Below are 55,923 nucleotides of genomic sequence, written 5' to 3'. Positions count from 1 at the left end.
TTGCAGCCCGGGTAGCCCGGCTGGACCGCGACGTGCTCTACGTCACCGGCGAAGAGTCGGCGGCCCAGGTGAAGCTGCGGGCCGAACGGATTTCGGCGGTGGCGGACAACCTGTACCTGACCGCCGAGACAGACCTCGGGATAGCGCTGGGGCACGTGGAGCAACTGGAGCCGGCGCTGCTGATCGTGGACTCGGTCCAGACGCTCAGCAGCAGTGCGGTGGAGGGAGCCGCCGGCGGCGTGACGCAGGTGCGCGAGGTCGCCGCCTCGCTGATCAACGCCGCCAAGCGCAAGGGCATGACCACCATCCTGGTGGGGCACGTAACCAAGGACGGCTCGATCGCCGGGCCCCGGCTGCTGGAGCATCTCGTGGACGTGGTCTGCCAGTTCGACGGCGACCGGCACTCGCGCCTGCGGCTGGTGCGTGCGGTCAAGAACCGCTACGGCCCGACCGACGAGGTGGGTTGCTTCGACCTGACCGAGGCCGGCATCGAAGGCCTGACGGACCCGAGCGGCCTGTTCGTGTCCCGGACCAAGGATCCGGTCTCCGGCACCTGCATCACCGTGACGCTGGAGGGTCGGCGGCCGCTGGTGGCCGAGGTGCAAGCGTTGCTGGCCGAGACCTCCAATGCGCAGCCGCGGCGCGCCACCAGCGGGCTGGATTCTTCCCGTGTGGCCATGATGATGGCCGTGCTGCAGCGCCGCGCCTCCATGTCGCTGCACAAGGACGACAGCTATGTGGCGACGGTGGGCGGGGTCCGGCTCAGCGAACCCGCGACGGACCTGGCCACCGTGCTGGCCATCGCCTCGGCCAAGACCAACCAGCCGCTCCCGGCCCAGCTGATCGCCTTCGGCGAGGTCGGCCTGGCCGGCGAAGTGCGGCCGGTACCGGGAATCTTGCGGCGGATCCAGGAGGCCGAACGGCTCGGGTTCACGCACGCGATCGTGCCGGCGTCCCCCGACGGGGCAGGCCAGGTGCCGGCCGGCTTCACGGTCAAGGAAGTGCACACAGTCTCCGAAGCGCTGTCCACGCTGTTCCGCTGAGCGCCGGGAGCGGATTAGCCGAGGTCCGGCCTTATCATGGACCCTGGGGCTGTCAGGACGGCGGCCTCGTCCCCATGCCCGCCGGCCCTAAGGAAACTCCCCCATGGTCAAGAGCCCCGAGGACGCCCTTAAGGCGACCCTGGCCCGTGTAGCTCCGGGAACCCAGCTGCGCGACGGGTTGGAACGGATTCTCCGCGGGCGCACCGGCGCGCTCATCGTGCTCGGCTACGACCAGCAGGTGGAAAAGATCAGCAGCGGCGGCTTCGACATCGGGATCGACTTCTCCCCCACCCGGCTGCGCGAACTGGCCAAGATGGACGGGGCGATCGTCTGCGACAAGGACGCGGCGAACATCCTCAAGGCCGCCGTGCAGCTGGTCCCCGACCCGTCGATTCCCACGCAGGAGTCGGGCACGCGCCACCGCACCGCCGAACGGGTCGCCATCCAGACCGGGCTGCCGGTCATCTCGGTCAGCCAGTCCATGCAGATCATCGCGTTGTATGTGGAAGGCATCCGGCACGTGCTGGAGGGCTCGGAGCCGGTGCTCGCCCGCGCCAACCAGGCGCTGGCCACGTTGGAGCGGTACCGCGCCCGGTTGGACCAGGTCACGAGCTCCTTGTCCGCGCTGGAGATCGAGGCCATGGTCACCGTGCGGGACGTGGCGGTCACCCTGCAGCGGCAGGAAATGGTCCGCCGCATCTCGGACGAGATCTCCCAGTACGTGCTGGAGCTCGGCGTGGACGGGCGCCTGCTTTCCCTGCAGCTGGATGAACTGACCTCGGGGCTGGGCCCGGACAGCGAGATGATCCTGCGCGACTACGCGGACATCAAGGGCGGCATCGACGTCGACGCCGCCCTGCACACGCTGCGCGGTTTCACCTCGAACGACCTGATCGACCTGGGCCGCGTCGCCAGCGTGATCGGCATCCAGGTAGGGCAGGACTCCCTCGACGCCGTGGTCCAGCCGCGCGGCTACCGGCTGCTGGCCGCAGTCAAGTCGGTGCCGCGGGCGGTGGCGGACCGGCTGGTCGACCACTTCGGCGGACTGCAGTCGCTGATGGCGGCCAATATCGACGACCTGATGGCGGTGGACGGCATCGGCGAACAGCGGGCCCGCGTGATCCGCGAGGGCCTGTCCCGCATCGCCGAAACCAGCCTGCTGGACCGGTTCCTCTGATCCCTTGGGGCGTGCGCTAGCGCAGTTCGAACACGGTCTTGTCGCTGGTCTTCTTGTCCAGCTTGGTGACCAGGACGTAGGTGCCCGGCTGCGGGTTGGCTTCCACCGGGGTGCAGCCCGGTGCCGTGCGGTTCCGTTCCCAGACGAAACGGGCCTGCTCTGCCTTGCCCGGCTCAAGGGTCATCATCAACGGCTCAGGCTCCACCTGGCAGTCCTTGGAGGAAAAGATCCGGTCTTCTCCGCTGGTGACCAGGAATTCCATGGCGTCGGTGCCGACGTTGACTTCGCACGGCCCCTTGCCCTCGTTGGCCACCTTCAGGATGAGGGTGGGGTTCTCCCCGCTGCCGTACGCCGGGGCGTCCGTTTCCGCCCGGACGACGACGTCCTGGTCCTCGCAGCCTGCAGGGCCCGGCGATGCCGGGCTGGCGGACGCGGGGCTGGAGGCCGCCGGTTCCGGCGCCTCCGCCGCTGCTTCGGGATCTCCCCGGCCCAGCAGGCCGGCGACCCACCATCCGGCGGCCACCAGGGCGGCCAGCAGCAGCACGGCCAGGGCCAGCACCACTAGACGACGGCGGCGGTAAACGGCAGGGCTGGGCCGCCGGACGGGAGCCTGCCCGCGGGTGCCGGATGTGCCGTTGCCTGCCATGCCTTAAGGCTAAGGACAGCGGCGGCCCGCGCCGTCACCACCACGCCGGGAAGTACAGTATTGGTTGATCACACCGTAGGAGTTCCATGCCCCGCCCCGCCGCCGCACCGGCACAGTGCACAGAACCGGCCGAAGCCGAACTGCTGCATTCGCGTATCCGGACCTGGTTCGCGGCCAGCGCGCGGGACCTGCCCTGGCGCCGCGCGGACTGCAGCCCCTGGGGCATCCTCGTCAGCGAATTCATGCTGCAGCAGACCCCCGTGGTCCGGGTGCTGCCTGTCTGGGAGCAGTGGATGCGGCGCTGGCCGCGCCCGGCCGATCTCGCCGCCGATCCGGCCGGGGAAGCGGTCCGGGCCTGGGGCAGGCTGGGGTATCCGCGCCGTGCGCTGCGCCTGCATGCCGCAGCTGCCGCCATCGTGGACCGGCACGGCGGCCGCGTGCCGGATGACCACGCCAGCCTGCTGCAGCTGCCCGGCGTCGGAACCTACACCGCGGCCGCCGTCGCTTCCTTCGCCTTCGGGCTGCCGGAAACCGTGGTGGACACGAACATCCGTCGCGTGCACGCCCGGCTGGTCAGCGGAGCCGCGCTGCCCGCGCCATCGCTGACTGCCGCCGAAATGCGCACGGCGCACCAGCTGATGCCGGCCCACGGCACCAAGGAGTGGAATGCCGGCGTCATGGAACTCGGCGCGCTGATCTGCACGGCGAGGTCGCCGCAATGCGATGCCTGCCCCGTGCTGGACCGCTGTGCCTGGGTCAGGGCCGGCCGGCCCGAGGCCCATTACGTGCCCAAAGGCCAGGCCTGGGCGGGCACCGACCGGCAGGTGCGAGGGGCCATGATGGCCGTGTTGCGCGAGGCCGAGTCCTCGGTTCCACGCGAGGTCCTGCTCGGCAGCGTTGACCTGGCCGATCTGCCCGCGGCTTACCGGACGCCGCTCGCGGCACTGCGCGCACTGCCTGCCGGGGACGAACAACTCGGCCGCGCCCTGGACGGGCTCATCGCGGACGGTTTGGCCGTCGCGTCGGGCGGGGGCGTCGGCCTGCCCGGGTAGGAAACCGGTTCCTGCAGCCGACGGGTGAGAGCGCAGCCTGCGCTGCGGCCCGGCGGGGCCGCTAGTTGTCGCCGCCGCCGGAAGGATTTTGCCGGCCCCCGACACTTCAGTCGGCCTGGCCGCCCGGTCCGCCTGGGCCGCCGCTCTGCTCCTGCTGGTCGTCGTCGGCGTCACCGGCCTTGTCCTTGAGGCCGTCCAGCTTGTCTCCCTGCAGTTTGGCCGAGCCGTCCTGCTGCTCTGCCTTGCCGCCGCCGGGGTTACTCTCCACACCCATGGTCATCCTCACCGTCGCGCCGGCACGAGGGGCCGGCTGTTCCCTCCCCAACGCCTCCACCCTAGGGGCCCGGGCGGAACGTGTCGACGGACGGGCGATCAAAGCCTGCGGATCATCCGCGTGTTGCCCAAGGTATTGGGTTTGACCCGGGCCAGGTCGAGGAACTCCGCCACGCCTTCGTCCGTGGAACGCAGCAGCTCGGAATACACCTCGGGGTCCACCACCGACTGGTCGGCCATCACCTCGAAACCGTGCCGAGTGAAAAAGTCCACCTCGAAGGTCAGGCAGAACACGCGGCTGACGCCCAGGTCCTTGGCGGCGGCGATCAGCTCGTCGAGCAGGGCCCGGCCCACTCCCCTGCCCCGCCAGTGCGCCGCGGTGGCCAGCGTGCGGACCTCGGCGATGTCCTCCCACATGACGTGCACGGCCCCGCAGCCCACGATCTCGCCCGCCGGGGTCTCCGCGACCCGGAACTCCTGGATGCCTTCGAAGTACGCCACGGCCTCCTTCTCCAGCAGCACCCGCTTGTCGGCCAGCGGCTTGACCAGCCGGCGGATCTGGACGACGTCGGAGGTGCGGGCGGGGCGGATACTGAAGGCGTCGGTCACCCAGCCAGTCTAAAGCCCCAGTTCGGCCGGCAACTCCGTCTCCTGCTCCAGCACGTGGCGGGCGAGGAAGTTGCACACCACCGAATACCAGATCCGGGCATGTTGCGGTGAGAGCACCCAGTGGTTCTCGTCCGGGAAGTACAGGAACCGGTGCGGGGTCTTCCCGTCCGCTCCGGCGGCCAGCTGCGAGCGTGACAACAGTTCGTACCAGAGCCGCAGCCCTTCCCCGATCGGCACCCGGTAGTCCTTGTCCCCGTGCACCACCAGCATGGGGGTGTTGATGTTCTGCACGTGCAGGTGCGGGGAGTTCTCCAGGGCCATCTCCGGCGTCATCTCCCGCTCCCAGTACGGGGAGACGTCCGTCGTCGGCCCGAACTGGTCCAGCGCCCAGAGGCTGGCGTGGGTGACGATGGCCCGGAACCTGTCGGTATGCCCGGCGATCCAGTTGGCCATGTAACCGCCGAAGGAACCGCCCATCGCGGCCGTCCGCGTCCCGTCGATGTCATCACGCTGCACGGCGGCGTCGGTGATGGCCATCAGGTCCTCATAGGGCGCCTGCCCCCACTGCCCCCAGCCCCGCCGGATGAAGTCGTCGCCGTAGCCGGTGGACAGGGCCGGGTCCGGCAGCAGGACCGCGTACCCCTGCGCCACCTGCAGCCAGGGGCACCAGCGCCAGCTCCATGCGTTCCAGGAGCCGAGCGGGCCGCCGTGCACCCACAGCACCAGCGGCGCCGGCTTTTGCGCTGACGCTTCAGCGGGCAGGGCCAGCCAGGCGCGCACCGGAATGTTCGCGCCCCGGGCGGCCACCGTCGTCGTGATCTCTTCCAGCCTCCCGCCCACCTCCGGGCGGGGTGCGGGCGAGGGCAGGACCGTGGCCTCGCCGGAGGACAGGTCGATGCGCACCGGCTCGGGCGGAAACAGGTAGGAGCTGCGCAGCGCGTAGGCGAACTGCCCGTCCGGGCTGACCACGACGTCGGTGTAGGCCGCATCGTCGTGCGTCACCTGGCGCACGGCACCGGTGAGGGCGTCGATGCAGAACACCGGGGTGCGGCCGCCGTCGTCTGCGGTGACCAGCAGGCCCGAACCGTCGGGCAGCCAGGCTGCGAGGCTGGGCCAGCGGTCCCAGTCGGCTGCCAGCGGCCGCAACTCGCCGCCGGCCAGCGGGAGCAGGCCCAGGGTCACGGAAGGAATGGTCTGCGGCCCGGAGACGGTCTCGCAGACCACCACAACGGTGCGGTTGTCGGGGCTGACCGGGCCCGGCGCATAGTCGGTGTCCGGGCTCTCGAGCAGGATCCGCTGCACGCCGGTGGCCGTGTCCACGGCGGCCAGCACGCTGCGGGCGTCGCCCCGCGCCAGCGGCCGGCGGACGTTGACTGCCAGGGTGGCGCCGTCCGGGCTCAGCTCGGCGGCGGTTTCCAGCAAGGCGTTTCCCGCCCAGCCGGTGATGTTGCGCAGCCGGCCTTGCGGCTCGTCGTCCACGGTTATGGTTCGGGCAGCCTCCTCCGCATTGTCCTCCAGTACGAAGTGCCGCTTCTGTCCCGGCCCCAGATCGTGGTCCCAGAAGCGCACCGGGTACCCGGAATGCAGGACCGCCGAGACCTTTTTGTCCTTCCGCGCGGCACGGCGGTCGGCGTCGTCCTCTTCATCGACGGCCCCGCCCAACACCTGGGCGTCGACCACCACGGTGTCGGCCGCCTGCGCGCAGCGCACCGCCGCGATTCCGCCCGGGCGGGAGAGCACCACCCGGCTTTCGCCCCCGGCAGCCGGCAAGCGCCACAGGGCCGGGATCGGTTCCTTCTCCGGGTCCTCGGGATCCGGGCGGGCGGACGTGAAGTACAGGTCGCCGTTGCGGGCAAAAGCCGCGCCGGACTCGCCCTTCGAGCTGCGCGTGATCCGGCGTGCCGGGCGATGACCGGCCGGGTCGACCTCCCAGAGGGACGAGACGTAGTCGGTGGAGGCGGGGTTCAGCACGCTGACGCAGGTTACCAGGCGGCTGCCGTCCGGGCTGAGGGCCAGGGAGCCGAGCCGCGGCAACGCGATGAAGCGGTCCAGGTCGTGGAACGGGGTGGCGGCACCCTGCTGGAGGGGCAGCTCGGGCCGCATTTCGGAAGTGATTGCTTCAGAACGCATGGGGTAAGTAAACACTACTTGTGTGCCGGATCACAGGAGATGGCGGCAACTCGCGGCTTTGCTACGCCCCCTCCGGCCCCCGGGGTCAAGGAGCCCTCCGGTTAAACAGGAGAACCCCGGCCGAAGCCGGGGCTCTCCTGCGCAGTACAGTGCAGGCTACTGGGACAGTGCCGGGGTGTCCGGGACTCCCTCGATTGCCTTGGGCGCTCCGGTGCTGCTGAAGACGAACGTCGCGGCGTCGTCTTCACCCTCGACGTCCACGTGGATGGTCTCGCCCGGGTGGAACTCGCCGAAGAGGATCTTCTCGGAGAGCTGGTCCTCAATCTCCCGCTGGATGGTCCGGCGCAGCGGCCGGGCACCCATGGTGGGATCGTACCCGCGGGTGGCCAGCAGCACCTTGGCCGCGTCGGTCAGGTCGATCTTGAGGTTCTTCTCGGCGAGCCGCTTCCGCAGGCGCTCGACGAACAGATCCACGATCTGGACGATTTCTTCCTCGCTCAGCTGCGGGAAGACCACGGTGTCGTCGACGCGGTTCAGGAACTCGGGCCGGAAGTGCTGCTTGAGCTCATCCTGGACCCGGGCGCGCATCCGCTCGTACCCGGTCTTGGTGTCCGTGCCGGACTGGAAACCGGTCATGACGCCCTTCGAGATGTCGCGGGTGCCAAGGTTGGTGGTCATGATGATCACCGTGTTCTTGAAGTCAACCACGCGACCCTGGCTGTCCGTCAGGCGTCCGTCCTCGAGGATCTGCAGCAGCGAGTTGAACAGGTCGGCGTGCGCCTTCTCCACCTCGTCGAAGAGCACCACGGAGAACGGGCGGCGGCGGACCTTTTCGGTCAGCTGACCGCCTTCCTCGTAGCCCACGTAGCCCGGAGGGGCACCGAACAGCCGCGAGACAGTGTGCTTCTCCGAGTACTCGGACATGTCCAGGGTGATCAGCGCGTCTTCCTCGCCGAAGAGGAATTCCGCCAGGGCCTTGGCGAGCTCGGTCTTGCCGACGCCGGTGGGGCCGGCGAAGATGAACGAGCCGGAGGGACGGTTGGGGTCCTTCAGGCCGGCACGGGTACGGCGGATCGCCTGCGAGATGGCCTTGATCGCCTCGTCCTGGCCGATCACGCGCTTGTGCAGCTCGGCCTCCATGTGCATCAGGCGGCTGGACTCTTCCTCGGTCAGCTTGAACACGGGGATGCCGGTGGAGTTGGCCAGCACTTCTGCCACCAGGTCCTCGTCCACCTCGGCGATCTCATCCAGGTCCCCGGACTTCCAGGCGCGTTCCTTTTCGGCCCGCTCGTCCTGCAGCCTGCCTTCCTGATCCCGCAGCGTCGCGGCGCCCTCGAAGTCCTGGGCGTCAATGGCCGATTCCTTCTGCTTCTTCAGCTCGGCGATGCGCTCGTCGATGTCCTTGAGCTCCGGCGGTGCGGTCATCCGGCGGATGCGCAGCCGCGCCCCGGCCTCGTCGATCAGGTCGATTGCCTTGTCCGGCAGGAAGCGGTCGGAGATGTACCGGTGGGCCAGGTGCGCGGCGGCATCCAGGGCGCCGTCGGTGATGGACACGCGGTGGTGCGCCTCGTAGCGGTCCCGCAGTCCCTTGAGGATCAGCACGGCGTGCTCCACGGACGGCTCTTCCACCTGGATCGGCTGGAACCGGCGCTCCAGCGCGGCGTCCTTCTCGATGTGCTTGCGGTACTCGTCCAGGGTGGTGGCACCGATGGTCTGCAGTTCGCCACGCGCCAGCATCGGCTTCAGGATGGAGGCCGCGTCGATCGCGCCCTCGGCGGCACCCGCACCCACCAGGGTGTGGATCTCGTCGATGAACAGGATGATGTCGCCACGGGTCCGGATTTCCTTCAGGACCTTCTTCAGCCGCTCCTCGAAGTCACCGCGGTAGCGTGACCCGGCCACCAGGGACCCCAGGTCCAGCGTGTAGAGCTGCTTGTCCTTGATGGTCTCCGGCACGTCGCCGCGGACGATCGCCTGGGCCAGGCCCTCGACCACGGCGGTCTTGCCGACGCCGGGCTCACCGATCAGCACCGGGTTGTTCTTGGTGCGGCGGGAGAGCACCTGCATGACGCGTTCCATCTCGTGCTCGCGCCCGATGACCGGGTCGAGCTTGGATTCACGCGCAGCCTGTGTGAGGTTCCGGCCGAACTGGTCCAGCACCACCGATCCTGCAGGAGTGCCTTCCTGCTGCTGGCCGGCGGTGACCGGCTCCTTGCCCTGGTAGCCGGAGAGCAGCTGGATGACCTGCTGGCGCACGCGGTTGAGGTCGGCGCCCAGCTTGACCAGCACCTGCGTGGCCACGCCTTCGCCTTCGCGGATCAGGCCCAGCAGGATGTGCTCGGTGCCGATGTAGTTGTGGCCAAGCTGGAGGGCCTCGCGCAGCGACAGCTCCAAAACCTTCTTGGCACGCGGCGTGAACGGAATGTGGCCGCTCGGAGCCTGCTGGCCCTGGCCGATGATCTCCTGGACCTGCTCACGAACGCCGTTCAGGGAGACGCCGAGGAACTCCAGTGCTTTGGCGGCAACGCCCTCACCCTCGTGGATCAATCCGAGGAGGATGTGTTCGGTGCCGATGTAGTTGTGGTTGAGCATGCGGGCTTCTTCTTGAGCCAGCACGACAACGCGACGGGCACGGTCGGTAAATCTCTCAAACATCTCGCACACTCCTAGCTACTGCGTACTTTGATGCTACGTGTCCGGATGGCTGTTGTGCGTTCTGTTCGCCCTAGGGGTAATGCCCCCTGCAGGACGGCAAACGGGGCGGACAGTTGCCTATCCGCCCCGCCGATCGATCTGCCCGTGGTTGAACGGGCCGCCCGTTATCCCCCGTGGGCGGCCTTGTAGGCCTCGATGATTTCGGATTGCACACGTCCGCGGTCGCTAACGTTGTAACCGTTCTCCCGTGCCCACGCGCGGATCGCCGAGGCGTCCTGGTTGCGTGTGCCGCCGGCCGGCTTGGCGGCCTTGGAGCCCCGGGCAGGAATCTTCCGGCCGGAAGAGATGTACGGCTTGAGCGCGTCGCGAAGCGCCTCGGCATGCGATGAAGAAAGATCAATTTCGTAGCTGCTGGAATCCAAGCTGAACCGGACCGTTTCATCGGCCGAGCCACCATCCAGATCATCAACCAGAATGATTTTTACTTCTTGCGCCACAGAAGGCTCCTTTTGGGTGGGTGGATCTATATGTCCGGTATAATCCGAACCATACTTATTATGTCCTACACTCCATTTCAAGGCAATACAGCCGGATTCGATCGTCCTGCAATCCCGCCATGGATCAGATCGGATTTGACCAGGTGGGAAATACCGGTATAGCGCGGGCGAATGTGATTAAAGGAAAAACCCCGGACAATTGATGCTTGTCCGGGGCCTTCCCCTATTCCTCGCGGCCTTCGGCCGCGCGCCTTTCGGCCTCGCGCTCGGCCTCGGCCAGCGCTTCGCGTTCTTTCCGGTCGGCGTTGAATATGGCTTTCATCACGAAATAGAACAAAAGCCCGACACCCAACGACGGCGCAAGTACCCACAGATATTCCATGCTCAGCCCAGCTCCGGCTTCAGCAGCGGGAACAGAATCGTTTCGCGGATTCCGGCCTGGGTGAAAAGCATCACCAATCGGTCGATGCCCAGTCCGATTCCACCCATCGGCGGCGCGCCGTATTCGAGGGCACGCAGGAAGTCTTCGTCCAGTTGCATCGCTTCCTCGTCTCCTGCCGCCGCCATTCGCGACTGCTCGGTCAGGCGTTCGCGCTGAATCACCGGATCAATCAGCTCGGAGAAAGCGGTGCCGCGTTCCATGCCCCCGATAATCAAGTCCCAGGCCTCAATCAACTCCGGATTGTCGCGGTGGTTGCGCGCGAGCGGCTGCGCTGCCGGCGGGTAATCGTAAACGAAGGTCGGCTGCAGCAGCGTCGGTTCGACGATTTCACCGAACAGCTCGACGACCACCTTCTGGGTATCCCACTTCGGGTCGATCTTCACGCCGTGCTGTTCGGCAATGTCGCGCAACTCTTCACCGCCCGTCTGCGGGGTGATTTCCCGACCCACCGCTTCGGACAAACCGGGATAGACGCCCAGCCAGCGCCATTCCCCATTCAGGTCAATGGTTCCCTGCGGGGTTTCAATGACGCGCGTGCCGATGGTGTCGGCCACATTCAGGATCATTTCCTTCATGCGCTCCCCCATGACGAACTGGTCGGCATACGCCTCGTAGCTTTCCAGCGTGGTGAATTCGGGGCTGTGGGTGGAGTCAACGCCTTCATTGCGGAAGATCCGGCCGATCTCAAAGACCCGGTCTATGCCGCCGACCACCGCGCGCTTGAGATACAGCTCCGTGGCAATGCGCAGGGTCATGTCCTGGTCAAAGGCGTTCAGGTGTGTCTCGAAGGGACGGGCCGTCGCGCCTCCGTGCACCAGTTGCAGCATGGGGGTTTCCACTTCCACGTAGCCGTGGGAGTGCAGGGTTTCCCGGATGGAGCGGATGACGGCGGCGCGAGTGTAAACCATCTGGCGTGCTTCGTCGCGCACCATGAGGTCCACGTACCGCTGCCGCACGCGGGTCTCTTCACTCAGGCCGGCGTGCAGCACGGGCAGCGGACGCAACGCCTTGGAGGCCATCTGCCAGCTGTCGGCCATCACGGACAGCTCGCCGCGCTTGGAGCTGATGACTTCGCCGCGGATGAACACATGGTCGCCCAGGTCCACGAGGGCCTTCCAGTCCGCGAGCGCTTCCTCGCCGATGTTCGCCAGGCTCAACATTGCCTGCAGGCGGACGCCGCTGCCTTCCTGCAGGGTCGCGAAGCAGAGTTTGCCGGTGTTGCGGATGAAGACCACGCGCCCGGACACTCCCACGACGTCGCCGGTGGTCTCGTCTGCCTCGAGGTGGCCGTACTTTTCGCGCACCTCGGCCAGCGTATGGGTCCGGTCCACGCCCACCGGGTACGCCTCGACGCCGCGCTCCAAGAGTTTGGCGCGCTTGGCCATGCGCACGTGCATCTGCTCGGAGGCGTCGGCAGCCTCGGCTGCGGGATGTGGGGTGGGAGAATTATCGCGGGTCACGGTAGTTAAGGGTACCGGTACCGGGGCCGGGCCAGCCAAACGTCCCGGAGCTTCCATCCGCGGACGTCAGTAGCCGAGCTGCGCGTTGTCGATCAGCCGAACCGGGCCGACCTGCGCGGCGACCAGCACCAAAGCCTCGCCGGTGAACGGGGTCTCCCTGCAGTTGAAGGCCAGCGGCTCGAGCGTGCGGGGATCCACCACTTCCAGGTAGTCCAGCCGGACGGGCGGCACCGACTCGATCATGGCCAGCGCGCCGTCCACGTCCAGGGGTTCGTGCCGGTCGGCCTGTCCGCGGAGATACGCCAGGCTGCGGGAAAGCACCAGCGCCGCTTCCCGCTCGGCGTCGTTGAGGAAACGGTTGCGGCTGGAGAGTGCCAGCCCGTCGTCGTCGCGCACTGTGGGCACACCCACAATGTCCACCGGGAAGTTCAGGTCGGCCACCATCCGCTTGACCAGCACGAGCTGCTGCGCGTCCTTCTGGCCGAAGTAGGCGCGGTAGCCGGCCGCGACGGCCGCCGCGGGCAGCCCGTAATGGAGCAGCTTGGCCACCACGGTGAGGGCGCCGTCGAAGTGGCCCGGCCGGGAGGCGCCCTCGAACTTCGCGCCCAGCGCGCCGGCGTCGATCCTGACCAGCGGCTCGCCGTCCGGGTAGACCTCTTCGACTGCGGGGGCAAACACCACGTCCGCCCCGCACGCCGCCAGCAGGTTTAGGTCGGCTTCCAGCGTGCGGGGGTAGCGGTCCAGGTCCTGCTGCTCGCCGAATTGGAGCGGATTCACGAACACGGAAACCACGACGACGTCGCACGCCTGCCGCGCGGCCCGCACTAGCGCAGCGTGGCCTGCGTGCAGCGCTCCCATGGTCGGGACCAGCCCCAGCGAAGGCCGCCCGGCGGCGCCGGCTGCCGCCAGCAGGCCGGCCGTGGCGTCCTTCAATTCGGCATGGGTTTTCACCAGGCGGGGGCGGGTCGTCACGCGTTCTCCTCCGGAAGGGACTGGGCAAGGATGTCCAGGATTTCGGTTGCGCGGGCCTCTTTGAGCAGGCCGCGTTGCAGGGCACGCTGGGCCGTGGCCCGGGCCAGCTCCTCGTAGGCCAGCCGGATGTCGGTGCCGCCCGAATCCACCTCGCGGCGCAGCAGCGCCTCGTGGTGGCTGCGGACGGTGCCCGCGTCGCCGCGGGCAACCGGCCCGGTCAGGGCCGCTTCCCCGGAGGCCAGCGCGTTCTCCAGGGAGGCCCGCATCAGCCCGCTGAGCACCCGGTCCGGCTGCTCCACGCCGGCCTCGGCCAGCAGTTGCGCCGACTGGGCCGCGATGGTCACCAGATGGTTCGACGCGTGCGCCAGGGCGGCGTGATAGAGCGTGCGGTCCTTCTCGGCGATGACCACCGGTTCGCCGCCCATCTCCACGACCAGCGCCTGGGCGATCGGCAGCACCGTGGCCTCGGCCGTCACCCCGAAGCTGCAGTCATTGAGCCGGGCCAGGTCCAAGCTCATGCCCGTGAACGTCATGGCCGGGTGGATGGCCAGCGGGATGGCACCCTTGGCCCGGGCCGGCCCCAGCACGGCGGTGCCGTAGCGTCCGGAGGTATGCACCACGAGCTGGCCCGGCTGCCAGACCCCGGCCGCGGCCAGACCGTCCACCAGCTCCGGCAGGGCATCGTCCGGCACCGCCAGCAGCACCAGTTCGGCCCGTTCCACGATCTCGGGGATCTGCAGCACCGGAACGCCGGGCAGCAGGTTCTCCGCCCGCTCCCGGCTGTCCTCGGACACCGCTGACACCCCGACGACGGCGTGCCCCACGCCGCGCAGCGCGGCACCGAGGACGGCGCCGACCTTGCCGGCACCGATCACGCCGATGCCCAACCGTCCGGGCCTACTCCTGCCCGCCATCGCGGCCCTCCTTGCTTCCTTGTGGTTCGTCCTGCTGCGCCGGCCCGCGGACGCCGCCCGCGGGCCCCTCGGCCGCCCCGGGGACGGGACCGGCCCCGGACTCCCGGGCTTCCAGCCAGCGTTCCGGGACGCTGCGGCGCCGGGCCGCGGCGGCCCGGACCGACTGCTCGTCGAAGAGCCGGCGGGCGGTGTCGGCGTCGACCTGGTAGATCACCGGCGTGACCGGTCCGGCGGTCGTATGCAGGCGCAGGTCCGCCACGCGCAGGCGGCGGGCCAGCGGGCCCTGGTGCAGCGCGATGGACTGGGTCCGCTCGTGCGGCACCACCGAGAGGCTGCGCCAGAGCCGGCCGCTGCGGGCCAGCAGGGCGGTCCCGGTGACGGCGAAGCCGTTGCGCCGCCAGGTCAGCCAGGACAGCCACCGCACCCGCCGCGGCGAGGTGACGAATCCGCCGTCGGAGGCGCCGGCGTCGTCCCTGTCCTTGCCCGCGATTCCGTCAAGGCCCGCCCCGAAGACGGTGAACGGGTCCTCGGTGCCCGGGTCCGGGAGCACCAGCGCAAGCATCTGCATCACTTCCTGCTGCGTGCCCACCGGCAGCAACGTGGTGCGGGCGCCCGCGTTTTCCGCGCTGAGGCCGTAGCCGGCCACGTTCACGCGCATCCGGTACCAGCCCTTGAGGCGCCACAGCGGCGACTGCATGATCTCCACGGCCTGCACCCGGCCGGGCGGGACGGTCTGCGCCCGGGTCTCCAGCAGGCCGTAGCGGAGCCGGATGCCGTCCGGGGAGATGGCGGCGCGGAAGTTGTAGCCGGTGCTGAACGTGGACCAGTAGCCGGCCACCACCCCGAACGCCGCGGGGACCAGGAAGGCCGGGCCGAACGCGGCACCGAACACAAAGGTCGAGAGCCCGGCCGCGATCAGCATGATGAGCAGGAACAGCGTGGTTCCGGACAGCAGCGCCGCGCCGAGGATACGTCCGCCCGGGATGGCCAGGATCTGCTGTTCGGGGGCTTCGGCCACCGCTTCCTGGGGGTGCGCGGGATCGCCGCGCAGGCCGGCCGCCCGGGCCAGGATGGTGGCGCGCAGCTGCTGCGCCGACGCCAGCGGCAGGTAGGCGAGCCGCACGGCCGATTCTCCGGCGTCGGCCACTTCGAATTTAAGTTCGGCCAGGCCGAAGATCCGTGCCAGCAGCGGCTGGATGACGTCGATCGCCTGCACCCGGTCCAGCCGCGCCTGGCGGTGCTGGCGGAACAGGACGCCGGAGTTCACCCGGACATGGTCGTCGGTGACCTGGTACCGGGTGAACCACCAGGAGAGGAAGAATCCGCCCACCAGCAGCAACGCGACCACGACCATGACCAGCACGGTCCAGACGGCGCGGCCGCCGCTCAGTCCCCAGAACTCGTCGCCCCGGAACATGGCCTCGAACCAGTCCCGGCCGAAGAAGTAGGCGATCGCCGCCAGCGCAATCCAGCCGCGGACCAGCGGCGAAACGGGGTGAACCCGGTGCCAGGTGCCGGTGGCGTCCGGTGCCAGGGGCACCCCTTGGGAGGCCGGCACTACTTCGCCGGGCGCATCCGGCCCCTGCCCGGGCAGCGGGGCCTGCCCGTTGCTGCCGGGTACGGTCATAGCCCGGCCAGCCTTGCCTGCCCGCGGTCGGAGAGTTGTTCGCGCAGCCGGGCTCCTTCTGCCGCCGGCACCCCCGGAATGCCGGCGTTGGTCTGCGGGCTGGCGGTGTGCAGCTTCACCGAGCACAGGCCGAAGGCCCGCTCCAGCGGCCCCACGCCGACATCCACGTACTGCATACGGCCGTAGGGGACCACCATGACGCGCTGGAAAAACAGTCCGCGCCGGATCAAAAGGTCCTCGTCGCGTTCGGCATACCCGATGGCCCTGACCTGGCGCGGGATCAAGAGCCCGGCCCAGACGCAGAGCGTGAGCGTGCCCAGGCTCAGCAGCCAGCCGAGCCACGCCGGGAAGCCGGGCCAGAGGCCGGTCAGCGCCAGGACGAGCGGGGTGGACAGCAGGGCGACGGCGACGACCGTGAAAATGGCCCAGCTGACCAGTCGTACGGTGACGTACTTGGGCGAGACCCGGATCCAGCTGATGCCGGCCGGATCGATCGCTTCGCTAGGCATACTCCCCCTCGCCTTGGGCCTCGGTACCGTTGTCCTGGGCCGCATCGGTGTCCTCGGGCGGAAGTTTGCAGAAACGCTCCACCACCAGCCCGATCACCACCATGACCAGGCCACCGCCCATCATAGCCAGCACGGCCGGCAGCGCCCCGAGGCCAGGCCGGTACAGCAGCAGCATGAGCTGGTCCACCATGATGCCGCTGTGCCAGCCGAAGATCAGCGACCCGGCATAGGCGCAGGCCTGCGCCAGCACGAGGGTGCGGGCCGCGAGTACCGGATTCAGCTCCTTGTCCCGGTTGCCGTTGCGCCAGCGGCGCACTTTGAGGCCGAGCACCAGGGTGAAGACGGCGATGGCGGCCATGGTCGCCAGCGAGGAGAGGTGCAGGACGGGCACCGGCAGCCCGCCGCGCCCGGCGAGCAGGTTGCCCAGCCAGCCCAGCACGGCCGTGACGACGGCGATGGTCGCCAGCCAGCGGTATCTGATGGTCCTCACGAAGCCCCCACCCCGCCGGACACTATTGACCGGCTTCGAACGGCTCGGATTCGTAGGGTTCCACGCCGTCCAGGTCGCCGGCCGCCTTGGCCAGTTCGCCGACCGGGACGCCGTTGAGCGTGGCGTTCGAGTCCATCCAGGCCCAGGGCGCCAGCACGAAGGCGCGTTCGTGCGCGCGCGGGTGCGGGATGACCAGGTCCTCGTCGTTGAGCACCAGGTCGCCGTAGGTGATGATGTCCACATCCAGCGTCCGCGGCCCCCACCGCACTTCGCGGGTGCGGTGGTGCTTGTTTTCCACGGCCTGGCAATGGGCCAGCAACTGGTGCGGGTCCAGGTCGGTCTCCACCTCAAGCACCATGTTCAGGTAGTCCGGCTGGTCCTCGGGACCGCCCACCGGCTTCGTCTGCACCACGGCCGAGACTTCGCGCAGCCGCACGTGGGGGGTGTCCACCAGGTCCGCCACCGCGTGCGAGAGGGTGTCGCTGCGTGCGCCGAGGTTGCTGCCCAGCGCCAGGACCGCGCGGACGCTCATGGCTGCTCCCGGTAGATGCTGACCGTGACATCGGAAAACTCCACCTGGATGGGTGCCTGCGGCTTGTGCACCGTGACCTCGACCGCCGCCACGGCGAACGTGCGCAGCACGTGGTCGGCTATCCGTTCGGCCAGTGTTTCGATCAGCTGCAGGGCCTCGCCGGCGATGATCGCGTCCACCTGGTCGGCGAGCTCGGCGTAGTTTGCGGTCTTCGCCAGGTCGTCGTCGGCCGCGGCGGCCCGAATGTCGGTGTGGAGGGTGACGTCGACGACGAACGGCTGGCCGTCGCGGCGCTCATGCTCGAGCACGCCGTGGAAGCCCGTGGCCTTGATGCCGGAAACCCTGATGAGGTCCGGCCGTGCCGGAGGTGCTGGCGTCACGTCCCGGCCTACTTGGTCCAGGCGGCGGCGACTTTGACCGCGTCCAGCGAGGCGCCGGCGTCGTGCACGCGCACGCCCCAGGCGCCGTTGGCGGCGGCCAAGGCGGAGACCGCCAGCGTGGCCTCGTCGCGTTCCTTGGGTGCGGCGGCCTTGCCGGCGGTGGTCAGCAGGGAACCGAGGAACCGCTTGCGGGATGCGCCGACCAGCACCTTGTGGCCCAGTTCCGCGATCCGGTCCGTGGCGCGCAGCAGCTCCCAGTTGTGTTCGGCGTTCTTGGAGAAGCCCAGTCCCGGATCCAGGATGATCTGCTCCGGCGCCACGCCGGCGGCGACGAACTTGTCCCGCAGTTCGGTCAGCTCCGCGAGGACCTCGGCCACCACGTCCTGGTAGTCCGCCTTGGGGTCGACCTCGCGGGCGTCCCCGCGCCGGTGCATCAGGATGTAGGGGACCTGGCGCTCGGCCACCAGGGCGGGCATGTGCGGGTCGTGGGTCATGCCGGAGACGTCGTTGACGATGGCTGCCCCGGCGTCCAGCGCTTTGGCCGCCGTGTCCACGTGCATGGTGTCCACGCTGATCAGGGCGCCGGCCTTGACCAGTGCCTCGATGACGGGGAGGATGCGCTTCTGCTCTTCCTCGGGAGTGATCGAGTCGGCGTTGGGGCGGGTGGATTCACCCCCGACGTCGATGATGTCGGCGCCGCCGTACAGCAACTTCAGCCCGTAGGCGATCGCCGCTTCCTTATTGGCGTGGTCGCCGCCGTCGCTGAACGAGTCCGGGGTGACGTTCAGGATGGCCATGACGACGGCACGGTCGGTGGGCAGGTCCGCGAACTTTTTCGGCTCGCGCGCCTTGCGCAGCACGGGCAGCGGCGACGTGGCGGGCCCGGTTCCGGGGACTGCGGCGAGTGAATCCATCTATCTGTACCGTCTCTTCTCTTCGCTATCGTCCGATAATCAGGCTCATGGCCTCGGCTCGGGTGGCCTGCTCGCGCAATTGGCCGCGCACGGCCGAGGTGACTGTCTTCGCCCCTGGCTTGCGGACCCCGCGCATGGACATGCACATGTGTTCGCATTCGACGACGACGATCGCGCCCTTGGGCTCCAGGTACTTGACCATGGCCTCGACGATCTGCGTGGTGAGGCGTTCCTGCACCTGCGGGCGCCGGGCGTAGATTTCCACCAGGCGGGCGAGCTTGCTCAACCCGGTCACTTTACCGTCATGGGACGGAATGTAGCCAATGTGGGCGGTGCCGTGGAACGGGACCAGATGGTGCTCGCAGGTCGAATAGAACGGGATGTCCTTGACCAGCACCATTTCCTCATGGTTGATGTCGAACGTGGTGCCGAGAATGTCCGCCGGGTCCTGATGCAGGCCGGCAAACACCTCCGCGTACGAACGGGCGACCCGCTGCGGGGTTTCCCGCAGGCCTTCGCGGTCGGGATCTTCGCCGACGGCGATAAGGATTTCGCGCACCGCCTTCTCGATCCTGGGCAGGTCGATCAGCGGGTCGAACTCCAGCTCGGCGACAACGTCATCGTATTCGGTCACGTCTGTGATCCTAGCTGCTGGCGCCGGGTACGCCGCTTCGGCCGTCATCCCCGGGAAGGTCTCCGCCGGCCGGATTCGGGTCCACGATCACGGCCCCGTGGCTTCCTTCCTGCTGCTGGCCGTTGGCGGCCGCTTCCCGCTCCCGGCGGGAGACCACCGGCGGGATGTTGTGTACCGGCCGGGTTTCCTTGGACAGCCACACGTCCCGCAGCTCGCGGCGGCGCAGGTCGTGGAAGATCTCGGCGATCTCACGCTGGTTCAGCGTCTCGCGTTCCAACAGGGCCAGGGCCAGCCGGTCCAGCACGTCGCGGTTCTCGGTCAGGATCGCGTAGGCCTCGTCGTGGGCGTCGTCGATGAGCCGGCGCACTTCCTCGTCCACCACGAAGGCGACGTGGTCGGAGTAGTTGCGTTCGTGCGACATGTCGCGGCCCAGGAACGGCTCGCCGCCGCCCTGGCCCAGCTTCACGGCACCCACGCGTTCGCTCATGCCGTACTGGGTGACCATCTGGCGGGCGGTGCTGGTGGCCTTCTCGATGTCGTTGGAAGCGCCGGTGGACGGATCGTGGAAGACGATCTCTTCGGCCACCCGGCCGCCCATGGCGTAGGCGAGCTGGTCCAGCAGTTCGTTGCGGGTCACGGAGTACTTGTCGTCCTCCGGCACCACCATGGTGTAGCCCAGGGCGCGGCCGCGGGGCAGGATGGTGACCTTGGTGACCGGCGCGGAGTAACGCAGCGCGGCCGCGACCAGCGCGTGTCCGCCTTCGTGGTAGGCGGTGATCTTGCGCTCGTGTTCCTTCATGACGCGGGAGCGCTTTTGCGGCCCGGCCATCACGCGGTCGATGGCTTCGTCCAGCGCCCGGTCGTCGATCAGCTGGGCGTTGGACCGGGCGGTCAGCAGGGCGGCTTCGTTGAGCACGTTGGCCAGGTCGGCACCGGTGAATCCGGGCGCACGCTTGGCCAGGGAACGCAGGTCCACGCCCGGGGCCATGGGCTTGCCGGCGGCGTGCACCTGCAGAATCTGGTGGCGGCCTTCCAGGTCGGGGGCCTCGACGGCGATCTGCCGGTCGAACCGGCCCGGGCGCAGCAACGCCGGGTCCAGCACGTCGGGACGGTTGGTGGCGGCGATCAGGATGACGTTGGTCTTGACGTCGAAGCCGTCCATCTCGACCAGCAGCTGGTTCAGCGTCTGTTCGCGCTCGTCGTTGCCGCCGCCCACGCCGGCGCCGCGGTGCCGGCCGACCGCGTCGATTTCGTCCACGAAGATGATGGCCGGCGAATTGGTCTTGGCCTGTTCGAACAGGTCCCGGACGCGGGAGGCGCCGACGCCGACGAACATTTCGACGAAGTCGGAGCCGGAGATCGAGAAGAAGGGGACGCCGGCTTCGCCGGCCACGGCGCGGGCCAACAGGGTCTTGCCGGTACCGGGCGGGCCGTAGAGCAGCACGCCCTTGGGGATCTTCGCCCCGACGGCCTGGAATTTGGCCGGTTCGGAGAGGAACTCCTTGATTTCGTGCAGTTCCTCCACGGCCTCGTCCACGCCCGCGACGTCGGCGAAGGTCACCTGCGGCATGTCCTTGGTGATCATCTTCGCCTTGGACTTGCCGAACTGCATGACCTTGGAACCGCCGCCCTGCATGCGCGAGAGCAGGAACCAGAAGATCAGGCCGATGATCAGGATGGGCAGGATCAGGCTGATGAAGCTCATGAACCAGTTGTTTTCCACCGGCTGGTCGGTGAAGGTGTCCACGTCGGAGGCGTTGATCGCGTCCACGATGTCCGGACCGCGGTCGCGGCTGTAGAAGAAGGTGATCGACTTGCCCTTGTTGGCGTCGTCGATGACCAGGTCTTCGCGCAACGTCAGGTCGACGCTCTGGGCGCCGTCGTTCATCCGGGCCTGTTCCGCCTTGTTGTCCTGCAGCAGTTCAAGTCCCACACTGGTGTCGACCCGTGAAGACTGCGGACCGGCCAAATTGGGCACGGCGATCAGGAGGATGACCAGGACCAGGACAATCCAGATGATCGGTCCCTTGAAAAGGTTCTTCAATTTCATGCGACTTGGGGGCTTGCGCCCGTCCCTCCTGCTTGTCCGCGCGTGATGGCAGCCCTTCGGCTACTACAGCTATACACTGTCCGTCTTCCTTCACGCTCAAGGGAGGGCATTAGTTCCCTCTGGGCGTAGCCTAGCCTGCGGCGGACGGTGCGGCGGTTATTCGTAGATGTGCGGTGCCAGGGTGCCGATGAAGTCCAGGTTGCGATAGCGCTCGGCGTAGTCCAGCCCGTAGCCCACCACGAATTCGTTCGGGATCTCGTAGCCGACGTACTTGACGTCGATTTCCACCTTGGCGGCGTCGGGCTTGCGCAGCAGGGTGCAGATTTCCACGCTGGCCGGGCCGCGCGAAATCAGGTTGGTCTTCAGCCAGGACAGGGTGAGGCCGGAGTCGATGATGTCCTCCACGATGAGCACGTGCTTGCCCATCAAGTCCGTCTCGAGGTCCTTCAGGATCCGCACGACGCCGGAGGACTGGGTGCCGGAGCCGTAGGAGGATACGGCCATCCAGTCCATCTTGACGTGGCTGTGCAGTGCCCGGGCCAGGTCCGCCATGACCATCACCGCGCCCTTGAGGACGCCGACGATCAACAGGTCGCGCCCTTCATAGTCCCTGTCGATTTCGGCAGCCAGCTCGGCGACGCGCTGCTGGATCTGCTCCTTGGTGTAGAGGACGTGCTTGAGGTCTGCCTGGACGTCGTTGGAATCCACCACATGCTCCCGGGTCTAGCGGTCTGTCTGGCCGGGGCTGCGGCCAGTTGTTCTCAACACAAGATTGCCATAGCCGGTGCCATCTTGGTGAACCGCGTTGGCAGCAGTCCGGCGGTAGACACTGACGAATCCGGCCAGCTGCACCGGGCCGGCCGAGCCTTGGCGGCGCAGCAGCGATTCGGCCGCCAGCAGCCGTTCGTAGCTGGGGTTTTCGCCGCCCAGTTCGGCGGCGGCCAGGGCGAGCACGCGGTGCTTCATGGCGGCCGGGAGTTGTTCCATGCCTTCCCGTGGCAGCTCCAGCCCGTCCGCTGTGACCACCCGCAGCCGGCGGTATTCCTCGGCCGCCTGTGCCTGCAGGTAGTCAGCGTCGGCGGCCAGAATCTGTGCCGACCGCCACAGCGCCTGGGCGACGCCGGGACCCATCTCGTCCTCCAGGAACGGCATCACCCGCATCCGAATGCGGGAGCGCATGTACTGCGGATCACTGTTGGCGGGGTCGTGCCAGGGCTGCAGCCCGGCAACCGCGCACACCTCCTCGGTGTCTTGCCGGCGCAGCGACAGGAACGGGCGCAGATACGGGCCCCGCTTCACGGGCATGCCGGCCAACGACCGCGTGCCCGAGCCGCGGCCCAGGCCCAGCAGTACCTGCTCGGCCTGGTCGTCCAGGGTGTGCCCCAGCAGCACCGCCGCGGCCCCGAGTTCCGCCGCGGCGGCATCCAGCGCCGCGTAGCGTGCCGTCCTGGCGGCCGCCTCCGGTCCCATGCCGGCCGATTCCACGGCCACCCGGCGGACCTGGACCGGGGCCAGCCCCAGCGTTTCGAGCTGCAGCCGGGCACCCTCGGCCACCGCCGCGCTGCCCTGTTGCAGGCCATGGTCGACGACGACGGCCCCCACCCGATAGGGACGGACACCGTTGCGGGCCGGACGGTTGAAGAATTCCGCCGCGACGGCCAGGGCCAGCGAATCCGCTCCCCCGCTGCAGGCCACCAGCAACAGCTGCGGTTCGGCGCCCCCGGCGGTCGCTGCCGGCGGACCGAACTGTTCCAGCGCCTGGCGCAGCTGGTGCCGGGCGTCTGCCACCCGCGGATGCAACCGGGGCTTGCGCCGGTCCGCTGCAACACCGCTCATGCGCGGCTGAGGTCCATCCGGCTGACCCACAGGTCGGGGTGGTGGATCTCCTCTTCCGTGGGCAGGTTTTCGGGACGCTCCCACACCTGGTTAAAACCCTCCATGCCGATCTGCCGGGTCACCGCACGGACAAACTTGGCGCCGTCGGAGTACTGCCGGGCCTTGGCATCGAGGCCCATGAGTTTGCGGATCCAGTTTTCCAGCGCGCCGCGGCTCTTGCCGCGCGCGTTGAAACGTTGGCGGATGGTCTTGACCGTTGGGACCAGCGAGGAATCGACCGCGTCCATCACCACGTTGGCGTGGCCCTCCAGCAGGCTCATCACAGCGGTCAGGTGGGAGAAGACGGCCTTCTCTTCCGGCCCCTGAATCAGATCGAGCAGGGAACCCTTCAACGACGAACCCGGCCCTCCGCCGTCGTCCTTTCCGCTGTCCCTGGCCGCGGCGACGGCCGCCTTGACCGTCTGCTGCAGCCGCTCGCCGAGGGTGTCCGCCTTTTCCACCAGCGAGGACGACAGCCCGCCGATCTGCTCCATCATGTGGTCGCGCAGCCAGGGGGCCGCGGCGAACTGCACCCGGTGGGTCTGCTCGTGCAGGCACACCCAGAGGCGGAAGTCGGCGGGCACCACATTCAGTTCCCGCTCCACGGTCACGATGTTCGGCGCCACCAGCATCAGCCGCCCGGCGGCCGGGCCCCCGGGCAACAGGGAGCAGAAGGGGTCGTACTGGCCCAGCACCTTGCTGGAGAGGAAGGAGAGGATGGCGCCCATCTGGGTGCCGGTGAGCACGCTGCCCACGGCCGTGGTGGCGTTCTTGAGCTGATCCGGGCGCTTTTCGGCGAGTGCGGCGATGGCCGGGGCCAGCATGACCTCGAAACTGCGGGCGTTTGCCCTGGACCAGGCGGCGCGGTCCACGATCAGCACATCGGAGTCGCGCAGGTCGCGGGCGGCCTCCAACCCGGTGATGCGGTGCACGTGGTCCACCGACTCTTCCGCCAGCCGGCGCATCTCGGCCACGGCGGCGCGCATTTCCGCGGCCTTCATCCGGGGGCCGGCGGGGGTCAGCGTGGCTGCCGTGGACGCGGCCAGTTCCCAGTTGACCAACCGCGGGGCGGGGCCTGGGGTGGCGCCGGATTCACTGGGGGTCGGTGCGCTACTGTCCATGCGTCCCATCAGATCACATCAGCGGCGAACCGGTCACTACCGGCGGGCATCGATTGAAGCGGCTCCCCGGCCGGGGATCAGCAGCCGGGTCCGGCGGAAGGGTGGGCCGGCGGCCGGGGTTCCGGGCCGGGGCTCAGCAGCCGGGTCCGGCGGAAGGGAGGCCGTCGGCCGCGGGTTCCGGCGGCCGGGGCTCAGCGGCAGCCGCAGCCGGCCAGCACGGTCGCCGCCCGGTCGGCGGCCACGCGCGCGGCGTCGGTCGAGCCTTTCAGTCCGTTGGCCACGAAGGCGAAAACCAGCAGGCGTCCGTCGGCGCTGGCCACATAGCCGCTGAGCGACGTCACGGTGTTCAAGGTGCCGGTCTTGGCCCGGACCAGCCCGGCGCCGGCGGGGTTGTTTTCCAGGTAGCGCCCGGACAGGGTGCCGGTCAAGCCAGCGACCGGCAGGGAACCGATCCCGGCCCGCAGGTCCGCGTCCTCGGAGGAGGCCATCAGCCTGACCGCCGCGGCCAGCTGGGCAGGACTGACCCGGTTGTCCATGGACAGCCCGCTGGCATCGGCGAGCACCATGCCCTCCACGGGAATGCCCGCAAGGCCCGCCGCCTCGCGGATGGCTTCGGTGCCGCCCGCGAAGGAGCCGGGCTTGCCCGCCGCCACGGCCGTGTTGCGCGCGAGGACCTCCGCCACGTAGTTGTCCGAATGCTGCATCATGTAGGCCACCTGGTCGGCCACCGGCGCGGAATCCGCCTCGGCCAACACGTCCGCGTCAGCCGGTGCCGCTTCCCGTGCCACCGCGGCCTTCACCGTGAGTCCCTGCCCGGCCACGGCTTCGGCCAGCGCGTCGCGGAACGCCGCCCCGGCCAGCGCGGCGGCGTCGGCCACCAGGTCGCCGCCGCCGTCGGCCTGTTCCCGCCCGGCGTACAGGGCGAGCGGGTATACGGCGGAAATTTCGCCGTTCTTCACGTCGCCCGGGTCCCAGGCGGCGCTGATGACGGCCCCGGAGTAGAGGGAATCGTCCACCGCCACCGAGAGTTCACCGGTGTACCCGTCGGCGGCCAGCTGACCGGCCGCTTCGGCTGCCAGCGTTGCCAGCCCGGCTTCGCCCCAGACCGCGCCGGGCTTGGATTCCCCGGCCCCCAGCAAGGCATCCCCGCCGCCGACCAGGTAGACCACGCCCGGCGTGCCGCCGCGCTTGACCGAGGTAGTGAACCGGTGGCCGGCACCGATGGTGTCCAGGGCGGCGACGGCGGTCAGCAGCTTCAGGTTGGATGCCGGCACCAGCGGCTCGCCGGCTGCCTCGTCGTACAGCACGTCGCCGCTGGCCGCGTCGGTGACGATCCCCGTGAACCCGCCGGCGCCGTCGAACGCCAAGGCCCGGTCCAGGGCCGCATCCAGCACGGCCGGATCCGGCACCGGCGCCTCGCCGGCCGGCTTGAGCGGCTGCGGCTCCGCCAGCTCGGTGGGCGGCAATTGCGCCGCAGGGGTGCTGATAACCGGCTCCGGCTCCGGCCAATCGATGGCCTGGCCGAGGTTCAGGGCGGCGGGCACGGCCAGCACGGCGAAGACGACTGCCAGCAGCCCGGAGGTGAGCACGCGGAAGCCACGCCCCATGCTGCCCCTCCTGAGGATCTTGAAGTGTTGGGAACGCCCCGCGCCAACCCCGATGCCGGTACGGAAGGGCAAGACCTATATCGTTAAGCGTAGTCCGGCGCCGGGCCACGGCCGTGCATCGGCGGCGCCGAAGCCAATTTTCCGAACGTCTCCAAGGAGCGAAGCCATGCAGCATGACGTCACCATCGAGATCCCCAAGGGTTCGCGCGTCAAGTACGAAATCGACCATGAGACCCACCGCCTCCGCCTGGACCGGGTGCTGTTCACGTCCATGCAGTACCCCACCCACTACGGCTTCTTCGAGGACACGCTGGGCGAAGACGGCGATCCGCTGGACGCGATGGTCATGCTGCAGGACTACGACCTGCTGCCCGGTGTCGTCGTCGAATCCCGCCCCATCGCCGTCTTCAACATGACCGACGACGGCGGCGGCGACGCCAAGGTGCTGTGCGTTCCGGCCGACAAGCGCTTCGACCACATCCAGGAGCTGTCCGACGTGCCGGAGTTCCTCGTCAAGGAAATCGAGCACTTCTTCACCCGCTACAAGGACCTGGAGCCTGGCAAGTGGGTCAAGGCCGAGGGCTGGGCCGACCGCGCCGCCGCCGAGGCCGAACTGGAAGCCTCCATCCGGCGCTTCGCCGCCCAGGGCTAAGGCCAACCGGCGACGAACGGCCGGGCAGCCACGCCCGGCCTGAACCGAGCCTTGCCGCCCGAAACCGGCAGGAACAGCGACGGCGGTCCGGACCTTTCAGGTCCGGGCCGCTTTTGCCTTCCCCGGGGCGACCGGCGGCAGGACACACCCGCCAACCGGAATCGGTTGTTCCTGCCCGGACGGGCGCAATACTGGTGCCATGTACGTGCTCACCATCAACCAGCGCGATTCCCGCGAGGCGGGCGACCAGGTGCCCGCCCTGATCAGGTCGCTGCGCCACCTGCCCGCGGCGATCCCCTTTCAGCGGTCTGTCGGCGACGAAGCGATCGGCGCGGTCGAGAAGCCGTCCACGGCCATCGACGCGGCCCTGATCGCGCTGCGCGGCCGGCGCTGGCATGTGGGAATCGGCGTGGGCGAACTGCGGCCGCCGCTTCCGGAGGACATCAAGGACGCCGAAGGGCACGGCCTGGTCTACGCACGGCGCGCGGTGAACCGGGCCCGGAAAACCGGCGAGCGCGTTCCGCTGGCCGTGTCCGGGCCCGATGCTGAGGTCGCCGCGGAAGCAGAAGCCGTGCTGCGGCTCATCGGCCAAATCGTCGCCACTCGCACCGACGCGGAGTGGAAGGTGCTCGACCTGATGACGCCGGGAGCGCGCGGCCAGCAAAAGTACGTTGCAGAAGAACTGGGCATCACCAGCCAGGCCGTGAGCAAGGCGGTGGTCCGCTCGCACTGGGTGGAGGAGTGGGACTGCCGTCCGGCCGCCGCCCGGCTGCTGGACCTTGTCCACGGGCCCGCCTCCCCGGCCGCCGTCGCCCCGCCGCGCTGACGGCCCCGGAAGCTACGGCAATACCGGCGGGCGGCGTCTAGACTCCGAGGGAGACGGCGCCCGCCTCCGCCCGCGGGTCAACGACAAAAGGAGTGTTCAATATGGTTCCGGAGATCAACATTTGGGCGGTCATCGTGGCCACCCTTTCGACCCTGATCGTCGGATCTGTCTGGTACACGCCGAAGGTCTTCGGCAACTACTGGATGAGGGTCGCCAACGTCAGCCCCGGCGACGGCAAAAGCGCCGTACGCCCGATCATCATCACGGTGATCGTCAGCCTGATCAGCGCGTGGGTGCTGGCGGGTTCGGCGGCCATCGCGCAGGATTTCTACGGCGGCAACTTCCTGTGGAACACGGTGCTGACCGCCATCATCCTCTGGGCCGGCTTCACCGCCGCCCGCTTCGCCACGCACGATGCCTTCGAGGGCCGACCGGTCGGACTGACCGTCCTGAACATCGTGCACGAACTCGTGACGTTCCTGGTCATGGCACTGGTCATCGGCCTCTTCGGGATCAGCGGAGCCTGAGAACCGCAGCCCCCACTATCGAGGCAGCCGGCGGCAACAGGTGTGCCCGGGATTCACCCGGGCACCTCCTCCGGGTGGATCAGACGGGCACGCCTCAGTCCAGCAGGCTGCGCAGCACGACTGCTGCCCCGTCTTCCTCGACGGTTCCCGTGACCTCGTGGGCGACGGCCAGGACCTCCTCGGGCGCCTGTCCCATCGCGACGCCCCGGGCGGCCCAGTCCAGCATTTCGATGTCGTTGCGGCCATCGCCCATGGCGACGGTATGCGACGGCTCGACGTCCAGCTTCCGGCGCAGGGATTCCAGCGCGCTGGCCTTGGTCACGCCGTTGGCCGCGATGTCCAGCCACGCGGTCCAGCCCACCGAGTACGTCACGCCCTTGAGCCCCGCCGTGTCGATGGCTTCCTTGAACTCCTCGGGAGTGTTTTCGGCGCTGGAGACCACCACGCGCACGGCCGTGGACTCCAGCAGCGCCTCGAAGTCGACGCCCTTGGCCTCGATGCCGAAGCTGGCGTCCTGAAAGCGCTCCGTGGCCAGGAAATTGCCCTCTTCGTCCTCGAGCGCAAACTTGGCGGTGGGCAGCTTGGACCGCATCACCCGCAGGGCCGGTCCGGGGTTGAACGTCACCCGGTCGATCACCTCGTAGCCGTCCTCCAGCGACGTGTCGATCCGAAGGGTGACACCGCCGTTGGAGCAGACGGCGTACCCCTTGGTGACGCCGATCAGTTGGATGATCGGCAGCGTTGCATTCAGGGACCGTCCGGTGGAGACGACCACCTCGTGGCCGGCGTCGACGACGGCGCGCGCTGCTTCGCGCACGGCATCGCTCATGTGGCCGTCGTGGTTGACCAGGGTGCCGTCCACATCCAGCGCCACGAGTTTGCGGGACCCGTTCTCCACGAAGTTGTGGCGCCGGGCTTCGTTTTTATCGTTTGTCATATCTTTCGTAGCAATCCGCTGGTCGTCGATGCCAGCGTTAGCCTTGTCAGCTGTAGTTGTCATGTCCCTAGTCAAACATGGGCGGCAGACACGCGGGTAGGAAATTTTCTACGGGCGAATGAAGCGCCGGTGAATGCGGCCCCGCCGCGACGGCACCGCAGTGCCGCCGGCGGGGCGGAACGGCGAGCTAGGAGAGCACCGGAAGGACGTCCATGCCGCCCAGGTAGGGCCGCAGCGCGGCAGGCACATTCACGGAGCCGTCGGCGTTTTGGTGGTGCTCCAGGATGGCGACGATCCAGCGCGTGGTGGCAAGGGTCCCGTTCAGGGTGGCCACCGCCCTCGTGCCCTTCTTTTCGCCGTCCGCCGAAGCCTGGCGCTCACGGATGTTCAACCGGCGGGCCTGGAAGGTCGTGCAGTTGGAGGTGGACGTCAGCTCCCGGTAGGCCTCCTGGGTGGGCACCCAGGCCTCGCAGTCGAACTTGCGGGCCGCGCTCATGCCGAGGTCTCCCGCAGCGGTGTCGATCACCCGGTAGGGCAGTTCCACCTTGGCCAGCATTTCTTCTTCCCAGGCGAGCAGGCGGGCGTGCTCGTCGGCGGCCTCCTCGACCTGGCAGTAGATGAACATTTCCAGTTTGTTGAACTGGTGCACGCGGATGATGCCCCGGGTGTCCTTGCCGGCGGCCCCGGCCTCACGGCGGTAGCAGGAGCTCCAGCCGGCGTAGCGCGTCGGCCCGGCGGACAGGTCCAGGATCTCGTCCGCGTGGTAGCCCGCGAGCGCCACCTCCGAGGTGCCCGTGAGGTACAGGTTGTCCCGTTCCAGCCGGTAGATCTCGTCGTCGTGCTCCACATCGAAGCCGGTCCCCTGCATGGTTTCGGGGCGGACCAGGGTGGGGGTGATCATGGGGATGAAGCCGTTGGACACGGCCTGGTCCAGCGCCATGTTCATCAGGGCAATCTCCAGCCGGGCGCCCACGCCCTTGAGGAAGTAGAAGCGGGAGCCCGAAACCTTGGCCCCGCGTTCCATGTCGATGGCACCGATCAGCTCGCCGATGGCCAGGTGGTCCTTCGGCTCGAACCCGTCCCGGGCGAAGTCCCGGGGCTCGCCGACCGTCTTGAGCACCGTGAAGTCGTCCTCGCCGCCGGCGGGAACGCCGTCTTCGATCCGGTTGGGGATGCTGCGCAGCAGCGATTCCTGCTGGTTCCGGGCGGCATCCGACGCGGCCTGGGCTTCCTTGACCGATGCTGCCAACTCCTTGACCTGGGCCAGGAGCTCTGCCTTCTCCCCGCCCGTGGCCTGGGCCACCTTCTTGCCGAAGAGATTCTGTTCGGCGCGCAGTCCCTCGTAACGGTTGATCGCTTCCCGGCGGGCCGTATCGGCGGCGATCACGGCATCGACCACCGACTCGTCGGCGCCCCGGGCGCGTTGGGAGGCACGGAAAATCTCTGGATTGGCGCGGAGTTCGTTTACATCGATCACCTGCTAAGGGTACCGAAAAAGGCTTTCCGGCCTCGCTCCGCGCCCGCCGCAGCCGGTAGCGGGCCTCAATGGGCCAAAGCGGCGGGGCTGGATAGTCTATGACCAACATGACTGCCGAATGGATGCCCGCCCTCATCATCCTGCTAGCGGTGGCCGCCTTGGCGGTGGGATGGCCGGGCCTTCGCGGCATGCTGGGGCGCCGCCGGACAGCGGTGCCGGCCGCCCTTGCGCCTTCCCCGGGCCTGCCCGACCAGCGCGTGGTCTTCATCCTGAACCCGGCCAAGAACTCGGCCGACGAGGCCCGCCGCGAGGTGGAGGCAGCCTGCGCGGCGGCCGGTTGGAGCCCGCCCTTGGTGTTGGAAACCACGCCCGAGGACCCGGGCCACGGACAGGCCAGGCGGGCCATCGCCGAGCGTGCGGACGTGGTGATCGCCGGCGGCGGAGACGGCACGATCCGGGTGGTGGCCTCGGAATTGTCCGGCACCCAGGTGCCGATGGGGGTGCTGCCGCTGGGCACCGGCAACCTGCTGGCCCGCAATCTGGGTCTGGATCCGGCGGCCCTGCGGACCAACATCCATGTGGCGCTGCACGGGATCATCCGCAAGATCGACACCGCCGACATCATCTTGGAGAACGAGGCGACCGGCGAACGGTCGCAGGACAGCTTCCTGGTGATCGCCGGCATCGGCGTGGATGCGGATGTCTTGGCCGACACCCGCGACGACCTGAAGCGCCGGTTCGGCTGGATGGCCTATTCCGAAGCCGGCGTCCGCCACCTTGCCGGCCAGCGGGAGCGTGTCATGGTCAGCATCGACGATGGGCCCGCCCGTCCCCGCCGCGTCCGCAGCGTCCTGCTGGCCAACTGCGGGAAGTTGCCGGCGGGGATCGATTTCATCCCCACCGCGGAAATCGACGACGGCGAACTGGACATCGTGGTGCTCAGTCCGCGCAGCGCGATCGGCTGGTTGTGGATTGCCGCCAAGACGCTGGTGCGGCACAGCGCGCCGATTCCCGTGATCGAGTACCACCGCGGGCGGAAGGTCCGCATCACGGCGCACGAGCCGATGGGAAGCCAGCTCGACGGCGATCCCTCCGGGCCGGTCACGTCACTGACCGTCCAGGTCAGGCCGCGGTCGCTGGCGGTGCGCACCGAGTCGCTCCCCTCCGCCGGCAGCCACCAGGTGGCCGACTAGGGCCTGCCGCGCCCGGGCGGCCACCTGGGCCGGCGGCCGCCCGGAACGGAGGTGTTTACGTGTCGTCGCCCCCGGTGTTGAGCGGATCGTCGCTGGCATCGGCCCGGTCGGTGTTGTGCAGTTCCTCGCCCGGAACGTCGATGGGTTGTTCGTCTGCTTCGAGCGCCGGGACATCCGCATCCGGCTGCTGCAGGTCTTCGTCCCGGGGAACCGGGAATTCGCCGGCCGCCTGCTGGTCGATCAACTGCTGCTCCTCGGCGAAGCGCAGGTCGTTGCCCTGGTCCCCCAGGTCGCCCGCGCGGTTTTCACTCGGGGTCTGGTTGAGCGCCTCCACCGGCGTCGGCTCCCCATCCTGGTACTGGTCCCTGTCGTTCTGCTGCGTCATGGTGCTCCGATCCTTGGTTCGCAGGTGCGGTTTTCCTCAGCATACTGACCTTAACCGCGGGTCGACAGTCCGGCAGGGCCGGTCAGCGGGCCAACAGCAGGTCCTGCACCCAGCGGTCGGCCTCCCGGAACGCCTCGTCCTGGTTGCGGCGCGGAACAGTCAGTCCCCGGCGGTCGGCGCGCGGGTAGGAGCCCAAGAACCGGATGCCCGGGCTGATCCGGTGCAGCCCGCGGACGGCGTCGGCCACCCGCTCCTCGGCGAGGTGGCCTTCGGCATCGAGGCTGAAGAAATAATCTCCCAAAAACTGGCCGGTGGGGCGGGACTCGATCCGGCTCAGGTTCACGCCCCGGCTGGAAAATTGTTCCAGGATTGCCCCCAGCGCCCCCGGACGGTCCTGCGGCAGCGGGACCACCAGGGTGGTCTTGTCGGCGCCGGTCGGCGCGGGCAGGACACCGGGGCGGCTCACCAGAATGAACCGGGTGACGGCGTCCGGAATATCGCCGATATCCTCGGCGAGCACGCGCAGCCCTCGCTGCCTGGCCACCAGCGGCGAGCAGATCGCCGCCTCGTAGCCGGCCCCGGGCTCCAAGAGGCCCACCGCCGACGCCGCAGTCGACGACGCCGGCAGATATTCCGCCTGGGGAATGTTCGCGGCGGCCCAGGCACGGCATTGCGCCCAGGCATGCGGATGGGTGGACACCACCGCGACGTCGTCCGGCTCGGTTCCGGGCCGGACCGCCAGCACGAAGCGGATGGGCACGAGTTCCTCGCCGATGATGCGCAGCGGCTCGCCTCCCGCGATGGCATCCAGCGTGGCGCTGACGCCGCCCTCGACCGAGTTCTCGATCGGGACCATGGCCGCGCCGGCTTCGCCCGCGCGAACGGCGTCCACGGCGGCGTCGACACTCGCGGCCGGAATCCGGCGCGCGGCAGCCGCCCCGGGAACCTGGAGAAGGGCGGCCTCGGTGAAGGTTCCCTCCGGCCCCAGGAAGGTGTAGACGCCTGCCATTACTGGACCCGGGGCTCCTGCCCGTTCTCCGAGACGATCGGTTTGCCGGCATCCAGCCAGGCACCCATCCCGCCGTCGACGTTCACCGCCGAGTACCCGTTCCCGTTCAGCCATTCGGTGGCCCGGAAGGACCGACCGCCGCTGCGGCACACCACATGCAGGTCCACGTCGGGGTCCAGTTCCTCCAGGCGCAGCGGCAGCTCGTTGAGCGGGATGTGCACGGCGCCCGCAATGTGTCCGGCTTCCCATTCATAGTCTTCGCGCACGTCCAGAATGGTGGCGTCGCCGCCGATGCTGTTGACATCCACATTCTCGATATCGCTCATGGCAACCTCCGTGATCCGCGGCGGGCCGTGCCGCCGCTGGTGAATTCCTGCTCCGGGCGCACCCGCGATTTGCCCCCTTTCCAAGCCTATAGTGGGATCGTCCGCCGCACCGTAATGAGACAGGGGCACCCATGGCCGCAGACCAGCCGACCATCCTTGCTACGTCCGGCGGAATCACGGCCGGCGTTCGCAGCCGGATCGCGTTCCACCACCTGGTGCACCACGCCGTCGAACTGGCGGGGCCCACGGGGCGGGCACCGAGGCTGGTCCACGTGGGCACCGCCGGCGGCGACCAGCGCTGGCTCCAGGCCGAGCTGGACGAGGCGGCCAGGGTTGCCGGTTACGGCCTGAGCCATCTGAACCTGTTCACCATGCCCAATGTGGCGGACATCGAGGAACACCTGCTGGGCCAGGATGTGGTGTGGGTTGGCGGCGGTTCGGTGGCGAACCTGCTGGCGGTGTGGCGGGTCCACGGCCTGGACGCCATTTTCAGGCGGGTCTGGCAGGCCGGCGTGGTGCTGGCAGGGGTCTCCGCCGGTTCCATCTGCTGGTTCCGCGGCGGCACTACCGACTCCTTCGGCCCCGAGCTGCGGCCGGTCACGAACGGGCTGGCGTTGCTGCCCTACGACAACGGCGTCCACTACGACTCGGAACCGCAGCGCCGGCCGTTGGTGCACCGGCTCGTGGCGGACGGCATCCTGGGCGAAACGCATTGCACCGACGACGGGGTCGGACTGGTCTACCGCGGCACCGAACTGGCCGAGGCGGTCAGCGAGACCGACGGGAAACTCGCCTACCGCGTGACAGCCCAGGCCGGGGACGGGCCCGACGCCATCGCGGTGGAGGAACCGATCGACACCAGGTTCCTCGGCTGACCCGGCGCGCGGATTAGCCCGCACCGCCGGGCGGGGCTACGCTTACGGGCGATGACTGCTTTGCATGACTTGACGGCCGTCGCCCAGCGCGACGCCGTGGCCCGCGGCGAACTGTCCGCCCTCGAACTGACGGAGCATTACCTCCAGCGCATCGATGCCCTGAATCCCAGGCTCGGCGCCTTCATCACCGTCACCGCCGACCAGGCGCTCAAGCAGGCACGCGCCGCGGACGACCACCAGGCACGCGGCGGGACCTTGGGCCGGCTGCACGGCCTGCCGGTGGCCTACAAGGACCTCACGGATGTGGCCGGCGTCCCGACCACCCACGGCAGCGCGGCCCTGGAGCACCGGCCCGCCCTGGCCAACCACCCCTTGGTGAACGTCCTCGAATCCGCCGGCAGCATCAGCCTCGGCAAGACCCAGGTCCCCGAATTCGGCCTGACCTCCTACAGCGAGAACCGTGTGGCGCCGCCGGCCCGCAACCCGCTGGACCCGGCGCTGAGTCCCGGCGGTTCCTCCGGCGGTAGCGCGGCCGCCGTGGCCGCCGGCCTGCTGCCCTTCGCCCCGGGTTCGGACGGCGGCGGCTCGGTCCGGATTCCGGCGGCCGCCACCGGGCTGGTGGGGTTGAAACCGGGGCGCGGCCGGCTCCCGGCCGGCAGCATCGGAGACGACCCGGGCCGGCTGGTGGTCGCCGGGCCCCTGGCCCGCACGGCGGCCGATGCCGGGCTGCTGATGGACGCCATGGCGGACGAGCAGCTGGCCCGCGCGGCCTTCCCGGGGGAACCCGGCTTCCTGGCCGCCGCGCTTCGCGCCGAAGGGCGCTTTCGGATCGGCATCAGCACCGACTCTCCGTTCGAGTCCGCCTACCCGCTGTCGCTGGAGCCGGAGGCGCGCGAGGCGTTGGATACCGCGGTGGAGCTGCTGCTGGGGATGGGCCACGCGCTCGACGAAGCGGAGATCCGCTACGACAACCGCTACCCGGAGGCGTTTGCCACGGTCTGGACCTCCGGCCTGGCCCGGCTGGAGGTCCAGGCCGGCCACGAACCGCAGCTCATGCCGCTCACCCGTTCCTTCCGCCGCCGCGCCCTGAAGCGCGGGCCGGAGGCGCTGCCGGACGCCTTGGCCACGCTGGCGCGTTTCCAGGACGACACCCGGGCACAGTTCGGCCGGTACGACCTGGTTCTGACGCCCGCGCTGGCCCAGACCCCCCGGCCGGTGGGCTGGTACACCTCCAACAGCGCAGACGTGGACTACATGCGCCAGTGCCAGTATTCGCCGTACACCTCGCTGGTCAATGTGTGCGGGCTGCCCGCGATCGCCGTTCCCGTCAGCACCACCGAGGAGGGCCTGTCCATGGGCGTCCAGCTGATCGGCAAGCCCGGATCGGAGGCCATGCTGCTGGCCGCCGCCGCGCAGCTGGAGGGCGTGCGATGAATCCTGCAACCCCGGCCTGACCTGCGGATTTGCATTAACACGCCGCCCGGCCACGGGCGCAGAATATGACATTTCATGTAGGGGACTGTCAGAATAGAACACCGTGAGCAATACCGTGCAGTCCGGGAATCCGCAGCCGGAAACAACAAAACAGTCCACCCAAACCGGCAAAACCTTCTTCGGGCATCCACGGATGCTGGCGAATCTTTTCTCCGTAGAACTCTGGGAGCGTTTCTCCTTCTACGGCATGCAGGGCATCCTGCTCTACTACATGTACTACTCGGTCGCCGAGGGCGGCCTGGGGATCGACGAGGGAATTGCCACCGGCCTGGTGGGCGCCTACGGCGGCGGCGTGTACCTCTCCTCGATCCTCGGCGCATGGGTGGCCGACCGCATCCTGGGGTCCGAAAAGGTCCTCTTCTACACCGGCATCATGGTCATGCTGGGCCACATCGCGCTGGCCCTGATCCCGGGTGGCGTCGGGCTGGCCATCGGCCTGATCCTGGTGGCCATCGGTTCCGGCGGCCTCAAGGCCACCGCCAGCTCGCTGGTCGGCTCGCTCTACAGCCTGAAGGACGACCGCCGCGACGCCGGCTTCTCCATCTTCTACATGGGCGTGAACATCGGCGGCCTCTTCGGCCCGCTGCTCACCGGCCTGGCCCAGGTGCAGCTTGGTTTCCACTACGGCTTCGGCCTGGCGGCGCTGGGCATGGCCATCGGCCTCACCCAGTACGCCCTGACCCGCAAGAACCTGCCCGAGGCCGCGCACCATGTGGCCAACCCGCTGCCGCGGGGCAACTACGGCAAGGTCGCCGCCGCGGCCGTGGCCGCCGTCGTCGTCATGGTGCTGCTGGTGGCCTTCGGCCTGGTGACCGCCTCGAACCTGGCCCCGATCATGGCCTGGCTGGCGATCATCGCCGCCGTGGTCTACTTCGTGGTGATCCTCTCCAGCAAGCAGGTCGACGCCGTGGAGCGCAAGCGCGTCTACGCCTTCATCCCGCTGTTCATCGCCTCCGCCGCGTTCTGGGCGCTGTTCCAGCAGCAGTTCACCGTGGTGGCCCTGTACGCGGACAAGCAGCTGGACCGCACGCTGGGCGGCTGGGAAATGCCGGCCAGCTGGGTGCAGTCCATCAACCCCGTCTTCATCATCATCTTCGCCGGCATCTTCGCTGCCCTGTGGACCAAGCTCGGCCCCAAGCAGCCCAGCTCGCCGCTGAAGTTCGCCCTGGGCCTGGTCGTGATGGGCCTGGCGTTCCTGGCGTTCATCCCGCTCACCGGCGGCGGCGCCAACTCCACCCCGCTGCTGGCCATGGTCGGAATCCTGTTCCTGTTCACCATGGCGGAATTGTTCCTCTCCCCGACCGGCTCCTCGGTGTCCACCAAGCTGGCGCCGAAGGCCTTCCAGACCCAGATGGTGGCGCTGTTCCTGCTCTCCATCTCGCTGGGCACCACGCTGGCGGGCATCCTGGCCGGCTACTACGACCCGGCGAATGAAGCCCCGTACTTCGGCTTCATCGGGGTGACGGCGATCATCCTCGGCGTCGGCCTGGCCGCGGCCGTGCCGTCCCTGAAGAAGCTGATGGGCGGCATCCGCTAGGACGGAACCTTAACGACGACGGCGATGCCCGGGCGGAGATTCACTCCCGCCCGGGCATCGCCGTCGTAAGGTGCCTTTTCCTCATCCGCCTTTCAGCTCCGGCCCTTTTGAGCGCTCAGCAGGGCCGGTGCTGAATAGTAGACGGGGGAAGCTGGTGAAGCCGACCAGCGACGTAGCGAGGCGCCGGACGGACCTACGCCCCGGCGAGGATGCCGATGAAGATCAGCAGGCACCAGATGCCGGTGACCGCGTAGCCCATGATCAGGCCGGCCAGCGCCATGCTGCGGCCGGCCGGTTCCTTCCCCAGCGCGATGTGGCCGAACACGATGGCCAGGACCTGCGGGACCAGCATGAAGCCGAACGTGACCACGGAGACGATGCCCAGCACCAGCGCCGCGATGCTCAGCCCCTTCGGCTCGACCTGCGGCGTGTAGTACATCGGCTGGTTGTAGTCCGGTCCGCCGTACGGCTGCTGCCCGGTATACGGCTGCGCGCCGGGGCCGGGCTGGTAGGAGTACGGGTTCCCCGCCTCGGGCAGCGCCGGCGGCTGCGGCAAGGCCTGGCCCGCATTGGGATCGGTGTACCACCCCGGATGCTTCGGGTCGTTAAAGGGCGGCCTGTTCTCCGTGCCGGACATACTGTTGATTCCCCCTGAGATTGATTCGCTGCTGCGCAGCTTCGGTGCTACCTACCAGTCTAGGCGCGCGGGAAGATCGGGAGCCTATCGGGCGGGATCCATAGTCCGCCACCGATCCGTGCTGATGGCGCCCGCCCGCCTCGTCAACGAAGGCGGGCGGCCGGGCATCAAGCCGGCCGCCCGCCCCCCGACTTCTCAGTGGTTAGCCGACCCCCTCAAGAATGTCCGTCTCGGTCTTGCCGATATTCCGAATGGCGTCGGGGCGCTTTTTGCTTAGCCACCTGTACCAAATCAACGCCGCAGCGATGGTGGCGAAGAACAGGTACGGGATGATGTTGAGCGGGAATGCCGGAACCGGATAGACGTTCGCATAGAAGACGAAAGTCATGTTGGCCACCGCAACTGTGGCGCAAACCCACACCAGTTTGTTTGGAATGCCTTCACGGCGGGTGTAGATGATGCAGGCCACCGCGACAAGCGAGTAGGCCACCATGTAGCCGTAGGTGCCGTAAGTGTCGACCCAGACGACAATGTCCATCGGATGCACCCGGGCGAGCAGCAGGATGATGTCCAGCAGAATGGCCGCCGGGCCAAAGACCAGCAGCACGCGGTGCGGGGTCAAGAACTTTTCGTGGGTACGGCCAAACCGTTCCGGAGCGACTCCCTCCTTGCCCATGACGTAAAAAATCCGACCGACGACGTTAAGCGGGGCCACGACGACGGCGAAGAAGGACGCGGCCACGCCAAAGGTCAGGACAGGTCCGAACCAAGCAGGCATTCCGATAGTGGTGGCGATCTCCTCCAAGGGGCTGGCGCTCGTGGCGAGTCCCTCACCGAGGACGACGACTTGGGTATAGGCGGAGAAAATGTACAGCACGCCCACAGCGGCGGCACTCCACATGATGGCGCGCGGAATGGCAACGTAGGGGTTCTTCGCCTCGCGGCCCAGGGCGTCGGCGGAAGAGAATCCGACGAAGCCCAGGATACCCAGCACCATGCCGACGGCTACGCCTTGGAAGCTGGCCCCGTCGAAGGTGAACTGAGCCGGATCAAACGCCCGCGGACCGGCCCATATCAATGCCAGCGCCAGCAGGATGAAGATGATGGCGACCGAGACCAGCTCGAGCACCAGCGAGACGCGGGCCGAGAGGCGAATCCCGCGAATGGTGAAGAGCGTGGCGAAGCCGCCCAGCACGATGGCAAGGACGATCTGTGTCACCACACCGGTCGCCGGGATACCGACCAGATTCAGGAACTGGTTGAAGTAGGACACGGCGCCGCCTAGGGAGCCTGCAGCAATGCCCCAGCAACCGATGAGCAGTGCAACGCCGGTCACATAGGCGCCAAAGGGGCCCAGGCTCTTCGAAACATAGGTATACAGCGAGCCGGCCGAAGCGTTGCGCTTGGCGAACTGGGATATACAGTAGCCGACCGAGAGGATCACGATGGTCGCGAGGGCGAACGAGAGGATAGTGCCGTTGCTCGCAGTGGTGTAGATTCCGGCCGCTGTGAACGCGATGACCGCGCTCGGTGCGATGTTGGCGATGGCTTGGGCGAAGAGCTCCGGAGTGCTCATCACTCCGCGACGCAGACCGGCGTCTTTGGGGCGGGTCTGTTTGAAAGTGGTTGTCATGATTCTCCTTGGAATCGTCAGGGGATGAGCAGGGTCCGCAAAGCGTTGCCGCTCTCCAGGTCCTCCAGGGCCTGAGGGGCCTCGGCGAGGGGGCGTCGGGACGAAACAAGCGGGTCCAGTTGGAGCAGGCCGTCCATGTAGCGGTCCACCAAGGCCGGGATGTCAATCGATGGACGGACGCTGCCATAGTTGGATCCGAGGATGCGCTGGTCTGCCTCGGCCAGCACCAGAGGCTCGAACGAGGCGCGAGCGCCCGTGGGCGGCAGCCCCACGATGACCGCCGCGCCGCCCAAGCCGAGCATCTCGATCGCTTGCTCGGTGGTGCCGGTCTGTCCGATGGCGTCGAAGGCGTAGTCCACCCCGTCCGGCACCAGCGCACGGAGTTGCTCGACGGCGTCGCCCTTCTTGACATGGATTTGATCCGTGGCACCCAACTGCATGGCCAGCGCGGTCTTCTCTTCGCGGACATCGATGGCGATGATGCGCTCGGCGCCGGCCAACTTGGCCCCTTGCACCACCGACAGCCCTACGCCGCCGCAGCCAATCACGACGACGGTAGAACCAGGCTCGACGGCCGCAGTATTGGTTACTGCGCCAACACCCGTAGCGACGGCGCAGCCCACCAGGGCGATAACGTCCAGCGGAGCATCGTCGCGCACCTTGATGGCACCCGACGCCGGCACCACTGCCTCCTCCGCGAAGGAGGAAACGCCAAGGTAGTGGTGGAGGGTCTCGCCATCCTTGGACAGCCGGGATGTGCCGTCATGGAGCACGCCCTTGGGTGCCACAAGCGTGGCGACGGCCTGGCAGCGGGCCTCGTGCCCGGACTTGCAGTAACGGCATTCATTGCACGGCGGCACCCAGGACAGCACCACGTGGTCGCCCATAGACAGACTGGTTACACCCTCCCCAATGGCGGTCACGACGCCCGACCCTTCGTGGCCCATGACCATGGGGACGGCCGCGTCCCACTCGCCCCGCTTCACATGCAGGTCGGAGTGGCAGACACCGGCCGCGGCGATCTTGACACGTACTTCCCCGGGGCCTGGATCGGCCAACTCGACGTCGGTGACCACGATGGGTGTCGCGGAATCGCGGAACACTGCAGCTTTCATGAAGGGCCTTTCTCAAGTTCGTCTCTTGCCAGCCTCGATCGTATTCATGTGAGATTGGACATATCATTGTGCAGATTGGAGCGCTGTCATCATTTGGGGCTCCATTTTGTACATTTGATGTATGTCTAGAACTGTCGAGGACGTTTGTCGCAAGTTGCAGGGGACCCCGGTGGAACCGGGGGATTGGGTCCGGCGCCGGGTGAATGCAGCCTTGCTCTACGCCGACCGGCCCGTGATTACCGCGGCGGATGCTGTGCAGATGGTTTTCGTGACCGCTGCCGAACTGGACGAGGTGGCGGCCAATCAGTCTTCGGTCGAGCTGTTTCGACAGGCTGTGTTGGCGGTATCGGGAGTCGACATTGCAGTGGCCCGCAGTCTGTCGGTCGACGGCCTGCGCCTGGTGACCTTCTCCGACAAGATTCCGTTAGAGACCCTCCGCGCCAACGCAGAAGCCGTGCTCGCCTCCAATGACGCAGCGGAGGCCCGGTTAATCTCCAACGGAACGGCAGTGCTGACTCAAGTGGCCCGACGGGGCGGCGCCGAAGCCGTGCTCGCGGAACTGGCCCATCGGTTGCAGGGCTGGGCGGTACTGCTGGACACGCATGGCAGGGCGATTGCCAGCGCGGGCGCCGGGGCGCTGCATATTGGTGACGCCATGGCCGTCGCACTTAACCGGCCGGTAAAAGTGCGACATCCGGGCATGCAGGTGCACTCTGTGGGATTGGGGCAGGACCTCCGGGCGCACCTAGTGGTGTCCTCTCGCTCGGGCGTGACCAGTCGCACCCGCGATTTGTCCACACACGCCGCTGCACTCATCGACTTGGTGCTGCGGACCCATGACCACACTGCGCTGGAGCGTCTGGGCCGGGAGGTGATGGTCGAAAACCTGACCAGCGGCCATCCCGGGCTGGCTACCGCCACCCTTAGACGCTGGGGGTACCGGGGTGACCGGCTCTGCGCTTTTGTGCTCTCCTCACGCTCACGGTCGGTGGTGCTGGAGCAGCTTGTGCTTCAGTGGCTGGACGAGCTGGGGTTGCCGCATCTGGTCAAGACCGACAAGGAGCGGCTCCATGGCTTCCTCGATCCGGACGCAAGAGACGCGTTCCTAGCCGGGATTGAAGCCGAGGTCTACAAAGACAACGTGCCCATCCGGTGCGGAGTAGGGCGACCGGCGGCGCTGGAGGACCTCGCGTCCAGCCTTAGCCAGGCTGGCAACGCGCACGAAGTAGCCGTTGCCGACGGCATGCCGTTCGTGCTTTACCAGCAATTGCCGACGGTGCAACTGCTGTTGGAGAGCATGGACCCCGTGTCCCTCATCGCTCTGCGCCGCCCTCTTGAACGTGTATATGCAGAGAGTCCGGATGCGGTCTCGCTGGTCGACACCGCCCGCATCTTCCTCACTGAGCATGGCTCCTGGCAAGCAGCAGCCCAGCGGCTGAACATCCACCGCCACACGCTGCGGAAACGAATTGAGCGCTTCGAGTTTCTTTCTGGTCTGTCCATGTCGAATCCAGATGACAGATTCACTTTATGGATGGCCTTGCGTGCAGACGTCGGTCCGGACGGGACCTAATTTTCCGGCCCATAGGTGTTGGCCAGCGCAAGGCCAAATACATTGCATTCTTGGCACGCCAACCGCTTGCTCCTGGCAGTCAGCGCGGGAAGTTCGGGGGGCCTATCGGGTCGGATCCGCCACCCGATCGCCACGGATCGATAGTTTTTTGGCATGCTGGAGGGATGGCAAACCGTGCGGGCACAGTGGCCCTTCCCAGCGACCTTGTTGACCTGACCGCGCTCCGCGACGCGTACTTCAACGTCAAGCCGGATCCGGCCGACCCGTCCCAGCGCGTGGTTTTCGGCACCTCAGGGCACCGCGGCTCCAGCCTGAAGGCATCCTTCAATGAGGACCACATCGCCGCCATCACGCAGGCGATCGTGGAGTACCGCGCCGGGCAGGGCATCGCCGGACCGCTGTTCGTCGGCAAAGACACGCATTCCCTCTCGGATCCGGCCCAGGACACCGCCCTCGAGGTGCTGGCCGGAAACGGTGTGGCAGTGCTGGTCGATTCCCGGACCGGGTGGACCCCGACGCCGGCGGTCAGCCACGCAATCCTCACCCATAACGCGGCCCATCCGGATGCCCAGGCCGACGGCATCGTGATCACCCCCTCGCACAACCCGCCCGGCGACGGGGGCTTCAAGTACAACCCGCCGCACGGCGGTCCGGCCGACTCGGATGCCACCGGGTGGATTGCCGCCCGCGCCAACGAACTGCTGGAGGCGGGCCTGCGCGGCGTCAAGCGGATCACGCTGGGACAGGCCCGGTTCTCCGGGTCCATCGGTACGTACGACTTCCTGGCCGCGTACGTGGACGACCTGCCGAAGGTGCTGGACCTGGACGCCATCCGTTCCGCCGGCGTGCGGATCGGTGCCGACCCGATGGGCGGAGCCTCGGTGGACTACTGGGCCGCCATCGCCGAGCGGCACCGGCTGGACCTGACCGTGGTCAATCCGGCGGTGGACCCGCAATGGGCGTTCATGACCCTGGACTGGGACGAGAAGATCCGGATGGACTGCTCGTCGCCGTCGGCAATGGCCTCGCTGATCAACGCCGTTCGCGGCGGCGGCGCCGCCTTCGACATCGCCACCAGCAACGACGCCGACGCGGACCGGCACGGAATCGTGACCCCTGATGCCGGGCTGATGAACCCGAACCACTACCTTGCCGTGGCCATCGACTATCTCTACAGGCACCGGCCGGACTGGCCGGCCGACGCGTCCGTGGGCAAGACGCTGGTGTCCTCCTCGATGATCGACCGGGTAGCGGCCAACTTGGGCCGGCAGCTGGTGGAAGTTCCCGTGGGCTTCAAGTGGTTCGTGCCCGGGCTGCTCTCCGGCGAAGGCGTCTTCGGCGGCGAGGAGTCGGCCGGCGCCTCCTTCGTGCGGTTCGACGGCAAGCCGTGGTCCACGGACAAGGACGGCATCCTGCTGGCGCTGCTGGCCTCCGAAATCGTGGCGGTGACCGGAAACTCGCCGTCGGAACTCTATGCGGGGCTGACCGAGAAGTTCGGGGCGCCGTCCTACGCACGGATTGACGCGGCGGCCACCCGGGAGCAGAAAGCCGCGCTGGCGAAACTCTCCGCCGCCGACGTGGCCGCCACCGAACTGGCCGGCGAGGCGATTACCGCCAAGCTGACCGAAGCGCCCGGCAACGGCGCCCCGATCGGCGGGCTGAAGGTCACCACCGACAACGCGTGGTTCGCGGCCCGGCCCTCTGGCACGGAAGACGTCTACAAGATCTACGCCGAATCCTTCCGCGGCCAGGACCATCTGCAGCAGGTGCAGGCAGAGGCGAAGGCAATCGTGGACGCCGTGATCGCCTGATCACCGCCTGACAACGGAGGCCGGGCCGTTCCCGCCCGGCCTCCGCGACCGGTCGGGCGAGCCGGCACGCCATTCCGGCGGTAGGATGTCCCCCGGACATTTTCCCGCTGACTCCCCCCTAAGAGGCCCACCATGAGCACGCCTGCAAAATCTTCCCCGTTCCGTTGGGCCCTGCATGGCGACGGCAAGAACATTTCACCGGGCACGGTAGTCGGACCCCAGGAGCGGCTCACCTGGCCGCGCACCATGGGCGTCGGGGCCCAGCACGTGGTCGCCATGTTCGGCGCCACCTTCCTGGTCCCGCTGCTGACCGGGTTCCCGCCGTCGACCACGCTGCTGTTCTCCGGCGTGGGCACCATTCTGTTTTTGATCATCACGGCAGGCAGGGTCCCCAGTTACCTGGGCTCCAGCTTCGCGTTCATCGCCCCGATCGGCGCCGCCATGAATCAGCACGGAATGGGCGGAGCGCTCGGCGGCCTCATCATGGCCGGTGCCTTGCTCTTCCTGGTCGGCGCGCTGGTGCACAAGGCCGGCACGCGCTGGATCAACGTGGTGATGCCGCCGGTGGTCACCGGCGCCATTGTTGCGCTGATCGGGCTCAACCTGGCGCCGGCCGCCAAGCAGAACTTCGAGAAGGGGCCCGTGACGGCGCTGGTCACCGTCGTCGCGATCCTGCTGGTCACGGTGTTGTTCCGCGGGCTGCTGGGCCGGTTGTCCATCCTGATAGGCGTGCTGGTCGGCTACGTGGTGGCCATCCTGCGGGGCGAGGTGGACTTCTCCAAGATCAATGACGCTGCCTGGATTGGTTTGCCCGAATTCCACGCGCCGGAATTCCACATCTCCCTGATCGGGCTGTTCCTCCCCGTCGTGTTGGTCCTGGTGGCAGAAAACATCGGCCACGTGAAGTCCGTGTCCGCGATGACCGGGCAGGATCTTGACCCCGTCACCGGCCGCGCGTTGATGGCAGACGGCCTGGCCACCATGCTGGCCGGCAGCGGCGGCGGCTCCGGCACCACCACCTACGCCGAGAACATCGGCGTGATGGCGGCCTCCAAGGTCTACTCCACCGCCGCATACTGGGTGGCCGGCATTGTCGCCATCCTGTTGAGTTTGCTCCCGAAGTTCGGTGCCGCCATCGCCACCGTCCCGGTCGGCGTCCTGGGCGGCGCCGGCGTCGTGCTCTACGGCATGATCGGCATTTTGGGGGTGCGGATCTGGGTCCAGAACCGGGTGAACTTCGCCAACCCCATCAACCTCTCCGTGGCAGGGGTGGCCCTGGTGATCGGCATCGCCAATTTCAAGTGGGCGATAGGCGAGCTGCAGTTCGAAGGCATCGCGCTGGGCTCGGCAGCGGCACTGCTGATTTTCCATGGCATGAGTGCGGTGGCCCGCTGGCGCCACACCGAGCCCGTGGATTCCGTGGAAGACGAGGGCGTCAGGCCGTCCAAGCTCGGCTGACCGCCGGGCGTGGCGGCCGCCTGGAGGCGAGGGCGTGCTCCGGGCCGCCGTGCCCTAGACCGCGGGGACATCGGAGGCTAGCGTTGCAGCCATCTCTCCCGCGGCGTCCGGCCCGGGACCTTCTCGAGGAGGAAAGCATGGCCAACCACGTCTACAACGTCACGGAGATTGTGGGTACGTCGCCCGACGGGATCGATGCCGCGGTCTCCAACGCCATCAACGAGGCCTCCAGGACACTGCGCAACCTCGACTGGTTCGAAGTGAAGTCCGTTCGCGGCCACCTTAGCGAAGGCAGGGTCGCCGACTGGCAGGTGACCATCAAGCTCGGTTTCCGGCACGAAAGCTGACCGACCCATGAGCCAGCCACGCGATGAATCCACAATGCCCGACGACGAGCATCTGCGCCACGACATCGGCGCCCCGGAGCCGGAGAACGACTCCGCCGCCACGTTCGACGGCGAGCACTTCACCTCCAGCCTGCTCAATGCGGGGCAGCGGGTACCGGGCCTGAGCCCGGACGGCGAATACCGCCAGAGCGAGGACCCGGAGCACGAGAACGAACCCGGACAGGACGGATTCGTTCCCCCCCTCCGCCCCCACCGGCGGATAGCAGGCGGGAACTCGGCACCGCGGCACCGCGAGACGCGGGTTCGTGCGGCGGGGCCCGCGCGGCCTTGCCCGAGCGACGCTTGGCTGGTGAGGCGACGCGTGGGCCATGAGCGGGGCATTAGCGTGGCCTGCACGCACGCTATATGATGGCTTCCTAAAGTAATGAACTCTAGGGAGCCCTCGTGAACCCATTTGCCGCTGCCGACGCCCCGCTGTACGAAGTCAAGGCCAACCTGTTCAAGGGACTGTCCCATCCGGTCAGGATCCGGGTGCTGGAACTGCTCGCGGACGCTCCCGAGGTAACCGTGACCGAGCTGATGAACGAGACGGGCCAAGAGGCCTCCAACCTGTCCCAGCACCTGTCCGTCTTGCGCCGGCACAACCTCGTCCTGGCCGAACGCCGGGGCGTGCAGGTCTTCTACCGCCTGGCGTACCCTCAGGTGGCCGACCTGCTGACCGTTGCCCGCAGCCTCCTGCAGCAGCTCCTGCACACCGCAACGCAGCAACTGGCCGGCTTCGGTGCGGCCGACAACAGCCCGACGGCATCAGCCCGGGACGCGGGCACCAAACCGGAACCGGCGCCATGAAGTCGGTGAGGGCTGCGGCCGCGCTGCTGCCCGGCAAGGCCGATTACGCGCAGCTGCCGCGCACCTGGCGGAACGACCTGGTGGCGGGCGTGACCGTGGGTATCGTCGCCCTGCCGCTGGCCTTGGCATTCGGTGTCAGTTCGGGTGCCGGCGCCGCGTCGGGATTGATCACCGCGATCGTCGCCGGCATCGTCGCTGCCGTTTTCGGTGGTTCCAACATCCAGGTGTCGGGACCCACCGGCGCCATGGTGGTGGTGCTTGCGCCGGTCATCGCGAGCCACGGGGTGTCGTCGCTCGCGCTGCTGACGCTCATGGCCGGCGTCATGGTGGCCGCCGCCGGTGTGCTGAAACTGGGCCGTGCCGTCAGCTTCATACCGTGGCCGGTCATCGAGGGCTTCACGCTGGGCATCGCCGTCATCATCTTCATACAGCAGGTGCCGGCCGCCTTCGGGACGGCACCGGGGCCCAGCTCCAACGCGGCCGTGTCGGCGGTCGAAGCCTTGAGCACGGCCTCGTTGGCGGGCTTGTTCTGGCCCGTCATCCTGGCGTTGATCGTGGCCGGCATCATGGTGGCCGCGCCGAAGATCAATCCACAGCTGCCCGGCTCCATCATCGGGATCATCGTCGCCACGCTTGTGGCCCAACTGATGAATCTGGACGTTGCACGGATCGGCGAACTACCCGGCTCCTTGCCGGCCCCTTCCCTGCCCGCCGTCGACCTGGCCCTAATGGGCGCACTGGCCGCGCCTGCCCTCACCATCGCAGCACTGGCTGCCATCGAGTCCCTGCTCTCGGCCCGGGTAGCCGCATCCATCTCCGACACGGGCCCGTACGACGCCGACCGGGAGCTGGTGGGCCAGGGCCTGGCCTCGGTTGCCTCCGGCTTCTTCGGTGGGATGCCTGCCACCGGGGCCATCGCCCGGACGGCAGTGAACATCCGCGCCGGCGGGCGGACCCGGGCCTCCGTCGTCGTGCATTCCTTGGTGCTGCTGGGCGTCGTGTACCTGGCGACCGGGCCCGTCTCGCAGATCCCGCTGGCGGCGCTGGCCGGCGTGCTGATGGTGACCGCCGTCCGCATGGTCTCGCTGAACACCTTGCGCAGCGTGTTCGGCTCCACGCGGGCGGACACCACGGTCTTCATCGTCACCGCGGTCGTCACGGTGTCCTTCGACCTGATCCAGGCCGTGGTGATCGGCATCGTCTTCGCCGGGTTCTTCGCGCTGAGGGCGTTGGGGAATTCCAGCGGCGTCCACCGGGAGGACATCCCCGGACCGGCCGCAGACGGCGACGAGCAGATCGCAGTCTTCCGACTCGACGGCGCCCTGTTCTTCGGCGTGGCCGACCGGGTGCTGGAGCGAGTCTCTTCCATCCGCAATGTGCAGGTGGTGATCATCCGGATGTCCCAGCTGCAGATTCTCGACGCGACCGGGGCCAAAGTCGTGGCCGACCTGGTCACGGCGCTGGAGCGCCGCGGCGTCACCGTGCTCATCAAGGGGATCCAAGAACGCCATGTGGAGTTGGCCCGCCGGGTCGGGGTCTTGGAGTCATTGCGCCACGACCGGCACCTGTTCGGCGACCTGGAAGCGGCGGTCGAGCATGCCCGCAGTCACGTACGGCGCAACGGCGAAGCCCGGCACGCACAACAGGCCTAAGGCGCACCATCAGGCCCGCCTGCGTCAGGGGCGGTCGGCAGTGACGCCGCGACGCGCATCGCCCGCGGCCCGGTAGGCGAAAACCGTGGCCGCGATGGCCAGCCCCACGGCGATGATCCCGAACGGGTTGCACAGTGCGGTGGACATTCCCAGGGCGGACGGACCGGCCAGCAGCGACATGATGGACGCGCCCTCTCCGGCGCCGCCGCCGAAGTCCGGGACGGTGAAGCCGAAGGCGAACGCCAGCAGCCAGGCCAGCGCCGGCACCACGACGGCCCGCACCGGAAGCAGCCGGCCCCGGCGGGCGGTCTCGAGGAGCTTCACGCCGGTCAGCAACAGCAAGACCAGCAGCACCGGGCCCAGGCTGATGCCCAGCCAGAGCACCATCTGCCCGCCGATGCCAAACAGCACCCGTCCGGCCACCACCCAGAGCGGCACCAGCACCGCCATCGGAATCGCCAGCCAAAGGACCAGGGTGCGGAGAAAACCCTGGCGGACGGCCGAGGGCGGCGGGACGACGGTGCTGCTCATGCCCTCATGATAGGCGTCGTTCCCGGGCTCAAGCCCCTTCGAGCGCCTGTTGCGTGGCCAACGTGACATAGCGCGCGGCCTGGGCCATGGCCTGTTCCCGGCTGCCTGCCGCCTCGACCACGCTGGCGGCCGCGTGCACCCCGTGTTGGGCCAGGCGGTCCGGCGCCAGGTCGATCTGCCCGGCGACGACGACGGCGGGGATGCCCCGGGCCTGGGCACGCCCGGCGACGCCAAGCGGCGCTTTCCCGAATTCGGACTGCCGATCCAGCGACCCCTCGCCGGTCAGGACCAGATCTGCATCCGCCAGGGCGGCCTCGAGGCCCACCAGGTCCGCGACGACGTCGAACCCCGGCTCCACCCGGACCCCGGCCAGCGCCATGAAGCCGGAGGGGAAGCCGCCGGCCGCGCCCGCGCCCGCCACGTTGACGTCGCGGCCTGTTGCCTTCAGCAGCAGCTGGGCCCAGCGCTGCAGCGCCTCGTCGAGCAACCGGCGCGAGACCGCGTCGGCGCCCTTCTGCTCCCCGAAAGCGTGCGCCGCGCCGTCCGGCCCGTACAGCGGATTAGAGACGTCTGCCGCTATCCGGATCACGGTCTCCGCCAGGCGCGGGTCCAGGCCGGAGGTGTCCAGGTGGTCCGCGGTGGCCAGGGCCGCGCCGCCGAGCAGGACTTCGGCGCCGCCGCCGGTAAGGACCTTCAGGCCCAGCGCGCGGAGGGCCCCGGACCCGCCGTCGGTCATGGCCGAGCCGCCCACCCCGAGCACAATCTCGGTGGCGCCGGCGTCCAGCGCCGCCTCAATCAGCTGGCCGGACCCGTAGGAGTGGGCCGTGAGCGCCGACTGCACGCTGGGCTCCGTGAGCAGCAAGCCGGACGCCCGCGCGGTTTCGATCACGGCGGTCTTGCCCTCCGGCCGCTCGATCATGGCCCAGGATGCGGTGACCTCACGCTCCAGCGGCCCCACCACGCGTTCGGTGTGCTCGGCCGCACCGGCGGAGAGGGCAGCCTCCAAGGTGCCCTCTCCGCCGTCGGCAACCGGGAGCAGCTGCACTTGGGCGTCCGGGTAGACCCGCAGCACGCCCTCGGCCATTGCGGCGGCCGCCTCGGCGGCCGACAAGGTTCCCTTGAACTTGTCCGGTGCGATCAAGACCTTCATGCGGACTCCCTCTGCGGCCAACTGCCGCGTTCAGCCATCACTTCGGCCAGAATATCGGCGCGGTCGGAGACAATACCATCCACTCCCAGCGCCAGCAGGCGTTCCATCTCTGCGCGATCGTTGATGGTCCACACGTGCACGTGCAGTCCGGCCCGACGGCAGCGCCGCACAAACCCGGGCGTGACCACCGTAAACGGACCGTACTTCACTGGCACCTGCACCGCATGGACGCGGACCAGCCGTGCCAACAGGCCCGCCAGACCTATATAACCCAGAAAGTATATTGCCAGGGTCGCATATACTCCGGCGGATCCCGCGACGGGGCGGCTCAGGCCGCGCAGCACGCGGAAGCGGCGGCGGTCGGAAAAGGAAGCCACCAGCACGCGGTCGTGCGCGTCGTAGGCCTCGATCAGCCGGGCCAATTCGTCGGCGGCGGCCATGTCCTTCACGTCCACGTTCAGTCGCACGTCCGGCCACGCGGTCAGCAACTCCTCGAACGTGGGGATCGGCTCGCCGGAAATCCGGACCTGCGCCAGCTGGCGGGCCGTGTGCTCCGCCAGCTCCCCGCGGCCGTCGGTAGTACGCTCCAGCGTCCGGTCGTGGAAGGCCACCAGCACGCCGTCGCGGGTGGACCTGACATCGGTCTCCAGATAGGCGTAGCCGAGATCGACTGCCGCGCGGAAGGCCGCCATCGAGTTCTCCCGACCGTCCAACGAGAAACCCCGGTGCGACATGGCCAGGGGCCGGCCCTGCCCGGAACCGGGAAACGTAGGATTGAGATACGGGCTGGCGCTGCTCACCTTCGGTACTCTACCGGCCCCGCCACGACTGCCGATGAGGAGGAATCCATGCGTCTTGCCGTGGTGCAGGCTGCCGGGCTGCTCGGCGACGGGTCCCGGCCGCGGTGCCGGATGTGGCTGGAACAGGCGGCCGGGCTAGGGGCACGGCTGCTGGTGCTGCCCGCCGGGTTCGCCCCGCATTTCCGCCGCGAACTGGGCGGGCTCGCGGCGGAACACAGGGTCGCGGTGGCGGCCGGGAGCAGCAGCCACGGCAACGGCCCCGAACTGTGGCTGTTCGATGCGTACGGCGGGCTCCAGGCCTGCACGGACGCCGCCGCGGTCGTGCCGCTGGAGGGGCTGCTCATCGGGCTGGCTGCGGAGGACGACGCCGGCGCGGTCGCCCTGCCAGCGCCCGGCACGTCCCGCCGGTCGGTCTCCGACGACGGCGCGCAACTGCTCGTGGTGCCCGGCGGCAGCAGCGCCCGGGACGGCTGGTTCCGTGCACTGGCCCGCCGGGGAGCATCTGCACCGGCGGTGGCCTGGAGCGGGCCGGGCCACAGCTTCATCGCTGCACCGGAGACGGGGGTGGTGGCCGAGGCCGGCCTGTATGAAGAGCTGATCGTTGCGGATATAGAACCGCCCCGGCACAGCCGGAGCACCGGCCCCAGCTGGTTCGCCCGCCGGTATTTGGCCGAGCGCCCCGAAACGCGGCGCGAGGCGGCGCCCGCCGGAGCGGCGCGAGGCTCCTGACCCCGGGACCCACGCAGGGGTCAGGCCCCGCGCGAGGCCTGACTTCGGCCGGCCAGCCGTTCCTCGATCACCTGGGCGACGCCGTCCTCGGCGAACGCCGGGGCGCGGAACGGGGCTGCTTCCAGCGCGGCGCGGTGGCCGGAGGCCATCGCGTAGCCGGCCCCGGCCCACCGCAGCATTTCGATGTCGTTCGGCATGTCGCCGAAGGCCACCACGTCCTGGGGGCCGATGCCCAACGAACCGGCGTACTCGGCCAGGGTCACCGCTTTGTTGAGCCCCGGCCGCGCCATCTCCAGCAGCGGGTTGCCGGGGGCAGAATGCGTCACGGCGGCCAGATGCCCCACCGCCGGGCCAACCTCGGCTAGGAAGGCGTCGGGGTCGATGTCCGTCCCGCGGGCCAGCAGTTTTACGACGGAGTCGGAGCGGCGCAGGCTTTCCGGCAACAGTTTGGGCACGGTGCCGTCCAGAAGCTCCACCGAGCCGGGCTGCAGAAAGTTCGGTTCCAGCAGGAATCCCTCGGTCGTTTCCGCCGCGAACGTCACCGCCGGATGCAGGCCGAGGATGATCCGGCGCACCTCGAGAATGTTCGCGTGGGGCAGCGTCTGCGCCGAGAGCACCCGCTCGGCCACCAGGTCGTAGACCACGGCGCCGTTGGAGCAGATCACCCGGCCACGGTGTCCGATCTGTTCGGCCAGCGGAGTCAGCCAGCGCGGCGGCCGGCCGGTCACGAAGACAATTTCCACACCCGCGGCCGCCGCGCTGCGAAACGCCCTGACGGTGCGGGGGCTGATTTTGCCGTCCCGGCCGATGATGGTTCCGTCGAGGTCGCTGGCGATAAGGCGCATTGCACCAGTCTAGGGATGCCTCCGGCGGCGCAGGCGGCTAGCCCAGCTCGTCGCGGCGCGGCGGATTCGCCCCTGCCCGGGATACCGTGATGGCCGCGGCACGGGCAGCGTGCGCCATCACATCTTCGAGCGTGGCGGAGCCCATGTCGCGCAGCTTGCCGCGCCGGGCCGAACCGGAGAATCCCGCGTTCAGCAGCGCATCGAGCAGCCCGGACATGTACGCGTCGCCAGCGCCTACGCTGTCGACGACGGCCGACGCCGGTGCCGCGACCTCTGCCGTCCCGGCACGGACCACTCCCCAGCTGCCCTTCGCCCCGCGCGTGACCACCACCGCGCCCGGCCCCTGCTTCAACCACGAACGGGCCGTCTCCTCGACGGTACGGTCCGGGTACAGCCACCGAAGGTCTTCGTCGGAGGCCTTGATTACATCGGCCAGGACCACGAACTTTTCGGCCTGCCGCCGGGCGAAGTCCCGGTCCGTAATCAGCGTGGGCCGGCAGTTCGGGTCGTAGCTGACCAGGGCCCGCGGATGGGCCCGCTGGACGGTCCTGTACACCGTGTGCGCGCCCGGCTCCAGCATGGCGGCGACGGAGCCGGTGTGCAGCCAGACCGTCTCGTCGAGCAGCCGGGGCCGGATCTTTTCGAGGTCCGGCAGTTCCCAGAGCAGGTCGAAAGAGTAATGGGCGGCACCGGCGGGATCCAGGGTAGCGGTCGCAGCGCTGGTCGGCGACGCATCCGGATCCAGCGGCACCAGCACCGAGTTGCGGCGCAGATGGCCGTGGACCAGGTCCCCGAACCGGTCCTTGCCGTACCGGCCGACGAACTGGACCGGACGGCCCAGCCGGGCCAGACCCACCGCCACGTTCATCGGGCTGCCGCCGACGTGCACCCGCGGCGGCATCGTGTCGGAGCGGACGACGTCCACCAGGGCTTCGCCTATGACCGTGAGCACAGTGCCAACGTAGCAGAGCGCCCCCGGTTGCGGCACCGGCATCAGCCCAGGCCGGCCAGCACCCCGCGGATGCGCGCAAACGCAACAGAGGCAGGATCTATGAGCGCATAGTGGTCCCCGGGAACGAGCACCAGTTCGGCCGTCCCGCCGGCGGCCCGGGCGGCGTCGACGTAGCGCTCGGACAGTTCCCTCGGCACGTCGGCGTCCTGCTCGGCGTGGAAGGCGTAGACGGGGACCGGCAGCGGAACGTTCCGCATGGGATCGGCGAGCCGGTAGGGATGCGCGGCACCTGGATCAGCGTCCTCCGGCCGCCCGAGCAGGTTTTCGACGGCGCCGTCGCTCAGGCCCAGCTCGTGGGCGCGCGCCACATCCAGCACCCCGGACTGGCTGAGCACCGCAGCGAGCTCCACCCGTGGGGCCGCGCCGGGCACCCGCACCCCGGACTCCTCCGACCGCAGCCGGCCCCGTCCGGCCGCCCACACCGCCAGTTGGCCGCCGGCCGAATGGCCCAGCCCCACCACCCGCTCGAGCGCAAATCCGGACTCGTGCGCAACGTCGGCGAGCCGGTCGATGCCGCAGGAAACGTCGTCGAACGTCTCCGGCCAGCCGCCGCCGTTGCCCGCGCGCCGGTATTCGATGTTCCAGCAGATCCAGCCGCGGCCGGCGAGGTCCCGGGCCAGCGGGCGTCCGAGCTCGGCACCGTAGGCAGCGCGCCAGTACCCGCCGTGGATGATGACGACGACGGCGGTGTGCCGCCGCCGGGCGGGCACATACAGTTCCGCGTACTGGCCGGGATCCGGGCCGTAGCTGTGCCGGGTGCACTCCATCCCTGCACTGTAGCCGCCCGCCGCTAGGGAGCCCCGTTGGAGACGCTGTCCTCCACCTCGCCCGAGCCTTCGGCGCTGCCATCACCGGACATCCCCGCCACGGTGGTCCCCCGGTGGTTCAGCTTCCACGGCGCCGGCACCAGGCGCCCGCCGGCGGAGGCGCGCCCCTCCAGCCGGTCGATCAGCAGGTCCACCACGGTACCCACCAGCGGCTCCGGTCCCACCGAGCTCAGCGGCGGTTCGGAGTGGTGTCCCAGATCCGAGGTGTCCACGCCGATGATCTCCATCTCCTCCGGGATCCGGAGTCCCGCCGCGGTGGCGGAGCCGGAGACGCACAGGGCCTCCAGATCCGCAGTGGTGAAGAACGCCGTGGGCGGATCGGACAACTTCAGCAGCGTGCCGGTCTCCTCGTAGGATTCACGCCAAGACCCGTGCGTTGCACGCACCAGGTTTTCGTCCAGTTCTGCGCCGAGGTCGGCCATCGCCTGCCGGAACAACCCCAGCCGGGAACCCCGGGGACCCGGGGCGGGCCCGCCCCGGTGCAGCACGGCGATGCGGCGGTGCCTGGCAGCAAGATACGCAGCCGCCTCGGCGATGCCGACCTCCGCGTCCACTTTCAGCACGTCGAAGCCGTCAGGCTGCAGGAACTGTGACACGACCACCTGCGCCACGCCCCGGTCGGCGAGGTCGCGCAGGGTGTGGTCTTCCTCGGGCGTTTCGGTGCTGAAACCCAGGATGGCCCCGTCCGCGCCGCCGGAGAGCATGAAGTTCCGCCATGCCTCCTGGCCCAGCAGAACCACCACGCGGTACCCGTGCTCCGGCAGCACACGGTTGGCAACCTCCGCCAATTGCCGGTCCCAGGCCGAATCCAGGTTTTCCACCACGACGGCCACGGTGTCCGTCCGCCCGCGGCGCATGCCCCGGGCGGCGTGGTTGGGCACATATCCCAGCGACTTGGCCGCCTCGATTACCCGGGCTTTGGTCGGTTCGCTGATCCTCGTTGAACCCCCGTGCCGGCCGGACAAGACGTATGAGACCGTTGCCAGCGAAACGCCGGCCCGCTCGGCGACGTCGCGAATAGTCGGCTTAAATGAACTCCCCATGATGCAGTTCTGCCTTCTTCCCCAAGAATCATCCCCCGAAACTTCCCCCCAGAAGTTCCCCTTGGTAAAGACTAACGATTCATCGGCAGAATGATAGGGGTAGGGTCAAAATTTTTGAGCGGCAGCTCCGCGGATCAGGCCTGGAACTGCGGGATTTCGACGACGACATCCGACGGCTTCTTGTCCGGCCGGAAGCCGCGCCAGACCGGGTGGCGGAGCTTTCCGGATCCGGTGCGTTCGCTGAACTGGACCTCGCCGACCAGCGCGGGCCGCACCCAGTTCGCGTCGGAGGCGTCTGCCGCCGGAACGCCCTCCAGCGGCGGGGTCTTGCGTGACATCTTCTTTAGCCGTGCACCGATTTCGGCCAGTTCGCGCTCCGTCAGCCCGGATCCGACGCGGCCAAGGTAGCTCAGCTCCACGCCGTCGGGCACGGCCACCAGCAGCGAGCCGACCTTGCGGGCGCGCGAGCCCTTGCCCGGCCGCCAGCCCACGATGACCACTTCCTGCGTCAGCTGGTTCTTGATCTTGATCCAACTCCTCGTCCGTAGGCCCGGCGCGTAGTTGCTGTCCGTGCGCTTGGCGATAATGCCTTCCAGGCCGACCTCCCGGCTGGCTGCGACCGCTTCGGCCACGCTGGCATCCAGCTCCGGCGGCACCTGGATATGTCCGTCGTCCGGCGTCTCCACCGCTTCCTTGAGGATTTCCCGCCGCTGGGAGTATTCCAGCCCAAGTGTTGGTGTTCCGTCCAGTTCCAGCAAATCGAAGAGGAAGTACTCCACCGGGTATTTCGCGGCCGCGCGCTCTATATCCGCTTTTTTGGTGAGGTTCATGCGGTTCTGCAGGCGGCCGAAATCCGGCCGTCCTTTGGCATCGAGCGCGACGATCTCGCCGTCCAGCACCGCGGTTTGGGCCAGGACGTGGTCTGGCAGGTCGGCCAGTTCGGGGTAGGTCTTGGTCATGTCGATGCCGTTGCGGCTGACCAAGCGCACGGACCCGTCGGCAACGACGGCGACGGCCCGGATTCCATCCCACTTCATTTCGTAGGCCCAGCCCTCATCCTCGTC

56 protein-coding genes (2 of these 56 cut by a window edge) are annotated in these 55,923 nt (G+C 68.5%); 18 read left to right on the top strand and 38 right to left on the bottom strand.

The window, feature by feature from the left end:
- Positions 1-1,043, top strand: partial view of a DNA repair protein RadA gene (gene radA, locus AC5RW2_RS27020; protein WP_494074779.1) — the 3' portion only. Its footprint begins 325 nt before the window's first position; the window shows 1,043 of its 1,368 coding nt (coding positions 326-1,368); its start codon lies beyond the left edge, outside the window; it ends in the stop codon at positions 1,041-1,043.
- A gap of 103 nt (positions 1,044-1,146) precedes the next feature.
- A complete protein-coding gene (gene disA, locus AC5RW2_RS27015) occupies positions 1,147-2,220 on the top strand; it encodes a DNA integrity scanning diadenylate cyclase DisA (RefSeq protein WP_494001944.1) in 1,074 nt (357 codons plus the stop codon).
- Between the two features lie 16 nt (positions 2,221-2,236).
- Here disA and AC5RW2_RS27010 read toward each other — a convergent pair whose 3' ends face one another.
- Positions 2,237-2,866, bottom strand: coding sequence for a hypothetical protein (locus AC5RW2_RS27010; RefSeq protein ID WP_494074778.1), 630 nt, complete (start codon positions 2,864-2,866; stop codon positions 2,237-2,239).
- A gap of 86 nt (positions 2,867-2,952) precedes the next feature.
- Between AC5RW2_RS27010 and AC5RW2_RS27005 the strand changes: the two genes are divergently transcribed.
- Positions 2,953-3,918, top strand: a complete 966-nt coding sequence (locus AC5RW2_RS27005; protein ID WP_494074777.1) for an HhH-GPD family protein — start codon at positions 2,953-2,955, stop codon at positions 3,916-3,918.
- 106 nt (positions 3,919-4,024) lie between these two features.
- Here AC5RW2_RS27005 and AC5RW2_RS27000 read toward each other — a convergent pair whose 3' ends face one another.
- The 21 genes from AC5RW2_RS27000 to dacB form a co-directional block, all read right to left on the bottom strand.
- Positions 4,025-4,192 carry a hypothetical protein gene (locus AC5RW2_RS27000; RefSeq protein ID WP_494013367.1) on the bottom strand — a complete coding sequence of 56 codons (168 nt, stop codon included), beginning with the start codon at positions 4,190-4,192 and terminating at the stop codon, positions 4,025-4,027.
- Between the two features lie 98 nt (positions 4,193-4,290).
- On the bottom strand, positions 4,291-4,800 hold the full coding sequence (locus AC5RW2_RS26995; RefSeq protein ID WP_493988474.1) for an amino-acid N-acetyltransferase: 510 nt from the start codon (positions 4,798-4,800) through the stop codon (positions 4,291-4,293).
- 9 nt (positions 4,801-4,809) lie between these two features.
- The gene (locus tag AC5RW2_RS26990) at positions 4,810-6,930 is read right to left on the bottom strand and encodes a S9 family peptidase (protein ID WP_494013368.1); all 2,121 of its coding nucleotides are present in this window, start codon (positions 6,928-6,930) and stop codon (positions 4,810-4,812) included.
- Positions 6,931-7,086: 156 nt separating this feature from the next.
- The gene (locus AC5RW2_RS26985) at positions 7,087-9,585 is read right to left on the bottom strand and encodes an ATP-dependent Clp protease ATP-binding subunit (protein ID WP_494001939.1); all 2,499 of its coding nucleotides are present in this window, start codon (positions 9,583-9,585) and stop codon (positions 7,087-7,089) included.
- A gap of 164 nt (positions 9,586-9,749) precedes the next feature.
- Positions 9,750-10,082 carry a histone-like nucleoid-structuring protein Lsr2 gene (locus AC5RW2_RS26980; protein ID WP_493978319.1) on the bottom strand — a complete coding sequence of 111 codons (333 nt, stop codon included), beginning with the start codon at positions 10,080-10,082 and terminating at the stop codon, positions 9,750-9,752.
- A 223-nt stretch (positions 10,083-10,305) separates the two neighbouring features.
- Positions 10,306-10,464, bottom strand: a complete 159-nt coding sequence (locus AC5RW2_RS26975; protein WP_493978318.1) for a hypothetical protein — start codon at positions 10,462-10,464, stop codon at positions 10,306-10,308.
- 2 nt (positions 10,465-10,466) lie between these two features.
- Positions 10,467-11,984 carry a lysine--tRNA ligase gene (gene lysS, locus AC5RW2_RS26970; RefSeq protein ID WP_494013370.1) on the bottom strand — a complete coding sequence of 506 codons (1,518 nt, stop codon included), beginning with the start codon at positions 11,982-11,984 and terminating at the stop codon, positions 10,467-10,469.
- Positions 11,985-12,050: 66 nt separating this feature from the next.
- Positions 12,051-12,956: a pantoate--beta-alanine ligase gene (gene panC / locus AC5RW2_RS26965; RefSeq protein WP_494013371.1), complete on the bottom strand. Its 906-nt coding sequence runs from the start codon at positions 12,954-12,956 to the stop codon at positions 12,051-12,053.
- Positions 12,953-13,870, bottom strand: coding sequence for a Rossmann-like and DUF2520 domain-containing protein (locus AC5RW2_RS26960; RefSeq protein ID WP_494013372.1), 918 nt, complete (start codon positions 13,868-13,870; stop codon positions 12,953-12,955). Before AC5RW2_RS26960 ends, panC begins: the two co-directional genes overlap by 4 nt.
- Positions 13,854-15,497, bottom strand: a complete 1,644-nt coding sequence (locus tag AC5RW2_RS26955; protein ID WP_494013373.1) for a PH domain-containing protein — start codon at positions 15,495-15,497, stop codon at positions 13,854-13,856. Before AC5RW2_RS26955 ends, AC5RW2_RS26960 begins: the two co-directional genes overlap by 17 nt.
- On the bottom strand, positions 15,494-16,006 hold the full coding sequence (locus AC5RW2_RS26950) for a PH domain-containing protein (RefSeq protein WP_494013374.1): 513 nt from the start codon (positions 16,004-16,006) through the stop codon (positions 15,494-15,496). The genes AC5RW2_RS26955 and AC5RW2_RS26950 overlap by 4 nt, the downstream gene beginning before the upstream one ends.
- On the bottom strand, positions 15,999-16,496 hold the full coding sequence (locus AC5RW2_RS26945) for a DUF3180 domain-containing protein (RefSeq protein WP_494074776.1): 498 nt from the start codon (positions 16,494-16,496) through the stop codon (positions 15,999-16,001). Before AC5RW2_RS26945 ends, AC5RW2_RS26950 begins: the two co-directional genes overlap by 8 nt.
- Positions 16,497-16,518: 22 nt before the next feature.
- Entirely contained in the window at positions 16,519-17,028 is a 510-nt protein-coding gene (gene folK / locus AC5RW2_RS26940; protein WP_494001932.1) for a 2-amino-4-hydroxy-6-hydroxymethyldihydropteridine diphosphokinase, read from the bottom strand.
- Positions 17,025-17,408 carry a dihydroneopterin aldolase gene (gene folB, locus AC5RW2_RS26935; RefSeq protein ID WP_494074775.1) on the bottom strand — a complete coding sequence of 128 codons (384 nt, stop codon included), beginning with the start codon at positions 17,406-17,408 and terminating at the stop codon, positions 17,025-17,027. Before folB ends, folK begins: the two co-directional genes overlap by 4 nt.
- Positions 17,409-17,416: 8 nt before the next feature.
- Positions 17,417-18,322 (bottom strand): dihydropteroate synthase, encoded by a 906-nt coding sequence (gene folP, locus AC5RW2_RS26930; RefSeq protein ID WP_494074774.1) that lies wholly within the window; start codon positions 18,320-18,322, stop codon positions 17,417-17,419.
- A gap of 25 nt (positions 18,323-18,347) precedes the next feature.
- Entirely contained in the window at positions 18,348-18,956 is a 609-nt protein-coding gene (gene folE, locus AC5RW2_RS26925) for a GTP cyclohydrolase I FolE (protein WP_494001929.1), read from the bottom strand.
- A gap of 10 nt (positions 18,957-18,966) precedes the next feature.
- Positions 18,967-21,006: an ATP-dependent zinc metalloprotease FtsH gene (ftsH, locus tag AC5RW2_RS26920; protein ID WP_494001928.1), complete on the bottom strand. Its 2,040-nt coding sequence runs from the start codon at positions 21,004-21,006 to the stop codon at positions 18,967-18,969.
- Between the two features lie 156 nt (positions 21,007-21,162).
- Positions 21,163-21,714 (bottom strand): hypoxanthine phosphoribosyltransferase, encoded by a 552-nt coding sequence (hpt, locus tag AC5RW2_RS26915; protein ID WP_494001927.1) that lies wholly within the window; start codon positions 21,712-21,714, stop codon positions 21,163-21,165.
- A 15-nt stretch (positions 21,715-21,729) separates the two neighbouring features.
- Positions 21,730-22,842, bottom strand: a complete 1,113-nt coding sequence (tilS, locus tag AC5RW2_RS26910) for a tRNA lysidine(34) synthetase TilS (protein WP_494074773.1) — start codon at positions 22,840-22,842, stop codon at positions 21,730-21,732.
- A complete protein-coding gene (locus AC5RW2_RS26905) occupies positions 22,839-24,002 on the bottom strand; it encodes a zinc-dependent metalloprotease (protein WP_494013378.1) in 1,164 nt (387 codons plus the stop codon). Before AC5RW2_RS26905 ends, tilS begins: the two co-directional genes overlap by 4 nt.
- Positions 24,003-24,193: 191 nt before the next feature.
- The gene (gene dacB, locus AC5RW2_RS26900; protein ID WP_494013379.1) at positions 24,194-25,609 is read right to left on the bottom strand and encodes a D-alanyl-D-alanine carboxypeptidase/D-alanyl-D-alanine endopeptidase; all 1,416 of its coding nucleotides are present in this window, start codon (positions 25,607-25,609) and stop codon (positions 24,194-24,196) included.
- 166 nt (positions 25,610-25,775) lie between these two features.
- On the opposite strand from dacB, the gene AC5RW2_RS26895 reads away from it, so the two are divergent.
- The 3 genes from AC5RW2_RS26895 (at position 25,776) to AC5RW2_RS26885 (ending at position 27,614) form a co-directional block, all read left to right on the top strand.
- Entirely contained in the window at positions 25,776-26,261 is a 486-nt protein-coding gene (locus AC5RW2_RS26895) for an inorganic diphosphatase (protein ID WP_494001923.1), read from the top strand.
- A gap of 199 nt (positions 26,262-26,460) precedes the next feature.
- Positions 26,461-27,087: a hypothetical protein gene (locus AC5RW2_RS26890; RefSeq protein WP_494013380.1), complete on the top strand. Its 627-nt coding sequence runs from the start codon at positions 26,461-26,463 to the stop codon at positions 27,085-27,087.
- Positions 27,088-27,188: 101 nt separating this feature from the next.
- A complete protein-coding gene (locus tag AC5RW2_RS26885; protein ID WP_494001921.1) occupies positions 27,189-27,614 on the top strand; it encodes a DUF1761 domain-containing protein in 426 nt (141 codons plus the stop codon).
- Positions 27,615-27,708: 94 nt separating this feature from the next.
- Here the strand turns inward: AC5RW2_RS26885 and AC5RW2_RS26880 are convergent, their stop codons facing one another.
- Positions 27,709-28,551: an HAD family hydrolase gene (locus tag AC5RW2_RS26880; RefSeq protein ID WP_494013381.1), complete on the bottom strand. Its 843-nt coding sequence runs from the start codon at positions 28,549-28,551 to the stop codon at positions 27,709-27,711.
- Positions 28,552-28,738: 187 nt separating this feature from the next.
- Positions 28,739-30,028, bottom strand: coding sequence for a serine--tRNA ligase (gene serS / locus AC5RW2_RS26875; protein WP_494001919.1), 1,290 nt, complete (start codon positions 30,026-30,028; stop codon positions 28,739-28,741).
- Positions 30,029-30,126: 98 nt separating this feature from the next.
- On the opposite strand from serS, the gene AC5RW2_RS26870 reads away from it, so the two are divergent.
- Complete coding sequence (locus tag AC5RW2_RS26870) at positions 30,127-31,221, top strand: diacylglycerol/lipid kinase family protein (RefSeq protein ID WP_494013382.1); 1,095 nt, start codon at positions 30,127-30,129, stop codon at positions 31,219-31,221.
- Positions 31,222-31,276: 55 nt separating this feature from the next.
- Here AC5RW2_RS26870 and AC5RW2_RS26865 read toward each other — a convergent pair whose 3' ends face one another.
- The 3 genes from AC5RW2_RS26865 to AC5RW2_RS26855 all read right to left on the bottom strand — a co-directional run bounded on the left by AC5RW2_RS26865 (position 31,277) and on the right by AC5RW2_RS26855 (position 32,941).
- Positions 31,277-31,606 (bottom strand): hypothetical protein, encoded by a 330-nt coding sequence (locus AC5RW2_RS26865; protein WP_494013383.1) that lies wholly within the window; start codon positions 31,604-31,606, stop codon positions 31,277-31,279.
- A gap of 82 nt (positions 31,607-31,688) precedes the next feature.
- On the bottom strand, positions 31,689-32,615 hold the full coding sequence (gene pheA, locus AC5RW2_RS26860) for a prephenate dehydratase (protein ID WP_494074772.1): 927 nt from the start codon (positions 32,613-32,615) through the stop codon (positions 31,689-31,691).
- Complete coding sequence (locus AC5RW2_RS26855; protein ID WP_494001915.1) at positions 32,615-32,941, bottom strand: rhodanese-like domain-containing protein; 327 nt, start codon at positions 32,939-32,941, stop codon at positions 32,615-32,617. The genes pheA and AC5RW2_RS26855 overlap by 1 nt, the downstream gene beginning before the upstream one ends.
- Positions 32,942-33,072: 131 nt before the next feature.
- Here AC5RW2_RS26855 and AC5RW2_RS26850 point away from each other — a divergent pair, with 131 nt between their 5' ends.
- From AC5RW2_RS26850 to AC5RW2_RS26840, 3 genes are all read left to right on the top strand, one after another.
- Positions 33,073-33,816 (top strand): Type 1 glutamine amidotransferase-like domain-containing protein, encoded by a 744-nt coding sequence (locus AC5RW2_RS26850; RefSeq protein WP_494023934.1) that lies wholly within the window; start codon positions 33,073-33,075, stop codon positions 33,814-33,816.
- Positions 33,817-33,867: 51 nt separating this feature from the next.
- Positions 33,868-35,250, top strand: a complete 1,383-nt coding sequence (locus AC5RW2_RS26845; protein ID WP_494074771.1) for an amidase — start codon at positions 33,868-33,870, stop codon at positions 35,248-35,250.
- 103 nt (positions 35,251-35,353) lie between these two features.
- Positions 35,354-36,847, top strand: coding sequence for a peptide MFS transporter (locus tag AC5RW2_RS26840; protein WP_494013387.1), 1,494 nt, complete (start codon positions 35,354-35,356; stop codon positions 36,845-36,847).
- Between the two features lie 193 nt (positions 36,848-37,040).
- Here the strand turns inward: AC5RW2_RS26840 and AC5RW2_RS26835 are convergent, their stop codons facing one another.
- From AC5RW2_RS26835 to AC5RW2_RS26825, 3 genes are all read right to left on the bottom strand, one after another.
- The gene (locus AC5RW2_RS26835; RefSeq protein WP_494013388.1) at positions 37,041-37,484 is read right to left on the bottom strand and encodes a DUF4190 domain-containing protein; all 444 of its coding nucleotides are present in this window, start codon (positions 37,482-37,484) and stop codon (positions 37,041-37,043) included.
- A gap of 202 nt (positions 37,485-37,686) precedes the next feature.
- Positions 37,687-39,117: an APC family permease gene (locus tag AC5RW2_RS26830; protein WP_494013389.1), complete on the bottom strand. Its 1,431-nt coding sequence runs from the start codon at positions 39,115-39,117 to the stop codon at positions 37,687-37,689.
- A 17-nt stretch (positions 39,118-39,134) separates the two neighbouring features.
- Positions 39,135-40,232, bottom strand: coding sequence for an alcohol dehydrogenase catalytic domain-containing protein (locus tag AC5RW2_RS26825; protein WP_494013390.1), 1,098 nt, complete (start codon positions 40,230-40,232; stop codon positions 39,135-39,137).
- 211 nt (positions 40,233-40,443) lie between these two features.
- Between AC5RW2_RS26825 and AC5RW2_RS26820 the strand changes: the two genes are divergently transcribed.
- The 7 genes from AC5RW2_RS26820 to AC5RW2_RS26790 all read left to right on the top strand — a co-directional run bounded on the left by AC5RW2_RS26820 (position 40,444) and on the right by AC5RW2_RS26790 (position 47,922).
- Complete coding sequence (locus AC5RW2_RS26820) at positions 40,444-41,805, top strand: PucR family transcriptional regulator (RefSeq protein WP_494074770.1); 1,362 nt, start codon at positions 40,444-40,446, stop codon at positions 41,803-41,805.
- Between the two features lie 164 nt (positions 41,806-41,969).
- A complete protein-coding gene (gene pgm / locus AC5RW2_RS26815) occupies positions 41,970-43,616 on the top strand; it encodes a phosphoglucomutase (alpha-D-glucose-1,6-bisphosphate-dependent) (RefSeq protein WP_494074769.1) in 1,647 nt (548 codons plus the stop codon).
- A 132-nt stretch (positions 43,617-43,748) separates the two neighbouring features.
- Positions 43,749-45,074, top strand: a complete 1,326-nt coding sequence (locus AC5RW2_RS26810; RefSeq protein WP_494013393.1) for a uracil-xanthine permease family protein — start codon at positions 43,749-43,751, stop codon at positions 45,072-45,074.
- Between the two features lie 137 nt (positions 45,075-45,211).
- The gene (locus AC5RW2_RS26805) at positions 45,212-45,421 is read left to right on the top strand and encodes a dodecin (protein ID WP_494013394.1); all 210 of its coding nucleotides are present in this window, start codon (positions 45,212-45,214) and stop codon (positions 45,419-45,421) included.
- A 7-nt stretch (positions 45,422-45,428) separates the two neighbouring features.
- Positions 45,429-45,830: a hypothetical protein gene (locus AC5RW2_RS26800; protein ID WP_494074768.1), complete on the top strand. Its 402-nt coding sequence runs from the start codon at positions 45,429-45,431 to the stop codon at positions 45,828-45,830.
- A gap of 35 nt (positions 45,831-45,865) precedes the next feature.
- Positions 45,866-46,270 carry an ArsR/SmtB family transcription factor gene (locus tag AC5RW2_RS26795; RefSeq protein ID WP_494013396.1) on the top strand — a complete coding sequence of 135 codons (405 nt, stop codon included), beginning with the start codon at positions 45,866-45,868 and terminating at the stop codon, positions 46,268-46,270.
- On the top strand, positions 46,267-47,922 hold the full coding sequence (locus AC5RW2_RS26790; protein ID WP_494074767.1) for a SulP family inorganic anion transporter: 1,656 nt from the start codon (positions 46,267-46,269) through the stop codon (positions 47,920-47,922). The genes AC5RW2_RS26795 and AC5RW2_RS26790 overlap by 4 nt, the downstream gene beginning before the upstream one ends.
- Positions 47,923-47,946: 24 nt before the next feature.
- On the opposite strand, the gene AC5RW2_RS26785 is transcribed toward AC5RW2_RS26790, so the two are convergent.
- From AC5RW2_RS26785 to AC5RW2_RS26775, 3 genes are read right to left on the bottom strand one after another with little or no spacing between them, the layout of a single operon-like run.
- Positions 47,947-48,453 (bottom strand): hypothetical protein, encoded by a 507-nt coding sequence (locus AC5RW2_RS26785; protein ID WP_494049164.1) that lies wholly within the window; start codon positions 48,451-48,453, stop codon positions 47,947-47,949.
- A gap of 28 nt (positions 48,454-48,481) precedes the next feature.
- Positions 48,482-49,603, bottom strand: coding sequence for a glycerate kinase (locus AC5RW2_RS26780; protein WP_494074766.1), 1,122 nt, complete (start codon positions 49,601-49,603; stop codon positions 48,482-48,484).
- Positions 49,600-50,403: a glycerophosphodiester phosphodiesterase family protein gene (locus AC5RW2_RS26775; RefSeq protein ID WP_494074765.1), complete on the bottom strand. Its 804-nt coding sequence runs from the start codon at positions 50,401-50,403 to the stop codon at positions 49,600-49,602. The genes AC5RW2_RS26780 and AC5RW2_RS26775 overlap by 4 nt, the downstream gene beginning before the upstream one ends.
- 48 nt (positions 50,404-50,451) lie before the next feature.
- On the opposite strand from AC5RW2_RS26775, the gene AC5RW2_RS26770 reads away from it, so the two are divergent.
- On the top strand, positions 50,452-51,132 hold the full coding sequence (locus AC5RW2_RS26770; protein ID WP_494074764.1) for a hypothetical protein: 681 nt from the start codon (positions 50,452-50,454) through the stop codon (positions 51,130-51,132).
- A 20-nt stretch (positions 51,133-51,152) separates the two neighbouring features.
- Here the strand turns inward: AC5RW2_RS26770 and AC5RW2_RS26765 are convergent, their stop codons facing one another.
- The 5 genes from AC5RW2_RS26765 to AC5RW2_RS26745 all read right to left on the bottom strand — a co-directional run.
- The gene (locus AC5RW2_RS26765; RefSeq protein ID WP_494023945.1) at positions 51,153-51,977 is read right to left on the bottom strand and encodes an HAD family hydrolase; all 825 of its coding nucleotides are present in this window, start codon (positions 51,975-51,977) and stop codon (positions 51,153-51,155) included.
- Positions 51,978-52,014: 37 nt separating this feature from the next.
- Entirely contained in the window at positions 52,015-52,929 is a 915-nt protein-coding gene (locus AC5RW2_RS26760) for a carbohydrate kinase family protein (protein ID WP_494049168.1), read from the bottom strand.
- 41 nt (positions 52,930-52,970) lie between these two features.
- Positions 52,971-53,756, bottom strand: coding sequence for an alpha/beta hydrolase (locus AC5RW2_RS26755; RefSeq protein WP_494074763.1), 786 nt, complete (start codon positions 53,754-53,756; stop codon positions 52,971-52,973).
- A gap of 23 nt (positions 53,757-53,779) precedes the next feature.
- Positions 53,780-54,859, bottom strand: a complete 1,080-nt coding sequence (locus tag AC5RW2_RS26750; RefSeq protein WP_494001897.1) for a LacI family DNA-binding transcriptional regulator — start codon at positions 54,857-54,859, stop codon at positions 53,780-53,782.
- A gap of 134 nt (positions 54,860-54,993) precedes the next feature.
- Positions 54,994-55,923 carry the 3' end of an ATP-dependent DNA ligase gene (locus AC5RW2_RS26745; RefSeq protein ID WP_494074762.1) on the bottom strand. It continues 1,614 nt past the right edge of the window, so 930 of the gene's 2,544 nt are visible here — the last part of the coding sequence; its start codon lies off the right edge, out of view; it ends in the stop codon at positions 54,994-54,996.

This window comes from Arthrobacter sp. B0316-1-20, from assembly GCF_059091865.1.
The sequence above is the reverse complement of the archived record's forward strand: the minus strand, read 5'-3'. Positions and strand labels throughout refer to the sequence as shown.

Coding starts and splice junctions, on each gene's coding strand:
- disA (WP_494001944.1), top strand. CDS start 1,147: ATGGTCAAGAGCCCCGAGGACGCCCTTAAGGCGACCCTGGCCCGTGTA.
- AC5RW2_RS27010 (WP_494074778.1), bottom strand. CDS start 2,866: ATGGCAGGCAACGGCACATCCGGCACCCGCGGGCAGGCTCCCGTCCGG.
- AC5RW2_RS27005 (WP_494074777.1), top strand. CDS start 2,953: ATGCCCCGCCCCGCCGCCGCACCGGCACAGTGCACAGAACCGGCCGAA.
- AC5RW2_RS27000 (WP_494013367.1), bottom strand. CDS start 4,192: ATGGGTGTGGAGAGTAACCCCGGCGGCGGCAAGGCAGAGCAGCAGGAC.
- AC5RW2_RS26990 (WP_494013368.1), bottom strand. CDS start 6,930: ATGCGTTCTGAAGCAATCACTTCCGAAATGCGGCCCGAGCTGCCCCTC.
- AC5RW2_RS26985 (WP_494001939.1), bottom strand. CDS start 9,585: ATGTTTGAGAGATTTACCGACCGTGCCCGTCGCGTTGTCGTGCTGGCT.
- AC5RW2_RS26975 (WP_493978318.1), bottom strand. CDS start 10,464: ATGGAATATCTGTGGGTACTTGCGCCGTCGTTGGGTGTCGGGCTTTTG.
- AC5RW2_RS26960 (WP_494013372.1), bottom strand. CDS start 13,870: ATGGCGGGCAGGAGTAGGCCCGGACGGTTGGGCATCGGCGTGATCGGT.
- AC5RW2_RS26955 (WP_494013373.1), bottom strand. CDS start 15,497: ATGACCGTACCCGGCAGCAACGGGCAGGCCCCGCTGCCCGGGCAGGGG.
- AC5RW2_RS26950 (WP_494013374.1), bottom strand. CDS start 16,006: ATGCCTAGCGAAGCGATCGATCCGGCCGGCATCAGCTGGATCCGGGTC.
- folK (WP_494001932.1), bottom strand. CDS start 17,028: ATGAGCGTCCGCGCGGTCCTGGCGCTGGGCAGCAACCTCGGCGCACGC.
- folP (WP_494074774.1), bottom strand. CDS start 18,322: ATGGATTCACTCGCCGCAGTCCCCGGAACCGGGCCCGCCACGTCGCCG.
- ftsH (WP_494001928.1), bottom strand. CDS start 21,006: ATGAAATTGAAGAACCTTTTCAAGGGACCGATCATCTGGATTGTCCTG.
- tilS (WP_494074773.1), bottom strand. CDS start 22,842: ATGAGCGGTGTTGCAGCGGACCGGCGCAAGCCCCGGTTGCATCCGCGG.
- AC5RW2_RS26905 (WP_494013378.1), bottom strand. CDS start 24,002: ATGGACAGTAGCGCACCGACCCCCAGTGAATCCGGCGCCACCCCAGGC.
- dacB (WP_494013379.1), bottom strand. CDS start 25,609: ATGGGGCGTGGCTTCCGCGTGCTCACCTCCGGGCTGCTGGCAGTCGTC.
- AC5RW2_RS26895 (WP_494001923.1), top strand. CDS start 25,776: ATGCAGCATGACGTCACCATCGAGATCCCCAAGGGTTCGCGCGTCAAG.
- AC5RW2_RS26890 (WP_494013380.1), top strand. CDS start 26,461: ATGTACGTGCTCACCATCAACCAGCGCGATTCCCGCGAGGCGGGCGAC.
- AC5RW2_RS26885 (WP_494001921.1), top strand. CDS start 27,189: ATGGTTCCGGAGATCAACATTTGGGCGGTCATCGTGGCCACCCTTTCG.
- AC5RW2_RS26880 (WP_494013381.1), bottom strand. CDS start 28,551: ATGACAAACGATAAAAACGAAGCCCGGCGCCACAACTTCGTGGAGAAC.
- AC5RW2_RS26870 (WP_494013382.1), top strand. CDS start 30,127: ATGACCAACATGACTGCCGAATGGATGCCCGCCCTCATCATCCTGCTA.
- AC5RW2_RS26865 (WP_494013383.1), bottom strand. CDS start 31,606: ATGACGCAGCAGAACGACAGGGACCAGTACCAGGATGGGGAGCCGACG.
- pheA (WP_494074772.1), bottom strand. CDS start 32,615: ATGGCAGGCGTCTACACCTTCCTGGGGCCGGAGGGAACCTTCACCGAG.
- AC5RW2_RS26855 (WP_494001915.1), bottom strand. CDS start 32,941: ATGAGCGATATCGAGAATGTGGATGTCAACAGCATCGGCGGCGACGCC.
- AC5RW2_RS26850 (WP_494023934.1), top strand. CDS start 33,073: ATGGCCGCAGACCAGCCGACCATCCTTGCTACGTCCGGCGGAATCACG.
- AC5RW2_RS26845 (WP_494074771.1), top strand. CDS start 33,868: ATGACTGCTTTGCATGACTTGACGGCCGTCGCCCAGCGCGACGCCGTG.
- AC5RW2_RS26835 (WP_494013388.1), bottom strand. CDS start 37,484: ATGTCCGGCACGGAGAACAGGCCGCCCTTTAACGACCCGAAGCATCCG.
- AC5RW2_RS26830 (WP_494013389.1), bottom strand. CDS start 39,117: ATGACAACCACTTTCAAACAGACCCGCCCCAAAGACGCCGGTCTGCGT.
- AC5RW2_RS26825 (WP_494013390.1), bottom strand. CDS start 40,232: ATGAAAGCTGCAGTGTTCCGCGATTCCGCGACACCCATCGTGGTCACC.
- pgm (WP_494074769.1), top strand. CDS start 41,970: ATGGCAAACCGTGCGGGCACAGTGGCCCTTCCCAGCGACCTTGTTGAC.
- AC5RW2_RS26810 (WP_494013393.1), top strand. CDS start 43,749: ATGAGCACGCCTGCAAAATCTTCCCCGTTCCGTTGGGCCCTGCATGGC.
- AC5RW2_RS26805 (WP_494013394.1), top strand. CDS start 45,212: ATGGCCAACCACGTCTACAACGTCACGGAGATTGTGGGTACGTCGCCC.
- AC5RW2_RS26800 (WP_494074768.1), top strand. CDS start 45,429: ATGAGCCAGCCACGCGATGAATCCACAATGCCCGACGACGAGCATCTG.
- AC5RW2_RS26790 (WP_494074767.1), top strand. CDS start 46,267: ATGAAGTCGGTGAGGGCTGCGGCCGCGCTGCTGCCCGGCAAGGCCGAT.
- AC5RW2_RS26785 (WP_494049164.1), bottom strand. CDS start 48,453: ATGAGCAGCACCGTCGTCCCGCCGCCCTCGGCCGTCCGCCAGGGTTTT.
- AC5RW2_RS26780 (WP_494074766.1), bottom strand. CDS start 49,603: ATGAAGGTCTTGATCGCACCGGACAAGTTCAAGGGAACCTTGTCGGCC.
- AC5RW2_RS26770 (WP_494074764.1), top strand. CDS start 50,452: ATGCGTCTTGCCGTGGTGCAGGCTGCCGGGCTGCTCGGCGACGGGTCC.
- AC5RW2_RS26765 (WP_494023945.1), bottom strand. CDS start 51,977: ATGCGCCTTATCGCCAGCGACCTCGACGGAACCATCATCGGCCGGGAC.
- AC5RW2_RS26755 (WP_494074763.1), bottom strand. CDS start 53,756: ATGGAGTGCACCCGGCACAGCTACGGCCCGGATCCCGGCCAGTACGCG.
- AC5RW2_RS26750 (WP_494001897.1), bottom strand. CDS start 54,859: ATGGGGAGTTCATTTAAGCCGACTATTCGCGACGTCGCCGAGCGGGCC.